This is a genomic window from Streptomyces sp. NPDC004610 (assembly GCF_040609715.1).
In the GTDB taxonomy this organism is placed as follows: Bacteria; Actinomycetota; Actinomycetes; order Streptomycetales; family Streptomycetaceae; genus Streptomyces.
In genome coordinates this window covers 1-54,039 of record NZ_JBEXLA010000021.1, presented here as the reverse complement: position 1 = coordinate 54,039, position 54,039 = coordinate 1, and the positions used below count along the sequence as shown (strand labels likewise).

The window sequence follows — 54,039 nt, the reverse complement described above, 5'->3', positions numbered from 1 at the left end:
GCGTACGGCGCCCGACGAACTACGCGGCGTGACCGAACTCTGGCACCCGATCCGCGCCCTGCTGCGCCGCCCGGCGGCACCCGCCTAGCGGGCCCCTACGCGGCGGGTCCCTGGCCGTTCACCACCGGCTTGCCGGTCAGTTCCACCCCGGCGTCGCGCAGCTCCTCCAGGGCGCGCTCGGTGGTCTCCGCGGCCACCCCGGCGGTCAGGTCCAGCAGCACCTGGGTGCGGAAGCCCTCCCGGACGGCGTCCAGGGCGGTGGCCCGGACGCAGTGGTCGGTGGCGATACCGACCACGTCCACCTCGTCGATGTGCCGGGCGCGCAGCCAGTCGGCGAGCGGGACCCCGTTCTCGTCGGCCCCCTCGAAGCCGCTGTACGCCGCCGCGTACGCCCCCTTGTCGAAGACGGCGTCCACCGCGCCGGAGGCGACCGCGGGGGCGAAGTTCGGATGGAACCCGACGCCCTCCGTGCCCGCGACGCAGTGCGCGGGCCAGGAGTCCACGAAGTCGGGACGGTCCGAGAAGTGGCCACCGGGCGCGATGTGGTGGTCACGGGTGGCGATGACATGCCGGTACCCGGCCGGGGCCTGGGCGACCAGCTCGGTGACGGCGGCGGCCACATCGGCCCCGCCGGCCACCGCGAGACTGCCCCCTTCGCAGAAGTCGTTCTGCACATCGATGACGAGCAAGGCGCGACGCATGATCGTGTCCCTTTTCCGAGGAGGGGCCCTACAACCAGAAACCTGAACCTACGAGCCTAGAGAATCGGAACCTGATAGGGGAGGGGGGCGTAGACGCGCCCCTCAGGGGCGCGGGGAACTGCGCGACCAGCCACAACGAAACCCGCACCCCGCATCGCACCCTCAACCCCCCACCACATACTCGGTCGGAATCACCGGCTCCCCCCGAGACAACTGCGTCGCAGACAACGGCAACCCCGCCCGCACCGCCACATGCCGCTCCCGCACGACGTCCAAAGGCTCACGAGCGATCACCTGACCACCCTTGATCAGCTCGACCGGCAACTGATCATCGGCCAGCTCCCGGGGAACCGGTCCCGTGCCGACCACCTCCGCCTCCGCCACCCCCGCCCCGTCCAGCCGCCGCGCCGCCCACTTGCGCCCCCCGATGGACGTCTTCCCGCCGGTGGACTTCTTGGCGACCGGCACCAGGGCAGCGTTCGGGTCGGCCGACCCCGCGCGGGCGACCAGCTTGTAGACCATGGAGCAGGTCGGGTGCCCGGACCCGGTGACGAGCTGGGTGCCCACCCCGTACGCGTCGACCGGGGCCGCGGCGAGGGAGGCGATGGCGTACTCGTCCAGGTCGGACGTGACGATGATCCGCGTGCCGGTCGCCCCCAGCTCGTCCAGCTGCTGCCGCACCCGGTGCGCGACCAGCAGCAGATCCCCCGAGTCGATCCGTACGGCCCCCAGATCGGTTCCGGCCACCTCCACGGCCGTCCGGACCGCCTCGGCGACGTCGTAGGTGTCCACCAGCAGCGTCGTACCGCGGCCCATGGAGTCGATCTGGGCGCGGAAGGCGTCCCGCTCCCGGTCGTGCAGCAGGGTGAAGGCGTGGGCGCTGGTGCCGACGGTGGGGATGCCGTAGCGGAAGCCCGCAGCGAGGTCGGAGGTGGAGGAGAAGCCGCCGACGTAGGCGGCGCGGGCGGAGGCGACCGCGGCCAGCTCATGGGTGCGCCGGGCGCCCATCTCGATCAGCGGGCGCCCGCCGGCGGCCGAGGACATCCGGGAGGCCGCAGCGGCGATGGCGGAGTCGTGGTTGAGGATGGAGAGGATCACGGTCTCCAGGAGCACGCACTCCGCGAAGGTGCCCTCCACCCGCATGATCGGCGAGCCGGGGAAGTACACCTCGCCCTCGGGGTAGCCCCAGACGTCCCCGGCGAAGCGGTAGTCCGCGAGCCGCTTCAGGGTCGGTTCGTCCACGATCGACCGTTCCCGCAGAAAGCCGAGCACATCCGCGTCGAACCGGAAGTTCTCGACCGCGTCCAGCACCCGGCCGGTGCCCGCCACGACGCCGTAGCGGCGGCCGTGGGGCAGTCGGCGGGTGAAGACCTCGAAGACACTGCGCCGGTGCGCGGTGCCCGCCTTGAGGGCCGCCTGGAGCATCGTCAGCTCGTACTGGTCGGTGAAGAGCGCCGTCGAGGGGACGTCCACCGGCAGCCCAAGGTCTGCTGTGTTCATGACGTCTGATGCTACACCCCATTTCGTCAGTGTGACGATTTGTGGTGCACGTGGCAGCATGGGGGTTGTGACGTCAGCCGCTCCCATCGAGATCGAACGCACCGAGTCGGCGGAGGAGGTCTCTGCCGTACCCGAGCCCGACGTCCCCTGGGTCACCATCGTGCACAACGACCCGGTCAACCTCATGAGCTATGTGACGTATGTCTTCCAGACGTACTTCGGCTACTCCAAGGAGAAGGCGAACAAGCTCATGCTCGACGTCCACCACAAGGGCCGCGCGGTCGTCTCCAGCGGAAGTCGCGAGGAGATGGAGCGCGACGTGCAGGCGATGCACGGCTACGGCTTGTGGGCCACCCTCCAGCAGGACCGGAAGTAGCGACCGCCCCCATGCCAGGAACCTTCGAACGCCTCCCCGGCGGCGGCGCGGCCGTCGCCCTCGACGAGGTCGAGATCTCGATCATCCGGTCGCTGACCGTCCAGCTCCTGGAGCTGATCGGCCCCGGACCCGCCGAGGACGCCGACGCCGACCCGCTGGCCGAGCTGTTCGCCGAGGGCCCGAGCGAGCCGCCCTCCGACCCGGTCCTCAAGCGCCTCTTCCCGGACGCCTACACCCACCCCGGGCACACCCCCGCCTCCGCCGAGCAGGCCGAGGAGCAGCGGGCGCACTCCTCCGAGTTCCGCCGCTTCACCGAGAACGACCTGCGGGCCGGCAAGCGCGACAACGCCCTCGCGGTGATCCGCTCGCTGGACGAACTGGCCGCGGACGCCACCGGTTCCGGCGCGGTGCTGAAGCTGACGCCGGATCAGGCCCGGCCGTGGCTCGGCGCGCTCAACGATCTGCGCCTCGCCATCGCCGCCCGCCTCGACATCACCGACGAGGACGAGAGCGCCCTGCTCTTCCGGCTCCCGGACGACGACGAGCGCAAGCCGATGGTGATGGCGTACCTGTGGCTGGGCGGCCTCCAGGAGACGCTGGTCCAGTCACTGATGCCCTGACAGGGGCCTCCCTGGCTCCCCTTGCCTCCCTGGCTCCCCTTGCCTCCCTGGCTCCCCTTGCCTCCCTGGCTCCCCGGCCTCCCGGGCTCCCCGGGCTCCCCGGCCTCCCGGGCTCCCCGGCCTCCCGGGCTCCCCGGCCTCCCGGGCTCCCCGGCCTCCCGGCCTCCCCGGCCTCCCGGCCTCCCCGGCCTCCCGGGCTCCCCGGCCTCCCGGGCTCCCCGGCCTCCCGGCCTCCCGGGCTCCCCGGCCTCCCGGCCTCCCGGGCTCCCCGGCCTCCCGGGCTCCCCGGCCCCCTCGGCTCCCGCCCCCTCGGCTCCCGCCTCCTCACCCCCTCACCTCCCTGCCGAAGGCGGACGCCCCGTTTCCTCCTTGGGTTCGATTGTCCGGGGACCGTCACGCTTACGTTCCTCAGTCAGCCCTCAAATCGCGGTATCGATCAAGTGAATGATGCCGTCGCTTATGGCGAGGCAGCTCCCCTTTGTCCCCTTCTTCTAGTGTGCTGCGTCACACCACGCCCGGACGATCAGCGGTACCGGCGTGATAAATCTTCACCTCGCCCGGCGGACGCCACCCCTGTCCGCCCGGGTGCGCCACAGCGCCGGCCGACCGCCGGCCGGGCGACTCCATTTCCATCCGGGGGGATCGAGACCCGATCCGAAGCCGCGCGCCGGCTCGGATCGGACATGGAGAGAAGGGGCGCACCACCCATGACCTCAGCGCAGGTCGATCAGCACACGAGCGGACGCGACAACGTCCCCGAGGAAGGCTACGAGCGCGGGCTCGGCAGCCGGCAGGTCCAGATGATCGCCATCGGCGGCGCCATCGGCGTCGGCCTCTTCCTGGGCGCCGGGGCGAACATCGCCAAGGCGGGACCGAGCCTCATCCTGATGTACGCCCTCGCCGGCGTGATCATCTTCTTCATCATGCGGGCCCTGGGCGAACTGCTCCTCTACCGCCCGGTCTCCGGCTCCTTCGCCGAGTACTCGCGGGAGTTCCTGGGCCCGTTCTTCGGCTACTTCACCGGCTGGACCTACTGGCTGATGTGGGTGGTCACCGGAATGGCGGAGCTGACCGCCGCCGCGATCTACGTCAACTACTGGTGGCCGGCCGTCCCGCAGTGGGTGACCGCGCTGGTCTTCCTGATCGTTCTGTTCGGGGCGAATCTGATCTCGGTGAAGCTGTTCGGCGAGATCGAGTTCTGGTTCTCCATGGTCAAGGTCACCGCGCTGATCGGCATGATCGTGATCGGTCTGGGCGTGCTGACCTTCGGCTTCAGCGCGGCCGGCGACACCGCCGCGGTCTCCAACCTCTGGGCCTTCGACGGCTTCTTCCCGACCGGCGTCGGCTCGTCCCTGATGACCCTCCAGGGCGTGATGTTCGCCTATCTCGCGGTCGAACTGGTCGGCGTCACGGCCGGTGAGTCGGAGAACCCCGAGAAGACCCTCCCCAAGGCCATCAACACCCTGCCCTGGCGGATCGCGCTGTTCTACGTCGGCGCGCTCACCGTCATCCTGTGCGTGGTCCGGTGGACCGAGTTCGCGCCCGGGGTGAGCCCCTTCGTCGCGGCGTTCGCCCAGATCGGCATCCCGGCCGCCGCGGGCATCGTGAACTTCGTGGTGCTCACCGCCGCCCTGTCGTCCTGCAACTCCGGTATGTACTCCACCGGCCGCATGCTGCGCACCCTGGCCGACAACGGCGAGGCCCCGCGCGTCTTCAGCAGGCTGTCCGGCACCAAGACGCCCGCCTTCGGGATCACCGTCTCGGTGCTGTTCATGGGCATCGGGGTGATCCTCAACTACATCGTCCCGGAGAAGGCGTTCGGCTATGTGGTCTCGGTGGCCACCGCCGCCGGGATCTGGACCTGGCTGATGATCCTGATCAGCCATGTGCTCTACCGCCGGGGTGTGGAGGCGGGCCGGCTGCCGCGCTCGTCCTTCCCGGCCCCGGGCGGCGCGGTCTGCTCCTGGATCGCCATCGCCTTCCTGCTCTTCGTCACCTGTCTGATCGCCTACGACGCCGACGCGCGGGTGTGTCTGTATGTGATGGCGGGCTGGACGGCGGCGCTCTGGATCGGCTGGCAGATCCTCAAGACCCGCACCCCGCAGATCACCGGCGACCGGGACCGGGCGACTACCAAGACCGCCGGACCCGCCTGACCCGCCCGACCCGAAGGACCCGTCGGCATCCCCGGCGCACGCCAGCAGCCCGAAAGTCCACCATGTGGGCCGCCCCGTACCACCCCTCGGTACGGGGCGGCCCTCATGCTTATCCTGGCGACCATGCTGACCATCACGCAGGCGCTGTACGACCGTATCGTCGCCCACGCGCGCGAGGACCACCCCGACGAGGCGTGCGGTGTCGTCGCGGGCCCGGTGGGCCAGGGCCGCCCCGAGCGGTTCATCCCGATGCTGAACGCCGCCCGCTCACCCACGTTCTACGAGTTCGACTCCGGGGATCTGCTGAAGCTCTACCGCGAGCTGGACGACCGCGACGAGGAGCCGGTGATCATCTACCACTCCCACACCGCGACCGAGGCGTACCCCTCCCGCACCGACATCTCCTACGCCAATGAGCCCGGCGCCCACTACGTCCTGGTCTCCACGGCGGACGCCGACGGCGCCGGGGAGTTCCAGTTCCGCTCCTTCCGGATCCTGGAGGGGGAGGTCACGGAGGAGGAGGTCACGGTCGTCGCGGCCTACTGAGCCCGTACGAACCACCGTACGAGCCCCGTACGAGCCCCCGTGTGAGCCCGTGCGAGCCCCGTACGAACCCTTGTGATCCCGGTATTCGGGCAGAATTCATCCAGTATGCGAGATACCTCTCCGAGAGCCCGGTCGGGAATCGATACGATGACCGCATGGTTCTGAACGACGTGAGCGAGAAGACGCCGAGCACCCTGCTGCTCGTGGCGCGGCTGCACGTCGATCTGTGCAGGCTGAACAGCGCCATCTGTTGACGTTCCCAGCCGCCGTACGGCCGTGAGCCGCGGCGCGCGACCCCGCACCCCCGGCACCACTCCCGGCACCACCGCCGCCCCCGCGCTGCCGCGCGCTCACCGACCCGAACCCCATCCGACAGGAGCCGCCATCATGGCCATCGAGGTCCGCATCCCCACCATCCTGCGCCAGTACACCGACGGCCAGAAGGCCGTGGCGGGCAGTGGTGACACCCTCGCCGAGCTGTTCGCCGACCTGGAGACCCGGCATGCGGGCATCGAGGCCCGCATCGTGGACGGCGGCCAGCTCCGCCGCTTCGTCAACGTCTACCTCAACGACGAGGACGTCCGCTTCCTGGACGGCATCGGCACCAAGCTCGCCGACGGCGACAACGTGACGATCCTGCCGGCCGTGGCCGGCGGCATGGCCTGATCGGCCGCTGATCCCCGATGCGCTACGACTCCCCGCTGGCCGCGGTGGGCAACACCCCCCTGGTGCGCCTGCCGCGGCTCTCGCCGTCCCCCGAGGTGCGGATCTGGGCCAAGCTGGAGGACCGCAACCCGACCGGCTCCATCAAGGACCGTCCCGCCCTGCACATGATCGAGCAGGCCGAGAAGGACGGCCGTCTCACCCCGGGCGCCACCATCCTGGAACCCACCTCCGGCAACACCGGCATCTCCCTGGCCATGGCCGCCAAGCTCAAGGGCTACCGCATGGTGTGCGTGATGCCCGAGAACACCTCGCAGGAGCGCCGGGACCTGCTCGGCATGTGGGGCGCCGAGATCATCTCGTCCCCGGCCGCGGGCGGCTCCAACACCGCCGTACGGGTCGCCAAGGAACTCTCCGCCGAGCACCCCGACTGGGTCATGCTCTACCAGTACGGCAACCCGGAGAACGCGGGCGCCCACTACGCCGGCACCGGCCCCGAGATCCTCGCCGACCTGCCGTCGATCACCCACTTCGTGGCCGGACTCGGCACCACCGGCACCCTGATGGGCGTCGGCCGCTTCCTGCGCGAGCACAAGCCGGACGTGAAGATCGTCGCCGCCGAGCCGCGCTACGACGACCTGGTCTACGGACTGCGCAACCTCGACGAGGGCTTCGTCCCGGAGCTGTACGACGCCTCCGTGCTCACCACCCGGTTCTCGGTCGGCTCCGCCGACGCGGTCACCCGCACCCGGGAGCTGCTCCAGCAGGAGGGCATCTTCGCGGGCGTCTCCACCGGCGCCGCGCTGCACGCCGCGATCGGGGTCGGCCAGAAGGCCCTGAAGGCCGGCGAGAGCGCGGACATCGTCTTCGTCGTGGCCGACGGCGGCTGGAAGTATCTGTCGACCGGCGTCTACACCGCGGTGACGACGGAGGAAGCGATCGAGACCCTCCAGGGCCAGCTCTGGGCGTAGCCCCACCCCCGGGGACCCGGGCCGGTCACCTCGCCAGATGCCGGACCTGGTCCCACAGCGCCGGGTCCACCGCGCCCACCCGGCGGCGGAAGCCGCCCACCGGGACCCGGCGCAGCTCGTCCGTCTCCAGGAAGCTCGGGCGGCCTTGCGCGTCACCGACCGAGCCCGGCGGCAGCGGGATCACCCCGGCGCGTCCGTCCCGGTACCGGGTGGTGATCTTGGCGACCAGCGCCCGCCGCCCCCGCACCGACAGCACCAGACAGGGCCGGTCCTTGGCGCCCGGCCCGTCCTCGTAGGGCACCTCGGCCCACCAGATCTCCCCGGCCCTCGGGCCCGGTCCCGCCGCGCGCCCCGGGCGCCCCGGATGTCCGGGCGGCCGGGTGGTCCGGCCGCCCGGCCTGCTGCCGCGGCCCCAGCCGTCCACCAGCGCCGCGACCAGCGCGAGCAGGACGACCGCCGCCAGCGCGAGCCACCATGACGTGTCCATACCGACGACGGTACCGGCCCCGCCCGCCCGCCGGCACGACCCCCACGACCGGGTCCCCGACGCGCCCGGCGGCCGGACCCGGTCCGTCCAGCCGAACCGGTGACACCACAGGTGAGTTCGCCCACAACAGACCTTGCCGGAGGAGCGACCGGACGTTTTGCGCCTTACGCTCGACAAACCGCACGACCCCCGTCTCTCCATATCCGCCAGCGGAGGTTTCTGTTTCATGAAGCTCACCGTCGTCGGCTGCTCGGGGTCGTTCCCGTCCGCGGAATCGGCCTGTTCGAGCTACCTCGTCGAGGCCGACGGCTACCGGCTGCTTCTCGACATGGGCAACGGTGCCCTGGGTGAGTTGCAGCGCCACTGCGGTCTCTACGACCTCGACGCGATCTTCCTGAGCCATCTGCACGCCGACCACTGCATCGACATGTGCGCCTATTTCGTGGCGCGGTACTACCGGCACGACGGCGGCCGGTGCGATCCGATCCCGGTCTTCGGACCGGAGGGCACGGAACACCGGCTGACCACCGCCTACGCGGACACCCCCACCGCCTCCTCCATGAGCGAGGTCTTCGACTTCCACACCGTCAAGCCCTCCACCTTCGAGATCGGCCCCTTCACGGTCCACACCGACCGGGTCGCCCATCCGGTGGAGGCGTACGGCATCCGGGTGGAGCACGGCGGGCGGTCCCTGACCTACTCCGGTGACACCGGGGTCACCCCGGCGCTGGACGAACTCGCCCGGGACGCGGACCTGTTCCTGTGCGAGGCCGCGTTCACCCATGGCAAGGAGTCCATCCCGGATCTGCACCTCAACGGGCGCGAGGCGGGCGAGACCGCGAACCGGGCCGGCGCCCGGCGCCTGGTCCTCACCCACATCCCCCCGTGGACCGACCCCCAGCACAATCTGGCCGACGCCCGCGCGGTGTACGACGGCCCGGCGGAACTGGCGGCGCCGAGGGTGACGTACGAGATCTGAGCGGACCCGCAGGCAGGAGAAAGGCCCCGGCATCGTGATGATGCCGGGGCCTTTGTCAGGGGCGTATGGGGGAGGCACCCCGGGAGGGTGGGGTTTACGCCCCTGCGGGGGTTACGCCTTGGTGAGGTCCTCGATCTCCTCCTCGGGCTCGCGGCCCGGGGTGGTGAGGTTGAACTTCACGATCGCGAACCGGAAGACCGTGTAGTAGATCACGGCGAAGACCAGACCGATCGGGATGATCAGCCATGGCCTGGTGGCCAGGTTCCAGTTCAGCGCGTAGTCGATGAAGCCCGCGGAGAAGTTGAAGCCCGCGTGGACGCCGAGGGCCCAGGTGATCGCCATGGACAGCGCGGTCAGCACCGCGTGGATGACGTACAGCAGCGGCGCGATGAACATGAACGAGAACTCGATCGGCTCGGTGACACCGGTGACGAACGAGGTCAGCGCCAGCGAGACCATCATGCCCATCACGGCCTTGCGGCGCTCGGGGCGGGCGGCGTGCGCGATGGCGATGGCGGCGGCGGGCAGACCGAACATCATGATCGGGAAGAAGCCGGACATGAACATACCGGCCTCGGGGTCACCCGCGAGGAAGCGGCTGTAGTCGCCGTGGACGACCTCGCCGGCGGCGTTGGTGAAGTCACCGAGCTGGAACCAGGCCACGGTGTTCACGAACTGGTGCATGCCGATCGGGATGAGCGCGCGGTTGATGGCACCGAAGAGCGCGGCGCCGAAGGAGCCCAGACCGGTCATCCACTCGCCGAAGTTGCTGATGCCCTCACCGATCGGCTCCCAGACCAGCCCGAAGAAGACACCGACGGCGACACCGACGAACGCCATGATGATCGGGACGAGCCGCCGTCCGTTGAAGAAGCCGAGCCAGTCCACCAGCTTCTTGCGGTGGTACCGCTGCCACAGGACCGCCGAGAGCAGACCCATGATGATGCCGCCGAGCACACCGGGATTGTTGTAGGTGGCGGCGGCGTCGGCACCGTCCTGGACGACGGCCTCGGTGACCGGGAAGGACTCCAGGACCTTGCTGTAGACCAGGAAGCCGACCAGGGCGGCGAGAGCGGTGGAGCCGTCGGACTTCTTGGCGAAGCCGATGGCCACGCCTATACAGAAGAGCATGGGCAGAGAGCCGGTGATGGCACTGCCGGCGTTGGCGAACACCGACGCGACCTTGTCCCAGCCCAGGCCGTCCTTGCCGAAGACGTCGTCCTGGCCGAGCCGGACCAGCAGGCCCGCCGCGGGCAGCACGGCGATCGGCAGCTGAAGGCTGCGGCCGACTTTCTGGAGGCCCTGGAACAGACCGGATCCCCGCTTCTTCGCGGGGGCCGCCGTGGTGGTGGCGGAGCTCATACTTCCTCCAACGGGTGGTGGTCTACACCACTCAGTGGTGTAGACCTGTTGTAGCAGATGAGCTGCGCATAAGGAACCCACCTTTCATAACGTCCTGGGATGCCGTTCCGGATCAATCCGCGGGCCATCGGGGGCATGCCGAAAGGCCCTCGGACGCGGGGTCCAAGGGCCCTGGGGCGGACGCTAGTTGAGGCGGCTGTGAAGGGGGTTACACCTTGGTCACGTCTTCCACCTCGTCCTCCGGTTCACGGCCCGGCGTCTTCAGATCGAACGCGGTGATCGCGAACCGGAAGATCACGTAGTAGACCGCGGCGAAGGCCAGGCCGATCGGGATGATCAGCCAGGGTCTGGTGGCCAGGTTCCAGTTGATGGCGTAGTCGATCAGTCCGGCCGAGAAACTGAAGCCGTCCTTCACCCCCAGCCCCCAGGTCACCGCCATCGACACCCCGGTCAGCACCGCGTGCACCGCGTACAGCACGGGCGCGACGAACAGGAACGAGTACTCGATCGGCTCGGTGATGCCGGTGACGAACGAGGTCAGCGCCACCGACAGCATCAGACCCCCGACCTCCTTGCGGCGGCCCGGCCGCGCGGTGTGGGTGATGGCCAGCGCCGCGGCCGGCAGGGCGAACATCATGATCGGGAAGAACCCGGTGGTGAACTGCCCCGCGCCCGGGTCGCCGGCCAGGAACATATTGATGTCACCGTGCACCACCGTGCCGTCCGGCTTGGTGTACGAGCCGAACTGGAACCAGATGGGCACGTTCAGGAACTGGTGCAGCCCGATCACCAGCAGCGCCCGGTTGGCGAGGCCGAAGAGGCCCGAGCCCCAGGCGCCGAGGCCGTCCAGCCAGTTGCTGAAGCTCTCCAGCCCGCTGCCGATCGGCGGCCAGATCCACAGGCACAGCGAGGCGAACGCGATGGCCACGAACGCCATGATGATCGGGACGAGCCGGCGCCCGTTGAAGAAGCCCAGCCAGTCGACCAGCCGGGTGCGGTGGAACCGGGCCCAGAAGTAGGCGGCCAGCAGGCCCATGATGATCCCGCCGAAGACCCCGGGGTTCTGGTAGGTGATGGGCCCGACCGTGCCGTCCTCCTCCTGGCAGCCCGCCGGCACCACCCACGCCCCCTCCGGACAGGCCGCCGGGAACTGGCGCAGCACCGAGTAGTAGACGAGGAACCCGGCGACCGCCGCCAGCGCGGTCGAGCCGTCCGCCTTCTTCGCCATCCCGATGGCCACCCCGACGCAGAACAGCAGCGGCAGCCCCAGCGCGGGATCCAGCAGCGCACCGCCCGCGCCCTTCATCACCCGGGAGACATTGGTCCAGCCGAGCCCGTCGGCGCCGAACACGTCCGGTTCCCCGAGCCGGTTGAGGATGCCCGCGGCGGGCAGGACGGCGATGGGCAGTTGAAGGCTTCGGCCCATTTTCTGGAGCCCCTGGAACAGACTGTTCCAGCGGGCCCGTCCGGGACTGACGGCGTTCCCGGCGCTCTCGGCGCTCATCGGGCTCCTCTCGGACTCCGCCCGGTGGGGCCGGGTTTGGCGGCGGTCGATGCGGTGGTGTAGACCAGTTGACAGAGGGTTCCGCTGTCGTGTCGCCATCATTCGGTACGGACGGCATGACCGCTCGCGAAGTTGGGCCAACTGTGGGTTACTGCGACAAAGCGGTTCGGATCAGGGAGAAGGAACATGGCCAGCAAGGCTGAGAAGATCGTCGCCGGGCTCGGTGGCTTGGAGAACATCGAGGAGATCGAGGGCTGCATCACCCGCCTGCGGGTCGAGGTCGCCGACGCGTCCCTGGTCGATGACGCCGCTCTCAAGGGCGCCGGTGCCCACGGTGTGGTCAAGATGGGCACGGCCATCCAGGTCGTCGTCGGCACCGACGCCGATCCGATCGCCGCGGACATCGAAGACATGATGTGACCCCCCGCCTCGGGTGAGGTGATCACGAGGTGAGGTGAGAGGGTCCCTCCGGCATCGCGCCGGAGGGGCCCCCTTCGTGTGCCCCCTTCCCGTGCCCCTTTCCTGTGCCCCTTTCCTGTGCCCCGGTCCGCCGCCCTGGCCGACGCCGTACCTGCCGGTAAGGGGCCTCCCCGCAGGGGGCTAGGCTCAGCGCATGTCACGAATCGACGGCCGCACCCCCCAGCAGCTCCGCCCGGTCACCATCGAACGCGGCTGGAGCAAGCACGCCGAGGGCTCCGTCCTCGTCTCCTTCGGGGACACCAAGGTCTTCTGCACCGCCTCCGTCACCGAGGGCGTCCCGCGCTGGCGCAAGGGCAGCGGCGAGGGCTGGGTCACCGCCGAGTACGCGATGCTGCCTCGCGCCACCAACACCCGCGGCGACCGCGAATCGGTCCGGGGCCGCATCGGCGGCCGTACGCACGAGATCTCCCGGCTGATCGGCCGCTCCCTGCGCGCGGTCATCGACTACAAGGCACTCGGCGAGAACACCGTCGTGCTCGACTGCGATGTCCTCCAGGCCGACGGCGGCACCCGCACCGCCGCCATCACCGGCGCCTATGTCGCCCTCGCCGACGCCATCACCTGGGCCCACGGCAAGAAGCTGATCCGCGCCAGCCGCCAGCCCCTCACCGGCACGGTCGCCGCGGTCTCGGTCGGCATCGTCGACGGGGTCCCGCTGCTGGACCTGCGCTACGAGGAGGACGTACGCGCCGAGACCGATATGAACGTGGTCTGCACCGGTGACGGACGCTTCGTGGAGGTGCAGGGCACCGCCGAGGCCGAGCCGTTCGCCCGCGAGGAGCTGAACGCCCTGCTGGACCTGGCCGTGGCCGGATGCGGGGAACTGGCCGCCGCGCAGCGCGCCGCACTTGATACGGTCCTCGAAAAGTAATCGGCAAGTAAAGGGCGCACCAAAGGAGCCGGTCGGCACGGGCAACCGTGGCCGCCCGTCCCGGCGTCACTACGGGTACGGGCGCATGGCTGATCCCTGTGCGCCCGGCCAGCAGTTCAGGGCACCGGCAGCCGGGGCGGACACCGTCCGGGGCGCCGGGCCCGACCGGGTCCCGGGCCACCGCCCGGGGCCGGGAGTGGAGGGCACAGGGGGCGGCAACGGGCCGCGTCCCGGCCCGCATCCGAGGGAGGGGACCGTTCCATGGCCGCGAGCCGCCGTCGCCGCACCGCAGCCGTCGCCGCCACATTGGCGGCCGTCGCGCTCACCGCCGGCCTGACCACCGGCTGCGACGCCGTCAGCACGGCGCTGGACTGCGTCCAGACCGCCGACGCGATCGCCGACAGTGTCACCGACCTCCAGCAGGCCGTCGACGCGGCGGCGAACGACCCGACCCAGCTCAGCGAGTCCCTCCAGTCCATCGAGGACAACCTGAACGAGATCGGGGACACCACCGACAACACCGATGTCTCCCAGGCGGTCGACGACCTCCAGCAGGCCGTCGAGAACGTCAACACCGCGGTGGAGAACGGGGACACCACCCCGGACATCAGCCCGGTCACCGACGCCGCCGGTGAGCTGACCAAGGTCTGCACCCCGTAGGGACCCGACCTGACCCGACCAGACCCGATCTGACCGGCGCTGCGGGCGGCCCGCGATACTTGAGGGCATGACCCGCCTGATCCTCGCCACCCGCAACGCCGGGAAGCTCATCGAACTCAAGGCCATCCTCGCCGACGCCGGACTCTCCCATGAGCTGGTCGGCGCGGACGCCTACCCGGAGATCCCGGATGTCAAGGAGACCGGCGTCACCTTCGCCGAGAACGCCCTGCTGAAGGCGCACGCCCTCGCCCGGGCCACCGGCCTGCCCGCCGTCGCCGACGACTCGGGCCTGTGCGTCGATGTGCTGGGCGGCGCCCCCGGCATCTTCTCCGCCCGCTGGGCCGGACGGCACGGCGACGACCGGGCCAATCTCGATCTGCTGCTCGCCCAGCTCTCCGACATCGGCGACGAGCACCGCGCCGCCCACTTCGCCTGCGCCGCCGCCCTCGCCCTGCCGGACGGCACCGAGCGGGTGGTCGAGGGCCGACTGCGCGGCACCCTGCGCCACACACCCGCCGGGACCAACGGCTTCGGCTACGACCCGGTCCTTCAGCCCGACGGCTACGACCGGACCTGTGCGGAGCTGAGCCCCGAGGAGAAGAACGCGATCAGCCACCGCGGCAAGGCGTTCCGCGCGCTGGTGCCCGTCGTCCGGGAGCTGATCTAGAAGAAGAGAGGTGTGGTGCGGCCGGAGGGACTCGAACCCTCACGGGAGTTACCCCACTGGGACCTAAACCCAGCGTGACTGCCAATTCCACCACGGCCGCCTGCTGCTGCCCGGCCATGCTACTGGCCGGGCAGGGGCGTCAGATGCCCAGATCCTTGATGATCTTCGCCACGTGGCCCGTCGCCCGGACGTTGTAGAACGCGCGCTCGACCTTGCCCTCCTCGTCCACCACGACCGTGGAGCGGATGACGCCCAGATAGGTCTTGCCGTAGTTCTTCTTCTCGCCGTACGCCCCGTACGGCTCGATCACGCTCTTGTCCGGGTCCCCGGCCAGCACCACCCTGAGGTGCTCCTTCTCGCGGAACTTCGCGAGCTTCTCCGGGGCGTCCGGCGAAATACCGATCACGTCGTACCCGGCGGCGGCCAGCACGTCCAGGTTGTCGGTGAAGTCGCAGGCCTGCTTGGTGCAGCCCGGTGTCAGGGCCGCCGGGTAGAAATAGACGATGACCTTGCGGCCCTTGTGGTCCGCCAGGGCCACATCGTTGCCGTCGGCGTCGGGCAGGGTGAAGGCGGGGGCCACGTCCCCGGGCTGGAGTCGCTCACTCATGGGATCGAGCGTAACCGGGGGCGCTGACAGTGCGGTCCGCCGGGAAGCTGACAGACTGTCCGGAACAGTGCATCAGCAGAACTTCGGAGGCCGTACGGTGGCGGACACGTCGGACACCAGAACCCCGGCGCAGATCGAGGCGGACATCCAGCGCCGCCGCGAGGTGCTGGCCGAGACCCTCGACGAGATCGGGGTCCGGGTCCACCCCAGGACGATCGTGGGCGACGCCAAGGCCAAGGCCGCGGCCCAGGTCGACCACACACTCGGCAAGGCGTATGTGCAGGTCAACAAGGCCGTGACCGAGGTGCGGCAGCGGTTCGTCACCGACGAGGGCGCCCCCCGCCTGGAACGGATCGTGCCGCTCGCCCTGGTCACCGTCGGTGTGGTGGGCCTGCTGGCCCTGTCCACCCGGCGCCGCAAGGGCTGACCCGGGGACGGAGGACGGTGGTGAAGGCAGGTAGGTTCGAGCCGTGAGCGCCAACACGAACGACTCCAGCACCCACCCGGACAAGCTGCCCATCCGCATGCTGCACGACCGGGTCCTGGTCCGCCAGGACACCGCCGAGGGCGAGCGGCGGTCCGGCGGCGGCATCCTGATCCCGGCCACCGCGGCCGTCGGCCGCCGGCTGGCCTGGGCCGAGGTCGTCGCGGTGGGGCAGAACGTACGGACCGTGGAGCCGGGCGACCGGGTGCTGTACGACCCCGAGGACCGCGCCGAGGTCGAGGTGCGCGGGGTGGCGTATGTGCTGATGCGCGAGCGGGATCTGCACGCCGTCGCCGCCGACCGCTTCGAGGGCTCCGAGGACTCGACGGGGCTGTATCTCTAGATCGCCGGGCCGCCAGCCGGACAGCGGCGACCTGTGAAGTAGCGGTTCTGAAGGGCTGGTGACCATCGTCACCAGCCCTTTTCCCTGTCGTTTGCTATGTTTGGAAGGCATCCCGACGAGACGCGCCGTACCGGGCCGAAACGCAAAGACGACGCACCCCCGTTCAGTGATCAAGACGTGACACGACGTCTCGGAGGTGCCTGACATGGCCTGGATTCTGCTGCTCATCGCCGGTCTGCTCGAAGTCGGCTGGTCGATCGGGATGAAGTACACCGAGGGCTTCACCAAGCTCTGGCCCAGTGTGTTCACCGGGATCGGCATCGCCGCCAGCATGATTCTGCTGGCGCAGGCCGCCAAGACCCTGCCCATCGGCACCGCCTACGGCGTCTGGGTCGGTATCGGGGCGGCCGGTGCGGCGATTCTCGGGATGGCCATCCTGGGTGAGCCGGTGACCGCCGCCCGGATCTTCTTCATCTCCCTGCTGCTGGTCGCCGTCGTCGGCCTGAAGGCGACCTCCGGTCACTGACCGGAGGCCGCCCCGCCCGGGGACCGGTCACTGCCGGCGTGTCGTCGGCAGTCCGCCGGTCCCCGTCGTCGTTCCCGCGTCGGTCCCGCCGCCGCTGTCGGCGCCGCCGCTCGGGGTCTCGCCCGTGGTCCCCCCGGTGCCGGTCTCCCCGCCGGTCGCCCCTCCGTCGGCCGTACCGCCGCTCCCGGTGGTCTCGCCGGTGGTGCCCCCGTCGGCCGTACTGCCGGTCGCGCCGCCGGTGGCCGCCGCTCCGCCGTCCGTCGTACCGGTGCTCGGCCCGCTCGGGGTCTCGGAGCCACCGGTGCCGTTGTCCGGCTCCCCGGTGGGCGGCTCCGCCACCTCGGACGGGTTCTCCGGGTCCGGGTCGCCGCTGCTCGGCGGCGTCGACGGATACACCCAGTCCTCGGCGCCGTCCTGCACCTGGAGATCGAAGTCGGTCACCTCGACCCCCTTGAGGGCGTCCTCGGTGTACTGCGCCCAGATCTCCGCGGGCGGCCCGCTGCCGCTCACCCGCTCCAGGCCCATGGCCCCGTACAGCGGCTCCTGCGCGGCGGTCTCCGGGTTCTGGCCCATCACCGCGACCACCGTCACCAGCTCCGGGGTGAAACCGGCGAACCAGGCCGCCTTGTCCTTCTCCGCGGTACCCGTCTTGCCCGCCGCCGGACGGCCCGCCGCCTGCGCCGCGACCCCGCTGCCGTTGTCGACCACGCTCTGGAGCACCGAGGTGGTGGTGTCGGCGGCCTCACGGCTGATCACCCGGCTGGTCTTGCGCTTCGGCACCGGGATGTCCTCCGCGCCCTCCTTGGTGATCTTCTTCACCAGGGTGTACGCCCCGTACCGGCCGTGGTCGGCGAGGGTGGCGTACGCCTGCGCCATGTCGAGCGGGCTCGCGGTGGCCACCCCGAGCGCGACCGCCGGGACCGCGTCCAGCGACGGGGTGCCCTCCGGCAGCCCGAGGCCCCGCGCGGTCTCCACCACCTTGTCGGGGCCGACGTCCACCGCCATCTGGGCGTAGACCGAGTTCACCGACTTGTCGGTGGCCTCGCGCACGGACAAGTCGCCGTAGTCGACCTGGTCCTGGTTCTCCGGGGCGTAGGGGCCGCCGCTCCAGCCCTCCACCGGGCGCTCGCTGCTGCCGTCGTACACCGTGTTGGGGGTGATGGTCCGGCCGCTCTGGGTGCTGGCGGAGTGGTCGACCGCCGAGGTGAACACGAACGGCTTGAAGGTGGACCCCACCTGGTAGTCCCGGCGGGTGGCGCCATTGGTGTACTGCTGGACGTAGTCGATGCCGCCGTACATCGCGACGACCTCGCCCGACTTCGGGTCGATGGAGGCGCCGCCCGCGCGGACAAAGGTGTCCACCTTGCGGTCCTTCTTGTCCAGCTCCGACATCAGCTGGTCGTCGACGGCCTTCACGAAGGCGTCCTGCTTGGGCTTCTGGAGGGTGGTGGTGATCCGGTAGCCGCCGGCCTCCAACTGCTCCGGGGTGAGGATCTCCCGCTCGGTCAGATACTGCTTGACCGCCTCCACCAGATAGCCGCGCTGCCCGGACATCCCGGTCGACAGCGTCGCCTCCCTCGGCACCGGGAACTTCAGCCCGGCCCGCTCCGACTCCTCCAGCCAGCCCTTCTTGACCATGCCGTCCAGCACATAGTCCCAGCGGGCCTCTGCCGCCCCGCGGTTCTGCGGGTTGGCGATCACGTCGTACTCGCTCGGCGCGTTCAGCAACGACGCGAGATAGGCGCCCTGCGCCGCGTCCAGGTCCTTGGCGTCGACGCCGTAGTACGCCTGGGCCGCGGCCTGCATCCCGTAGGCGTTGCGGCCGAAGAAGCTGGTGTTGAGATAGCCCTCCAGGATCTGGTCCTTGCTCTTCTCCCGGTCCAGCTTGATCGAGATGAAGAACTCCTTCACCTTGCGGGTGACGGTCTGCTCCTGCGCCAGGTAGTAGTTCTTCACATACTGCTGGGTGATCGTGGACCCGGACTGCTTGCCCTCGCCCGTCGCCGTCTTCCAGGCCGCCCGGACCATCGCCTTCGGGTCGATCGCCGACTGGGTGTAGAACTCGCGGTCCTCCGCCGCCAGCACCGCGTTGCGGGCGTCCTTGGAGATCGCCGACAGCGGAACGTTCTCCCGGTTCACCTCGCCGTCCCGGGCCAGCTGCGAGCCGTCCGCGTAGAGATACACATTGCTCTGCTTGGTCGCCAGCGCGTTCGCCGGCGGGATCTTCACCAGGGAGTAGCCCAGGAAGAACAGCCCGCCGAGCAGCAGCAGGCCGATCACACCGGTGGCCAGCGTGATCCGCCAGGTCGGGATCAGCCGCCGCCAGCCCGTCCGTTTCGGCCGGTTCTTCCTGCCGCCCTCCGGCGGCGCCCCCTCAGGCGGTGGCTGCGGTGCCGAGCCCTCGGTCGGCTGCTGCGGCTGCGGCTGGTCGCTCATCTCGTGCACGGACTCCTGTTTCGCGTCGTACGTGATTCCCCGTACGCCCTCAGTAACGCTTCACGCCCCCAGTGGAAGACTCTCGCACCGCCCGAACCGTTCCCGGTCGGCGGCACGCGACCGGCCCGAAAATGCGGTGGCGTGCGTCACGGCCCGCTCGCTAGGCTCCTGCGCTTGGCTGTCTTGGCCGGTCGCCGACGAAGGAGAGGCTGGTGAACGTGGGCTCGGGACGGTTGTACCTCGCCGTCGCCGCGAGCGGAGTACGACGGTACGCGACCTACCGGGTGGCCACCGCCGCCGGTGTCTTCACCAACACCGTCTTCGGCATCATCCTCGTCTACACCTATCTGGCCCTGTGGGACCAGCGCCCCCACCTCGGCGGCTACGACCAGGCCCAGGCCGTCACCTATGTGTGGCTGGGCCAGGCCCTGCTGTCGACCATGGCCATCGGGGGCGGCGGCTTCGAGGACGAGCTGATGGACCGCATCCGCACCGGCGACATCGCCATCGACCTCTACCGGCCCGCCGACCTCCAGCTCTGGTGGCTCGCCACCGATCTGGGCCGGGCCCTCTTCCAGCTCCTCGCGCGCGGGGTGCTGCCCTTCGTCTTCGGCGCCCTGGCCTTCGACGCCGCGCTGCCCTCGGACACCGGGACCTGGGCCGCCTTCGTGATCGCCGTGGCCCTCGGCATGCTGGTCAGCTTCGGCATCCGCTATCTGGTGGCGCTCAGCACGTTCTGGCTGCTGGACGGCGTCGGCATGAGCCAGCTCGCCTGGCTGCTCGGCTTCTTCTGCTCCGGCATGCTGCTGCCGCTCAATGTCTTCCCCGGCGCGCTCGGCGAGATCGTCCGCGCCCTGCCCTGGTCGGCCCTGCTCCAGGCCCCGGCCGACGTCCTCCTCGGCCGTGCCGACCTCGGCACCACGTTCGCCTTCCAGGCGGCCTGGGCGGCGGCGCTGCTCACGGCCGGCCGCCTGCTCCAGTCGGCGGCTACGCGACGGGTGGTGGTCCAAGGTGGGTGACACCTCCGGTGGGGGGCTGGGTGGGGAGGGGGTGGTGGCCGGTGGGGTGTCGGGTGGTGACGGGGTGGTGGCCGGTGGGGTGTCAGGTGGCGAGGGGTCGGATGCCGGGCATCCGGGTGCCGGGTCGGCGGGTGCCGGGTCGGCGGGTGCCGGGGCGATGGGTGCCGGGGCGATGGGTGGGGGTGGGGTGGTGACTGGTGAGGTGTCGGGGGCTGGAGGGCCAGGTGCTGGGTCGGCTGGTGGGGAGGGGGTGGTGGCTGGTGGGGGTGCCGTGGCCGGTGGGGTGTCGGGTGACGGGGGGCCGGATGTCGGGCTCCCACGTGCCGGGCGGTCGGATGCCGGGCCCCCATGTGCCGGGCAGCCGGATGCGGGGCTCCCGCGTGCCGGGCGGCCGGATGCCGGGCCTCCGCGTGCCGGGTCGGTGGGTGGGGGCGGGCTGGCGGGTGATGGGCGGGAGGTGGTGGTCGGTGGGCGGCTGCGGGAAGGGCTGCGCGTGTACGTCCTCATCGTCGCCATGTGGATCCGCTCCACCATGGCCTACCGCGTCTCCTTCGTGATGACGACCCTCGGCAGCTTCCTCGCCACCGGGCTGGACTTCATCGCGATCCTGCTGATGTTCTCCCGCGTCGACGCCCTCGGCGGCTACGCGCTGCCCGAGATCGCCCTGCTCTACGGTCTGTCCAGCATCTCCTTCGGCCTGGCCGACCTGGCCATCGGCTCCATGGACCGGCTCGGCCGCCGGGTCCGGGACGGCACCCTGGACTCCCTGCTGGTGCGCCCCGCGCCGGTGCTCGCACAGGTCGCCGCCGACCGCTTCGCCCTGCGCCGCCTCGGCCGGGTCGTCCAGGGCTCGCTGGTCCTCGGCTACGCGCTGCTCCATCTCGACCTCGACTGGACGGCCGGGCGGCTGCTGCTGATGCCGGTGATGATCCTCAGCGGGGGGCTGATCTTCTGCGCGGTGTTCGTCGCCGGGGCGGCGTTCCAGTTCGTCGCCCAGGACGCCTCCGAGGTGCAGAACGCGTTCACCTACGGCGGGACGACGCTGCTCCAGTACCCGCCGACCGTCTTCGGCACGGACCTGGTGCGCGGGGTGACCTTCGTCCTGCCGCTCGCCTTCGTCAACTGGGTGCCCGCGACCTACGTCCTGGGCCGCCCCTACCCGCTGGACCTGCCCGCGTGGACGGCGTTCGCCACGCCGCTGGTCGCCGCCGGATGCTGCGCGCTGGCGGGACTGGCCTGGCGGGCGGGACTGCGGACGTACCGGAGCACGGGAAGTTAGAGAAGCCAGAGAGGCCAGAGAAGCCAGAGAGGGGTGCTGGAGAACATGGCGGAGCAGGGGCAGGGGCGGGAGCGGGAGCGGGGGCCGCAGGGGGGCGGCTTCATCGAACTCGACCGTGTCGAGAAGGTCTTCGACGTCCGGAAGCGGACCGGCTTCCTCAAGCGGGAGCGCCGGGAGGTGCGGGCGGTCGACTCGATCTCCTTCACCGTGGCGCGCGGCGAGATGGTCGGCTACATCGGGCCGAACGGCGCCGGGAAGTCCACCACCATCAAGATGCTGACCGGCATCCTCACCCCGAGCGCGGGCCGGCTGCGGGTGGCCGGGATCGACCCGTCCCGCGAGCGCGGGCGCCTCGCCCGGCGGATCGGGGTCGTCTTCGGTCAGCGCACCACCCTGTGGTGGGACCTCCCGCTGATCGACTCCTACCGGCTGATGCACCGCATGTACCGCATCCCGGAGGCCCGTTACCGCGCCAATCTCGACCGCTGTGTCGAACTCCTCGAACTCGGCGAGCTGCTGGACGTCCCGGTCCGTCAGCTCTCCCTCGGCCAGCGGATGCGCGGCGACATCGCCGCCGCCCTCCTCCACGACCCCGAGGTCCTCTACCTCGACGAACCGACCATCGGCCTGGACGTCATCTCCAAGGCCAGGGTCCGGGAGTTCCTGCGCGACCTCAACGCCGAACAGGGCACCACGGTCCTGCTCACCACCCATGACCTCCAGGACATCGAACAGCTCTGCTCCCGTGTGATGGTGATCGACCACGGCCGCCTCATGTACGACGGCCCGCTCGCCGGGCTGCACGAGGCGGGCGAGAGCGAACGGACCCTGGTGGTCGACCTGGAGCGCGAGCTGCCGCCGATCGACGTCCCGCCCGCCCGGGTCGTCCGGGTGGACGGCCCCCGCCAGTGGCTCGCCTTCCCGGCCGCGCAGTCGGCGGCGCCGCTGGTGGCGCGGGTGGCGGCGGAGTACCCGCTGGTGGACCTGTCGGTACGGGAGCCGGACATCGAGGCCGTCATCGCGCGGATGTACGCGGACCGGGCGGGAGCCGCGTAGTGCCGGGCGTTCGAAACTCGTAGGCTGCTGATATGACCGACGATGCCCCGGAGCTGCGTGCCTCCGACGCCGATCGTGAGCGAGTCGCCGAGATCCTGCGGGACGCCCTCGCGGAGGGGCGGCTGGACATGACGGAGTTCGAGGAGCGGCTCGACCAGACGTACCAGGCCCGGACGTACGGCGAACTCGCGCCGATCACCCGCGATCTGCCCGGCGCCGGGGTGGCCGCGCCGTCGGTGTCCCTGGTCAAGGGGCCGGAGGAGGGGCCGGGTTGGGTGGACCGCGTCACCGGGGCGCCCGGCTCGTCGACCTGGGGCGTGGCGGTGCTGGCGGCGTTCCAGCGCAAGGGGCGCTGGACGGTGCCGAAGCAGTTCAACTGCGTGGCGTTCTGGGGCGGCGGCGAGATCGATCTGCGCGAGGCGGACTTCGCGGAGCGCGAGGTCGTCATCAACTGCGTGGCCGTCATGGGCGGGGTGACGGTGATCGTGCCGCCGGGGGTGGAGGTGGTGGTGCGCGGGATCGGGGTCATGGGCGGTTTCGACCACCGCGAGGACGGAGTGCCGGGGGACCCCGGCGCCCCGCGGGTCGTCGTCACCGGCTTCGCCTTCTGGGGCGGCGTCCAGATCGAACGCAAGGTGACGCGGGCGGAGCGGCAGCGCCTGAAGGAGGAGCGGCGCCAGGCCCGCCTGGAGCGGCGGCAGGCCCTGCGGGAACGGCACCAGGAGTACCGCGACGAGATCTACGACGCCCACCGCCGCATGCTGGACGACCACCGGGAGCGCCGGCGGGAGGAGTGACGACGGCGTTCCGCCGCGAGCAGGTGGGCCGGGCGGGGCGTTGCCGCTTGTCGCGCCGGCGGGTGCCGCTGCGGGAGTGGGGTGGGAGTGGGCCGGGCAGGGTGGGCCACAAGGGCCTAAGGGCGTTTCAGGGGCGCGAGGAACCGCGCGATCGGCCGGTGACCGGCCGCAGCCTGCGTACCGGATCAACCCCTACGGCGAGCGTCAGAGCCGGGCCGGAGCGGAACCCCGGAGGGCCGGGAGAGGAAACGCCGCGCCCATCCGCGCATACCCCCGGTCACTCGGATGCAGATGGTCCCCCGAGTCGTACTCCCCGGCCAGGCGCCGCAGGTCATACGCGTCGCGCACCGCCCGGTCGAAATCGGCGACCGCGTCGAACACCCCCCCCGCCCGGATCTCCGCGTTGATCCGCTGCCGTACCCCCTCCCGCGCCTCCGTGTACCCCCGGTGGCCATGGAACGGCATCAGGGTCGCCCCCACCACCTTCATGCCCCGCGCGTGCGCCCGGTCGGTCAGGGTGCGCAGACCGTCGAGGATCCGCTCGGGATCGGCGGTCCCCGGATGCCGCAGGATGTCGTTGACGCCGAGGGCGATCACCACCACCCGGACCCCGGTGCGGTCCAGGACGTCACGGTCGAAGCGGTTCAGCCCGCTGGGATTGTCCGCGGGGCGCCCCAGCCCGTCGGCGAGGATCCGGTTCCCGCTGATGCCCTGGTTGACCACGCTGTAGCGCGGGACATCGGCCGAGCCGGAGGCCACCGCCTCGCGGACGCGGTCGGACAGGACATCGGTCCAGCGCCGGTTCTCGCCCACGGACGAGGTCACCCCGTCGGTCAGCGAGTCCCCGAGCACCACCACCGTCCCGTCGGACTCATGGCTGAGGACGTCCAGCGCGGTCAGATACCGCCAGGCGTCCCCCCGCGCCGCGTACCCGGCGCCGCTCGCCCGCGCGGCCTGGTCGCCCTGGGCGGCGTAGGAGATCTGGCGGGCCCGCGGATGGTAGGTGACCGGCCCGGCGCCGGTGGGGGAGTACGTCGTGACCAGGATGTCGCTGTCGTGCGGGATCCGCAGCTCCACCGGGTCGCTGACGAGCTGCTCCCCGGCCGGGACGACGATCCGGGTGCCCCCGGCGAAGGTCAGCCGCCGCATGCTGCCGGGCACCGCCGCGGCCGTGCCCTCCCCGGCGGCCAGGGCGATCGTGGCGTGGGTGACGGTCAGCGGCTGCCGGCCGTACAGGTTGGAGAGGGTGATCCGCGCGCGGGTGCCGCCCGCACCGGTGTGCACCACATGGCGTAGCGACAGGCCCGCGAGACCGTCCGTCTCGGTGCCGGGCTCGGCGCCCGCCGGGGACGCGGACCAGGAGCCCACCCAGACCCCCGTGGAGGCGGGCTCGGCCGACTGCCCGGCGGCCCGCTCGGTCACCGGGCCCGCCGTCCGCGCCGGGCCGGTGGAGACCCCGACGTATATGCCGGCCGACACGGCGACGACCAGCGCGAGCAGCGCGGTCAGCAGCAGGTGGTCGTGGCGCCTGGTCATGGCGGTGCTGGATCTCCTCTCCGGCGGCGGACAGGCCCTCGATCCGTCGCGCCGTCCCGACCGGACAGACGCCGGGAACTCTTGTTCCGTTCCGGGAGTCGGTCAGGAAGGGACAATGGCGCTGTGGGGGATCGCGAACGGGTGGAGCGGATGGATCGTACGGAAGTCGATGAGAAGCCGGTCAAGTCGGGTATAGACGCGGCTGAGGTGACTGGGGCAACTGCCGCGCAGGAGAAGAATGCCCGTTCGGGCGCCCCCGGCAACCGTGCCGGGGCGCGCGCGATGACCACCTTCTCCGCCGCCGATCAGGAGAAACAGCGCGGCGTACGGCGGATGAAACTCACCGCGACCGGGCTGCTGCTCCTGGTGGCCGTGATCTACGTCCTGGCGAAATGGGCGTCGAGCGCGGGCGCCGGCCCCTGGGCGGGCTATGTGGCCGCCGCCGCCGAGGCGGGCATGGTCGGCGCGCTCGCCGACTGGTTCGCGGTCACCGCCCTCTTCCGGCACCCCCTCGGCATCCCGATCCCGCACACGGCGATCATCCCCCGGAAGAAGGACCAGCTGGGCGTCGCGCTCGGTGACTTCGTCGGCGAGAACTTCCTCTCCGAGACCGTCGTACGGCAGCGGCTGCGCGCCGTCGGCATCGGCAGCCGGCTCGGTGCCTGGCTCGCCGAGCCGGCCAACGCCGACCGGGTCACGGCGGAGCTGGCGACCGCGCTGCGCGGGGCGCTGACCGTGCTGCGGGACTCCGATGTCCAGGCGGTGGTGGGGGAGGCCATCACCCGGCGGGCGAACGCCCAGGAGATCGCCCCCGGCATCGGCAAACTCCTGGAGAAGGTCGTCGCCGACGGCGGGCACACCCGGATCGTGGACATGGTGGTCACCCGGGCGCACGACTGGCTGGTGCTGCACGGCGACTCCGTGATGGACGCGGTGCAGGGCGGGGCGCCCGGCTGGACCCCCCGGTTCGTGGACCGCAGGATCGGCGACCGGGTCTACAAGGAGCTGCTGCGGTTCTGCGCCGAGATGCGGGACATGCCCTCGCACCCGGCCCGCGGCGCCCTGGACCGCTTCCTCACCGACTTCGCCTCCGACCTCCAGTCCGACACCGAGACCCGGACCAAGGTGGAGCGGCTCAAGGGCGAGGTGCTGGGCCGCGGCGAGGTCCAGGATCTGATCGCGTCCGCCTGGACGGCCGTACGCACCATGATCGTCTCGGCGGCCGACGACGAGCGCAGTGAGCTGCGGCTGCGGGTGCGGTCCTCGCTGCTGTCGCTGGGTGCCCGGATGGCCACCGAACCCAGCCTCCAGGAGAAGGTCGACAGCTGGGTGGAGGACGCGGCGGTCCATGTCGTGACCACGTACCGCGACGAGATCACCTCGCTGATCACCGACACCGTGGCGAGCTGGGATCCGGAGCACACCACCCGCAAGATCGAGGCGCACATCGGCCGTGACCTCCAGTTCATCCGGATCAACGGCACGGTCGTCGGCTCGCTCGCCGGGCTGCTGATCTACACGGTCTCGCGCATGCTGGGGGCATGACCTCCGGGCCGCGGGCCACCCCGCTCCGGTCCCGGGCACCCGGCAAGGGTCGCCTCGACGCAGAGGGAGCGGGCCATGACAGCAGCGGAGTCGGAATCGTCGCCGGAGTCGTCACCGAAGTCGTCGTCGGGGTCGCCGTTGGAGCCGTCGCCGGAGCCGTCGTCGGAGCCGTCCTGGCGGTCGCGGTCGTCGGCGCAGGTGCCGGGGCCGGGGACTGGGGCGCCTGATCAGGGGCTCCTGGGGCTATCGGCGCCTTCGGGGCCACCGGGGCCATCGGGGACTTCGGAGCCCCCGAAACCACCGGGGTCCCAGCAACCCCCGAAACCCCCGAAACGGTCGAAACCACCGGGACCTCCGGGTCCTCCGGGTCCTCCGGGTCCTCCGGGTCCACCCGTACCCGGCGTCCAGGGGCCCGGCACCGCGCCCCTCGGCAAGGGCTCCGCACCCGGCGCCAAGGGGACCGCACCCGGCGCCAAGGGGACCGCACCCGGCGCCCAAGGCGCCGCCCCCGTCCTCCGGGAGACCGGTACCGTCACCACCGCCGTCCCCGCCCGGCTGGACCGGCTGCCCTGGTCGCGCTGGCACTGGATGATCGTCATCGGCCTGGGGACCGTCTGGATCCTGGACGGTCTGGAGGTGACGATCGTCGGCAATGTGGCCGGACGGCTCGCCGAGGACGGCAGTGGGCTGGCCATCTCCTCCGCCCAGGTCACCGGGGTCGCCGCCGCGCTCTATGTGGCCGGTGCCTGCACGGGCGCGCTGTTCTTCGGCTGGCTCACCGACCGCCATGGCCGCAAAAAACTGTTCATGATCACCCTGGTGGTCTATCTGAGCGCCACCGCGATGACCGCGCTGTCCTTCGAGTCCTGGTGGTTCTTCCTCTTCCGCTTTCTGACCGGTTTCGGCATCGGCGGCGAGTACGCGGCGATCAACTCCGCCATCGACGAACTGATCCCCTCCCTGTACCGGGGCCGGGTCGATCTGATCATCAACGGCAGCTACTGGCTCGGTGCGATCGGCGGGGCCCTGCTGTCGATCGTCATGCTGGACACCGACATCTTCCCGAAGGACCTGGGCTGGCGGCTCAGCTTCGCCCTCGGGGTCGTTCTCGGTCTGGTGATCCTGCTGGTGCGCAGGCATGTGCCGGAGAGTCCGCGATGGCAGTTCATCCACGGCCAGGGCGACCGGGCGGAGGAACTCGTCTCCTCGGTCGAACACGAGATCGAGCTGGAGAAGGGGGAGCCGCTGCCGCCGCCCGCCGGTGAGCTCACCATCCACCAGCGCAAGAGCATCGGCTTCGGGCTGGTCGCCCGGACCGTCTTCCAGCGCTATCCGCGCCGCGCGGTCCTCGGCCTCTCCCTCTTCATCGGCCAGGCGTTCCTCTACAACGCCATCACCTTCGGCTTCGGCTCCATCCTGATCACCTTCTTCGATGTGCCGACCGGCCACACCGGCTACTACTTCGCCGTCATCGCCGCGGGCAACTTCCTCGGCCCGCTGCTGCTCGGCAAGCTCTTCGACACGGTCGGCCGCCGGATCATGATCTCCTCGACCTATCTGCTCTCCGGCATCCTGCTGTTCGGCACGGCCTGGCTGTTCGACCGCGGCTCGCTCACCGCGAACACCATGACCGCCTGCTGGTGCGTGGTGCTGTTCTTCGCCTCGGCGGGCGCCTCCAGCGCCTATCTCACCGTCTCCGAGATCTTCCCGATGGAGACCCGGGCCATGGCCATCGCCTTCTTCTACGCCCTCGGCACCGCCGCCGGCGGGATCAGCGGGCCGCTGCTCTTCGCCGACCTCACCGCCTCGGGCGTGGTCGGCGACACCGCGCTCGCCTTCCGGATCGGCGCGGCGCTGATGTGCGCGGCGGGCCTGGTGGCGGCGTTCCTGGCGGTGAAGGCGGAACGCCGGTCGCTGGAGGACATCGCGACCCCGTTGTCAGTGGTGTCGGGCACGATGAAGTGAGTGCGGAGACATGAGCGCGCGTGGCGACACGAGTGCGGCGACATGAGCGCGTGCGACGACATTGAAGCGCGTGCAGCGAAATGACTGCGACGACATGAGCGCGTGCCGCGAAATGAGTGCGACGCGAAGGGGGAGGGGCCGATGACCGTGCGCAGGGTGGTGCCGGATGTGCAGGTCAGCTCGGCGGCGGAGCTGCGCGCCCAGCGCGAGTTCTACGGGCTGCTGGGGCTGCGCGAGGTGATGAACATGGGCTGGGTGATGACGCTGGCCTCGCCCACCGACCCCGCCGCCCAGATCAGCTTCTTCACCGAGGAGCGCACCGCGCCCGTCGTCCCCGATCTGAGCGTGGAGGTCGAGGATGTCGACGCGGTGTACGCACAGGTGAGAGCGGCGGGCGCGGAGATCGTCCGGGAGATCCGGGACGAGGAGTGGGGTGTGCGGCGCTTCTTCGTCCGGGCGCCGCACGGATGGGTGGTGAACGTACTGGCCCACCGCTGAGGGTGGGCCGGCCGGGTCAGCGCAGATGGGTGCGGAAGAAGGCCCCCAGGGTCGGGAAGCTCAGCGCCGGTGAGGTGCTGGTCCGGGTCGGGCGGCAGCCCCGGGTGGTCTCCACGGTCTGCTCGGGGTACGGGGCGGAGAGCGCGCCGGAGAACGGGAAGAAGTGGTCCTGGCCCTTCAGGGTGTAGAGGGCGGCGGTGCCGCAGTCCTCCTTCAGCGCGGAGTAGAGCAGCCGGCTCTGCGCGAGGGGGACGAGCGGGTCGGCGTCACCATGGCCGAGGAGGAACGCCGGGGGGCGGCGGGGGGACGACGACAGATAGGTGATCGGGTTGGCCCGCTCCAGCACCTCGGGGGAGCAGGACGCCAGCCCGGCCGGGCAGCCGAGGTAGTTCGCGGCGGCCGGGTCCAGCGCCGGATGGCCGGTCAGTGAGGCGAGGTCGTTCGGCCCGGAGAGATCGACCACGGCATCGACGCAGCTGGACGGCCCGGTCGTCCCGATGGACCCTTCGAGCGCGGGCACCCGGCAGCTGGTGCCGACCAGCGCGGCGATCTGCCCGCCGGCCGATCCGCCCCACAGACCGATCTTCCCGTTGAGCCCGTAGGAGGCGGCGTTGGCGCGCAGATGACGGATGGCGGCCTTCACCTCGTGGATCTGCTGGGGGAAGCGGGCGCCGGGCACCAGGGTGTAGTTGACGGAGGCGACGGCGAAGCCCTGGCCGAGCAGGGAGTCCCAGGCGGGGACGCGCTGGAGTTCGGTCTTGTCACCGGCGAACCAGCCGCCGCCGTGCACATAGATCACCAGCGGCAGCTTCTTGCGGGCGCCCTCGGGGACATACAGATCGAGGACCTGGCCGGGGGCGGAGGCGTAGGGGACATCGAGCCGGCTGGTGTAGGCGGGGGTGGTCGTGGAGGGCGTGGTGGGGCGCTCGGCGCTGCTCGCCTGTGCCGTCCCGGCGAGGAGGCCGAAGCAGGCGGCGGCCGAGGCCACCGCGGCGGTCAGGCGGCGTCTGGCGCGGTGTCCCGACCGGGACAGAAGGGCGAGCGGCATGGGGTGACTCCTCGGGCATCGGCGGTGCGGGGAGCGGCAGTGCGCGAGAGTCGAAAGTAAAGTGGAGATTACTTCTCCACAAGGGGTGTGACGTCGTTTCCCGGCGATCTGCCCGAAACCCGGCTGTCACTTGGGCCCCTCGCGCCCCGCTACGCACCCGTGGTGGACCCCGGTCGCACGATCATCAGCACCGTCACGGTCGCCCACAGCAGATTGAAGATCCCGGTGAACATGGCGAGCCGTACGGTCGTCTCCCGCGTCCCCCGCCCCTCGGTCAGCGCGCTCTGCCGGGGCAGCACCAGCAGCATCAGCACGGCCGCGGCCAGCACCGTCAGCACGATCGAGGTGATCAGCCAGGCGTCCCCGAGCACCCCCATGGCGCTTCCGGTGGCCAGCCCGAAGACCGGGACGACCACGCCGATGGCCGCGTACACCTGGCAGATCCGGTGCAGCAGCGCCACGGTGGCGGTGGCGCCGGGGTCGTCCGGCGCCTCCAGGGCCTTGCGGGCGGCGGGCGGGAACATGCTGGCCGCGACCGTGACGGGCCCGATGGCGACGATCGCGGCGATGACATGGACGGAGAGCAGGAACTTGGTCACGGGCGTCGAGACTAGGCACCCGTGGGGCGGCGGAGAAGTGGCGGAAATGCCAGCCATCAACGGATTCTCGCCAGCGAGCTGAGGAGGGATGATGGCGGCCTGATGCACCGGCCTGATGCCCTGATGGGCCGCTGAGCGCGCTGCTGGGCCGCTTGGCGGAAACCCGTCGCACCCCTACCATCCAGCCATGCACACCGTGGCCGTACTCGCCCTGGACGGGGTCATTCCGTTCGATCTCTCGGCGCCCGTCGACGCGTTCGGCTGGGCGCGGCTGCCCGATGGGCGGGAGGCGTACCGGGTGCGGGTCTGCTCGGTGGGCGGGGAGGTGACCGCGGGCCCCTTCACCCTGCGCGCGCCCCACGGTCTCGAACTGCTCGCGGAGGCCGACACCATCGTGCTGCCCGGCGTGGAGAACCCGCCCGAGGTGCTGCCGCCGGGGGTCGCCGAGGCACTGCGCGCGGCGGCGGCGAACGGCACCCGGATCGCCTCGGTGTGCGTCGGGGCGTTCCTGTTCGCGGCGACCGGACTGCTGGACGGGCTGCGCGCCACCACCCACTGGTTCGCCGCGCCGGATCTGGCCGCCCGCTATCCGAAAGTGACCGTCGATCCCCATGTGCTGTACGTCGACAACGGCCAGTTCCTGACGTCGGCGGGCGCGGCGGCGGCGCTCGACATGTGTCTGCACATGATCCGCAAGGACCATGGCTCGGCGGTGGCCGCGCACACCGCCCGGATGTCGGTGATGCCGCTGGAACGGGAGGGCGGCCAGGCCCAGTTCATCGTCACCGACCCGCCCCCGGCACCGGCCGGGGCGACCATGGAACCGCTGCTCGGCTGGCTGGAGGACCAACTGGACCGGGATCTCACCCTGGAGGAGATCGCCGCCCACGCCGGGATGAGCACCCGCACCCTCAACCGCCGCTTCCGCGAGCAGACCGGTACGACGCCGGTGCAGTGGCTGCACCGGGCGCGGGTGCGGCGGGCCCAGCATCTGCTGGAGACGACCGCGTACCCGGTGGAACGGATCGCCGCGCAGACCGGGTTCGGGTCCCCGACGGCGTTCCGAGAGCGATTCCGAAAGGTGGTGGGAACGAGCCCGCAGGGGTACCGGAGGGCGTTCCGGGGGTGAGGTCGGGGTGACGTGGGGGGTGGCGGGTCACATGGGGAGTGGCGGGGCCACATGGGGGGCGCGGGGTCACCTGGGGGGTGGCGGGGCCGCCACCCGGGCGGGTGTGGGGTCACGTTGGCTGAGGCCGGGGCCTCCTGGGATGTGGCGGGGTCGGCTGGGTTGAGGCCGGGGCCTTCCGGGCGGTGGCGGGGGCACCTGTGCTGAGACGGGGCCGTCTGGGGGGCACGTTGGCTGAGGTCGGGGCTTCCCGGGCGGTGGCGGGGTCGGCTGGGTTGAGGCCGGGGCCTCCCGGGCGGTGGCCGGGTCACCTGGTTGAGGCGGGGTCACCTGGGAGGTGGCGGGGCCGCTACCCGGGCGGGTGTGGGGTCACCTTGGCTGAGGCCGGGGCCTTCCGGGCGGTGGCGGGGGCACCTGTGCTGAGACGGGGCCGCCACCCGGGCGGGTGCGGGATCACGTTGGCTGAGGCCGGGGCCTTCTGGGCGGCGGCGGGGCCGTCTAGGCGGGTGTGGGGTCACGTTGGCTGAGGCCGGGGCCTCCCAGGTGGCGGCGGGGTCACCTTGGTTGAGGCCGGGGTCTCCCGGGCGGTGGCCGGGTCACCTGGTTGAGGCGGGGTCACCTGGGAGGTGGCGGGCGTTGGGTCACCTGGGCTGAGGCGGAGCCACCCGCGCCGTAGCGGGGCCGTCCGGTCGGTGGCCCGGGGCTCACGCCTTGCGGTCGGCCACCGCCCACGACGCGAGGGCGACGGCCCCGGCGACCCCGAACACCGCCGGCCAGGCGCCGACCTTCTTGGCCAGCGGATGCGACGCCCCGAACGCGGCGACATACCCGGCGGTCAGCGCACCCGCCGCCGTCCCCCCGGCGCGGGCCCGCCACTGCGTGGCGGCGGCGGCTCCGGCGACGGCCAGCACGGCCCCGCCCAGCTCGCGCCGCTTGGTCCAGCGGGCGACGCCGTACCCGCCGACGAGTCCGCTCGCGGCGACCAGCGCGGTGGGGACCTTGGCCATCGTTGCCTCCTGAGTACCGGGATCGATGCATCGATCACTTCGAGGTTAACCCCGGGCACGGGACGGGCCGACGGGCGGGATCGCCTACGGGCGCCAGCTCACGAAGTCCGACCAGACCGCCACCGTCGTCTCCTGGTCCCACGGCCCGCCGTCGTCCAGCCCGGCGAACTCCCGCTCGACGTAGTCCACCAGGTGATCGCTGTGGCACCGGATGGCCGTGCCCCACATCGACAGCACGGGATGCCCGTACGACCCGCCCCCCGCCGGCAGGAAACGGTGGCCGTAGACCGGGACCATCGCCGGGGCCTGGGCCAGCTTGCGCTGGGCCATGTCGACGGCCGCCCGCGTCCCACGGGGCCGGGCGCCGAGGGCCCGCTGGTGCCAGCCGCCCAGCTCCACCTCCCGCAGGACCTCCCGTACCGGCCACTCCAGCCGGTACCGCAGATCCTCCGGGTCGCCGTGGCGCCAGTCCGGCCAGGGCTGCTCCCAGGCCGCGCCGCGTTTGGGCGGGGAGGCGACGGGCAGCCCCTCGGCCAGGAAGGCCCGGTGGTCGGCGGCGAAGACGAAGCCGTAGGTGTGCTCGATGCGGGTGAGTTCGGCCTCGCTCAGTCCGGCCGTGATCTCGCACCCGGGGAGCGCCGCGAGCCGCCGGGCGGCTTCCTTCCCCAACCGGGTGCCGTCGGTGGCGCCGGTGCCGTCCGCGCGCCCTACGTTCCCCGTGCTCCCCGCGCTCTCCGTGTTCACCGTGCCCTCCGCGCTCCCGGTGCCCTCCGTGTCCTCCGTGTCCTCCGTGTCCTTCGTGCCCTCCGTGCCCTCGGTGTCAGCCGTGTCAGCCATTCGGGCAAGGTACACAGGGAGCGGCCGTTCGACCGCCGGAATCGGCCAGCGCGCGGAAAACCCCCGGTCCCGACGGGGGTCGACCTGACGCTAGAGCAGCGCCTCCGGACGGATCGGCAGGTCCGTCACCCGCCGCCCGGTCGCGTTGAACACCGCGTTGCCGATCGCCGCCGGGACGCCGACGATGGTGATCTCGCCGAGCCCCTTGACGCCGATGGGGTCGGCCTGCGGATCGTCGGTGTCGATGAACGCGGCGTCCAGTTCCGGGACATCGGCGTTGACCGGCACCAGATAGTCGGCCAGGCTCGCGTTGACGATCCGGCCGTCCCGGTGATCGGTGACGGTGCCCTCCAGCAGGGCCATGCCGATGCCGCCGACCATGCCGCCGATGGCCTGGCTGTGGGCGAGCTTGGGACTGATCACCCGGCCGACATCGAACGCGGCGAACATCCGGCGCAGCCGGACCAGCCCCAGCAGCGGGTCCACGGACACCTCCGCGAAGACCGCCCCGTAGCCATAGGTCGAGATCCGGGTGTCGATGTCCCCGGGGCCCCAGGTGGAGGTGGCCTCCAGACCGGGCAGCCCGGCGCGGCGCAGCAGTGCGCGGTAGGTGTCGCGGGCCGCCGGACCGGAGGTCGTCTCCAGCCTCCCGTCCCGCGCCCGCACCCGCTCCGGCTCGACCCCGTGCAGCGGGGATCCGGGGTCGGCGACGGCCATGGCGATGAATCGGTCCTTGAGCGCGGTGCAGGTCACGAACGCGGCGGAGCCGACGCTCGCCATGGTGGTGGCACCGGCGTGCGGGGGCGCGGTGGGGTAGGTCGAGTCGCCGAGGCGGAAGGTGACCGAGCGGGCGGGCAGCCCGAGGGCGTCGGCGGCGACCTGCATCACGGAGGTGGTGGTGCCGACGCCCATGTCGCTGGTGGCGGTGAAGACGGTGGCCGTGCCGTCGGCGTCGACGCGGGCCCGGGAGCCCACGTCCCGCCGGTTGTTGTGGTAGCAGGCGGTGGCCATGCCCATGCCGATCAGCAGATCGCCGTCGGTGCGGGAGCGCGGCTCGGCGCTGCGCCGGGACCAGCCGAAGCGGCGGGCGCCGAGGGTGTAGCACTCGCGGAGCTTGCGGGTGGAGAAGGGCAGGCCCAGCACCTCGTCCCGGGTGGGTTCGTTGCGCAGCCGCAGTTCGACCGGGTCGACGCCGACCTCGTGGGCGAGGGCGTCCATGGCGGTCTCCAGGGCGAAGGCGCTGGTGACGACGCCGGGCCCGCGCATGGAGGACGGCGACTGCGTGTCGATGGCGGTGAGCCGGTAGACCGCGCTGGTGTTCGGAATCCCGTACAGGAACTTCGGCAGATCGGTGAGCCCCTCTACATACGCCTCGTACCGCGAGGTCTCGGTGCGGGCCTCGTAGATCAGGCTGCTGATCCGGCCGCTGGCGTTGCTGCCGAGGGCGAGGCGCTGGCGGCTGGCGGGCCGGTAGCCGGTGCCGTAGTAGCACTGGCGCCTGGTCAGTACGACCTTGACGGGCCGTCCGGTCTCGCGGGCGGCGAGGGCGGCCAGTACGACATGGTCGTAGGTCCGGATGACCTGGCCGAAGCCGCCGCCGACGAACTCGCACAGCACCCGGACATCGGCGACCGGCACCCCGAAAGCGCTCGCCACCGTGCGCATCGAGCCCTGCACCCACTGGGACTTGCTCCACAGGGTGAGCCGGCCGCCGTCCCACTGGGCGACGGTGGTCGGCAGCTCGATGGGGTTGTGGTTCTCCCGGCTGACGGTGAGATCGAGATCGATCCGTACGGGCGCGGCCCGGAAGGTGCCGTCCGGGTCGCCCCGCCGGTAGTCGGGGTTGTTGGGGGCGGTGGTGGTGGTGAGGCGGGGGTCGTCGTAGTCGGTGACGGCGTCCTGCCGGTCGTACGACACCGTCACGAGCGAGGCGCCGTGTGTGGCGGCCTCCAGGGTGTCGGCGATGACGATCGCGACCGGCTGGCCGTAGAAGACGAGCTGGTCGACGCGGTGGGCGAGGGTGAGCCCGCTGAAGTCGCTGAGCACCTGGCGGACCCCGGGGTGGGCGAGCGCGCGCTCGGCGTCCACGCCGGTGACGGTGCCGCGGGCGACGGTGCTGTTGACGATGACGCCGTGCAGCAGCCCTTCGAAGCGCTGCTCGCCGGAGTAGAGGGCGGCGCCGGTGACCTTGCGGCGGGCGTCGACCCGGGAGAGCGCCTGCCCGGTGACGGAGGGGACGAAGGGGGTGACGGGGGTGGTGGTGGGCGCGGGACTGGGGACGGGGGTGGTCATCGCCTACTGCCCTCCTACGGTGGTGAGTTGGCGGCGGACGGTGCGTTCGGCGAGCTGCACCTTGAAGCCGTTGTGCGCGAGGGGTACGGCCCCCTCGGCGGTGAGGGCGGCGGCATCGGCCCAGGTCCGGCGCCCGGGACGCTGCCCGATCAGCGCCCGCTCGACGCGCGGCAGCCGCCAGGGAACGGTGGCGACCCCGCCGACGGCGACCCGGGCGCCCCGGATGACCCCGCCCCGGATGTCCAGCGCGACGGCGGCGGAGGCGAGCGCGAACTCGTACGACTGCCGGTCGCGCACCTTGAGATACCCGGACCGCCGGGTGTGCGCCCCGGCGGGCACGGTGATGCCGGTGATCAACTCACCCGGCGACAGGGCCTGTTCCCGCTGCGGGGTGTCCCCGGGCCGCAGAAAGAACTCCTGCACGGGAATTTCCCGGGCCCCGTCCAGCCCCCGCACATGGATGACGGCATCGAGCGCGACGAGGGCGACGGCGAGATCGGAGGGGTGGGTGGCCACACAGCTCTCGCTCGTCCCGAGGATGGCCTGCATCCGGTTGTCGCCGTCCCGCGCGTCGCACCCGCTTCCCGGGGTGCGGCGGTTGCAGGCCGAGTGGACATCCCGGAAGTACGGGCAGCGGGGCCGCTGCATCAGATTCCCGCCGATGGACGCCATGTTGCGCAGTTGCGCGGAGGCGCCCAGCTCCAGCGCCTGGCTGAGGACGGGGTAGGTGGACCGTACGGCGGGATGGGCGGCGAGATCGCTCATCCGCACCAGCGCCCCGACCCGCAGTCCGAGCGCTCCGCTCTCGATCCGGCGGTAGGGCAGGGCGTTGATGTCGACGACGTGCTCGGGCCGCTCGACGGTCTCCCGCATGAGGTCGACGAGGGTGGTCCCGCCGGCGATGTACCGCCCACCCTGGGCACCGGCGCTGAGCGCGGCACGCTCGCTGCTGACCTTGCTGAACGCGAAGGGATGCATGGTCGCGTCACTCACCCTTCCTTGGAGGTCTGCTCGATGGCGGCCACGATGTTGGTGTACGCCCCGCAGCGGCAGATGTTCCCGCTCATCCACTCCCGGATCTCGGCGCGGGACCGGGTGTGCCCCTCGGCGATACACGCGATGCCGGAGAGGATCTGCCCCGGCGTGCAGTACCCGCACTGCAACCCGTCATGATCGATGAACGCCTGCTGCAACGGATGCAGCTCATCCCCATCGGCGACGCCCTCGATAGTGGTGACCTCGGCGCCCTCGTGCATCACGGCGAGCGTCAGACAGGCGTTGACGCGCCGCTCCCCGACCAGCACGGTGCAGGCTCCGCAGGCGCCCTGGTCACAGCCCTTTTTCGTCCCACCGAGGTTGAGATGCTCACGGAGCAGGTCGAGGAGGGAGGTACGGGTGTCGACGCCGGCGGTCCGCGACCGGCCGTTGACGGTGAGGGTGACGGGGGTGGGCCGGCCGGCGGGGAGGGGTGCGGTGGCGGGGGCCGCGGTGGCCGGTCCGGCGCCGGCGAGGGGGAGTCCGGCGACGGCGGTGACGGTCGCGGTGGCGGCGACGAAGGAGCGGCGGTTGAGGGGGTGGGTGGGTTGTTCAAGGGTGAGTGGTGGCTCTGGAGATGGCTCAGGCGATGGCTTTGGAGATGGCTCTGGAGACATGGGTGTGCCCTTCCTGCCCGCGAGGGCCATTTAGTGGAGGGGATCTCTCCAGATAGGTTATCGACAGCAAAGGTAGGGGTGGCGTACGTATGACGGGCGTAATGAAGAGGCGACGGAACACAGGAACCCCGCCCGGCGCGCCGCGACCGGACGGGGTTCTGGGGAGTGCCTAGCGGAGGTCGGCTTCGCGGGCGAGGGTGAGCAGTCCGGCGAAGGCCGAGAGGGAGAGTATGAGGACCGGGCCGTCGGGGCGCTTGCTGTCGCGGAGGGGGACGACGCCGGTGGCCGTGGCGCGGTCGGGGGCCCACTCGATGCACTGACCGCCGCCACCGCTGTAGGAAGACTTGATCCAGTTGAGAGGCTCGCTCATCACAGGGTGCCCTTTCGCAAAACCCGCCCGGGGTGGTGCTGCCGGGCGGGGTTCAGGGGGTGGATGCGATCAGCCGAGGTCGGCGTTGCGGGCGAGTGCCACGAGATCGGTGAACGCCGCGAGGGAGAACATCAGGACCGGGCCGTCGGGGCGCTTGCTGTCCCGGACGGGGACGACGCCGGTAGTGGTCGCGTGCGAGGGGGCCCATTCGACGCAGGAACCGCCGTTGCCGCTGTACGAGGATCTGACCCAATGGAGAGAGTGAGAGTCGGTCGTCACGGGGTGCCCTTTCGTGCCTGAGTGATCATGTCTACAGAGGCCGCTTGGGAGAGTGAGTGTGCCTGCATCTGATGGTAGGCCCTCAACAGGGGTACCACCGAGGTGGTTTCGCGGACCGTGAACCCGTGCGTCTGTGACTCTACGTAGGAGATCACCGAGCGATCAGACAGAGTCAGTAGATTGACCAGTCTGTTGAACGGCCTTGCCTCACCAATCGAGTAGGGCGCGATCTGGAGCACTGTGTTCGACTCCTCGGCGAACTCGACCAAGTGCGCCAACTGCCTGTCCATGACCTCAAGTCCGCCGATAGGCCGACGAATACAGCTCTCGTCCAGCACCGCGAACAGCAGCGGAGGCAAGGGCCGAGCCAGGGCGGCCTGCCGCTCTATCAGGAATGTGACCCGCTCTTCGGCCTGATCCGCGGTGATCGAGCCTCGCTTGACGTTGCTCGCCTCCAGGGCCGCCGCGTACTCCTGGGTCTGGAGCAGTCCGGGAATCAGTCCCGACTCGAACAGCCGGATCTCCGTGGCCCGCGCCTCGTGCTTCACATACTCCGGGAAGCCTTCCAGATGCGCCCCGTTGCGGATCTCGTCCGCGGCACGCTCGAAGGTGTCCGTCTTCCCTTCCAGACCGAAGGCGATATCCATACTCCGCGAAAAGCGCCGGGTCGGAGGCTTGCGACCAGTTTCAACCGCCGAAATATGCTGACTGGAATATTCCGTGAGGGCGGCAAGCTCGTCCTGCGTCCAGCCACGCGACTCCCGTGAGCTGCGTAAACGGGCGCCGTATGCAGCTTCGGGGCTGCTCTCTGGGTTCAACTCCTTGCGGTTCAAGGCGCGATGACCAACCCTTCCTTCACCTCTGCCAGCTTGAATGGTCACCCACTCTAGACCACGCTGACTCCCATCGGTAGCGGAATGGCTACGGAGAGGAGTGGTGTACGTGACCGAGGTAGCCACCCGAGTAGGGGGTGTGGTGTGGTCTCGCTGATCAAACAACCCCGGCGCCGACCCCGGATCTGCGGCGCCATGGCGATGATGCCGGTCGATCTCATCGCCATCATGTTCGCGTCGATCCAGGACTCCAGCGACCCAACCAACGTACGGCCCCTGCTGCGCTGCCACCTCGCGCAGCACCCCGCCGGCCACCACCACGACCTGGTCTGGGAGTTGGACGACCCGAGCGAGGGCGAGGTGTGGGCGCAGTGGGCGGACGGCCACCGCCCCGACGCCTTCCGGATCGTGCCCGACTGCAACGCGATGTCCGGCCCGACCCCGAGAGACGAGGCGTGCACGCTGTACGTCGGTCATCCGGGCTGCCATACGTGGCAGTACAGCGACCCCGAGGCCATCCAGCAGGGCGGCGACCCGCGCTGCGCGTGCCCCTGCCACCGGCCGGACGGCGAGGGCGCGCGGTGAACGCCGGGACGCCGCCCGCGGCGGGGACCTCGCGGATGACGATCGAGACGTATCGGGTGCGGGCGAATGGTGAACGGGTGGGGCGGACCCGGCGGCGTACTTATCGGGCGGGGCCTGGCCCGCTGACGCTGCTGGATGCGCATCGGTGGCCGCCGTGTGGGTGTGCGCGGTGCCGGAACGACGAGGGGCCGCCTGGGAGCTGGTGACGTGGGCGGCTGCTCAGGCCGGCCCGCTCAAGCGCTGCCGAAGGGAGGACGGCGTACGCCAGGATTCCCCCGGAAGGCTTCTGTGGCACATGCGATGGCAGTTGGCGCACAGGCAGGCGAGGTCGTCGAGGCGGGTTTCCCTGATCCCGGCGACGTGGAGGGGCGTGACATGGTGCACTTCGATGTACCCCTCGCCCAGATCTGCGCCGTAGGTGCGGGCGAAATCGAAGTCGCAGACCTCGCACCGAAGGGGCTGTCCACTGGCCAGCACCTGCTTGATTTTTCGTGCGCGCAGCTTCGGGTCCCTTTCCCGGGCCAGTGCCCGGCGGACCAGGAGACGGCCCTCGATGGCTGTGGCGCCGGAGGCATCGACTTCGTCGGGCTGCGGGGCGAGCAGGTGAAGCTCCCCGGAGCTGATGCCCTCTTCGATGGCCTGGGCGGCCTGGAGCATTTCTGCTTCGCGCTCGGTGAAAGCCTTGATCATCAGGAGTGTGGGCTCGCCGCACCGAGTGGCCCCGCCGGAGTGCCCGCTGTGGTTTGTCGCAAAGTCCGTCGTCTTGCGGCTGACGCTGCCGGTGGACCGGAACTTGGGCTGCGAGCGTGCCTCCGGGCTGTGGATCGGCAGCGAGCGAAGGAGTTCGGACAGCTCTTGGACCTCCGGATCCCCCTCGCGAAGCTCGCGCCAGCCGTTCTTCACGACCAAGGCTCCGGCCAGCACCAACTCGTCTTCAGTCCAGATAGGAATCCGCATATGCAATATCGTACGTATGTTCGGCGTGTCGGAGGCGTGTGCAGTGAACTGGGGTGCGTGCTGCACACTTGGCAGGTCGTTGTCAGTGGGGTCTGTCACCCTCAGTGATGGTGGATTGCTGAATGAGTCTGCCACGGTTCGGCTGCAAGGAGGGGGCAATGACCCGCATCAAGGAAACTGAGGGCGCCAGCGAGGCGGAGGAGCCTGAGTTCACATCGATCGAGATCTGCGCTGGCGCCGGGGGACAGGCGATCGGCCTGCATCAGGCCGGCTTCCGTCACGTGGCACTCGTTGAGGTCGACCCGCACGCTGCTGAGACGCTTCGGCAGAACATCGAGGTGCGCAAGCTCTGGGGCTCCGAGGTCAGGTACTGCGACCCGATTCAACCGATGGATGTCAGGGACTTCGATCCCGACCGGGAAGCCAGGAAGGGCGCCGGGCTGCTGAGGCAGCGGGACTGGCTTGACCTCCTGGCGGGCGGCGTGCCATGTCCCCCCTTCTCACATGCAGGCAAGCAGCTGGGCAAGGCCGACGAGCGGGATCTCTTTCCCAACATGCTGGCACTGGTCGAGAAGCTCACACCGCGAGCGGTGATGATCGAGAACGTCCGCGGGATCATGGACCCGAAGTTCTCGGACTACCGCGACTGGATCGAGGCGAGGCTCCAGAGCGGTTGGTATGTGGCGGAAGACGGTCAGAAGGTCTTCGACGAGGGCCTTGGCTACAAAGTCGCCCGGTGGGGGGTCCTTGAGGCGAGTGACTTCGGAGTTCCGCAGCTACGGCCCCGTGCCATTCTTGTGGCGTTCCGTAAGGACATTCTTGAGGACCTCAAGTATGAGTGGCCCACGGCGACGCATGAGGACCCGGTAAGCGTTGCCGAGGCCCTGGAGCCGTCCATGCGTGAGCGGTTCCAGCGGTACTCGGAAGGCAAGCTCGCCAAGCGGGCGCAGGCAGCCTTCGAGCGCTGGCGGACGACGGCACGCGACCGTGACGCTGAACTCAAGAGCAAGGGCGGAGGCATTGCACCCACGCTCGTTGGCGGATCGAAGAAGCATGGCGGTGCGGATCTAGGTCCCAGCCGGGCGAAGACCGCATGGAAGCAGCTGGGGATTTCAGGGATGGGTGTCGCCAACGACATCGATACCTGCGTAGAGAAGAAGACCGAGGATCGTGACCTGTTCGGCCCTGACGGGCCGATGCTCACTGTGCGGCAGGCAGCTACGATTCAGGGATTTCCTGATGACTGGCAATTCTCGGGCGGGAAGACGGCCCAGTACCGCCAGGTCGGCAATGCTTTCCCGCCACCTGTTGCCAGGGCAGTCGGTGAATCGATCATCGACGTACTCCGGGCAGCGCGGGAGCGGGATCAGAACGGGAAGTGATCAGCGTCCCGGCTCCTCCTTCTGAAGGGCCCCGCGCTGCTTCTCCACCTCGGCCGCAATGCGTGCTGCACAGTCCTCGGACGGCTCGTGTTCCCAGAACCGGAGCACCGTCCAACCAGCCTCGATGAGGCGCTGGTCGGTGTCCCGATCGCGGGCGACATTCCGGGTGACCTTCTCGGACCAGTAGCCCGAGTTTGTCCTGGGCGGGACATAGTGCTCCGGGCATCCATGCCAGTAGCAGCCATCGATGAAGACGGCGACCTTCGCCGGACGGAACACCATGTCGGCCGTGCGGCGAAGGCCAGGCAGGGGCTTGGCCGCGACCCGGTAGCGGAGGCCCTGAGCATGAACGAGCCGCCGGATAAGCCACTCCGGTTTGGTATCGCGGTTTCTGATGGCCTGCATATTCCGCCGACGGGCGGCGGAGGACGCCCAGGAACCGGTCGGCGGCTGCCACCCGGCATCCGCCGCACCCGCCACTTCCTTGTCCTCGCTCATAGGATGTCGCCACTGGTGTGCAGATCCTCGACCAGTTTATCGAGGCCGTTCAGAGTCATGGCCCGCGCTCGCACTACACCGTCACGGCGGAGAGATGCCAGATCAGGCCACTGGTCCTTGGGAGAGGCTCCTGGCGGGAGTTCATTGACCAGTGCCCATGCCCCCACCCACGTCGGGCACAGATGGTAGGTGCGGTCCTCCACGCTTTCCTGTGCCACGCTCCCAGCACGGGGGAACTCGGCAGTGGCAAGCGCGTACGGGACATCAGGGCGGTAACGGGTCAGGGGCACCATCTGAGCGGCCTCGGTTCCCCGGTCCGAGCGCCAGGACCACTTGGAGGAGAGCGCAGCGATCAGGCGGTCGCCTTCATCAATGATGAGGATGTCGCTCTTCCTGCGCCCGACGTCCCTGCGCATATGGAGCCCCCGGATATGGGTGAGGGGGACTTCATGCCGGACCTTCCATCCATCAGGAAGGCTGCGCTGAAGAAAGTAGATCAAGAAATCCCGGAACCGGGCTCCCCTGGTGTTGGGGCTCAGAATGGCTGGTCTTTCCAGGACGATACCCCGGCTTGCCGTAGCTTGCTGCCACAACGCGAGCACCGCGAGTTCCGCCGAAACTCTTCGCCGCAGTTTATGTCCTGCCGCCGTATCGGGAACCTTGTCATCAAAGCGGAAGGTTCTTATAGATGGCGTCCAGTGCATTGGGCCTGCGGCGGCGGCAGCGGCAGTAATTTCCGTTCCATTGGCGTCATACGGAGTAAATCCGGCGTCCGTAAGCCAGGTCGGATTCCAGCCCAAGCCATGCCTGTGAGCCGCTTGGTCGAGGGTTTCTCCAGCATGCAGATTGATATCCGCTGCACTGGCGAGTGCGGAGTCACTCCAGCAGAACCCGAGAACCACGGCGCTGATCGCTTCAGCGTCCGTGAGGTGGCCCTCGATCAGATCCTGCTGCTCGGTCGTCAGGGGCATAAAGTGTTATCCAAGCTGGTGAATCGGCTGGCGGCGGAGTGGCTAGGCTGCTGCCTGAGTGCGGGGCAACTGTGGGCCTGTTTCCGGCGGGTCGGTCTCCTCCGCCACGGCCCACCGCTGGCCGTCAAGTTCCACCTGAGGCACGGCAGCGTGACGCGCCCCAGCGCGTACTACGCGGACGCTGACGAATTCCCCCTCCTCCGGCACCGGCACGTTCAGCGCCCGCGCCACTCTGCGGTGGCTTTCGTAGTCGCCGATGATGAGTATTCCCTGGGGCCTGAGATTCGACCGGGACCCGCCGTTGCCCCGCACCCGCTTCATGTAGTCCTTCTGCTGGGCAACCGTGCGCACGGCATTCCTTCCGATGCGCTGCTGCTGCACCCGCCGGAACAGCTCGTTGAGGCGCTGCTGCCCGGACGGCTGGGTGAATACGGCAGTGCGGTCGGCCGGGTCCATGTGCAGCAGAATATTTCTCGGCAGCGGCGCATCCTGCCAGAGCCAGGAAATCTTGTTCCGGTGCTCAGCTTTGATGGTGAGCTTGAGATCGCGGTTGTTTCCCTGGTTCAGTATGCCGCGGCGAATGCGTACCAGCCCTGCGCTCCAGCGACTCTGGTAGTCGTCAGCCCATGCGAGCAGACAGAGATGACCGATGGCTTCCGGAGGGATCATCCAGCCGCCGAAGCGCTGAGAGTACTTGCAGTCCACCTCGATGCCGGCGATCCGGTAGTCCATGGTGAGACCGTCGTCGAAGGTGAACTCCCGCTGGAGATTGATCTCTACGAGAGTTCCCGCATGGGTCTTCTCCGTCTTGAACAGTTCCTCCCAGTCATAGCGACCCGTGACCTCGCCATTGAGCAACTGGTCGATCGTGTTGCGAAGGACAGCAGCGAACCGTCTTCCTGACGGGTCCATGGAGCGGATCTTGTCACGGACCGTGAAGAGCTCGGAATCATCCTCGGCCGGACCCTGCTGGGCGATGCGGACGGCGGCCTGGATGTCGTCTTCGAAGGGGAGCAACTGCGCTTCCTGTCTGCGGAGTTATCCGGTGGTGATTCGAGGCCCTAGCGGGCGGCTCTGGGGGCAGGGCGTACCCAGCCTTGAAAGATCCGCCGTCAGTGAGCGGTGGCCCCATGACACTCCCCATAACTCCTCCCAGGCCCACACCAACACCCCACCCCCACCTCCGGAGGCCACCCCACCGCCCGCCCCCGCGCCGCGAGCGTCGTCGCGTACTGGGGGAGGAGGGACGGGTCGGACGGGGACGTGGACTCGGAGGCGGCGAACGCCTCGTAGGAGGGGACCGTGCCCGTGACGATGCCCAGGTTCGGTGTGCCGGAGGCGGACAGTTCGCGCAGGTCGGACTCTATGGTCGCGAGGTGCTCCTCGTGGGACGGGTACTCCGCCGCCAGCGCCGGGTACGCGGTCAGGAGTTCCGTCAGTTCGGAGGCCGGCCAGTGCAGGACCGCCACAGGGTACGGGCGGGACAGGGCCTCCCGGTACGCGCCCAGTTCCGCGCGGAGGCGGCTGATCTCGGCCTCCAACTCCGCCGGGTTGTCCGAACCCAGGGACCACACCCGCTTCGGGTCGTGCAGTTCGTCCAGGGAGATCGGCATCGAGTGCAGGGTGTCCGCCAGGGTGTCCCAGTCGTCGTGCGTCAGACCCAGCATCCGCCGCACCCGGTGCCGGCCGAAGAGCAGCGGGTGCGCCGCCGCCGGAGGCGTCTCCGCGGCGCCGATCAGCAGCCGCGCGCCCTGGGTGAAGGTGTCCTGCGCCGCCTCCAACTCGTCGTGCGACTCCAGGGACTCGGCCACGATCACCCAGGCCGCCGGGTCCCTCGGCGCCGCCGCCCGCAGGCCCTCGATGATCGCCCTGGCCTCCGCCTCATGCCCGTACTCCCACAGGTTCGACGCCTTCAGCGCGCGGATCAGGTGCGGGCTGTCCAGCGTGAGATCGGAGGTGAGCAGGCGGTCGTAGAGCGTGGTCGCGGCGGGGCGGTCGCCGGACAGTTCGCGGTGGGCGGCGGCCCGCAGCAGCAGGGCCTCCGCGTCCTCCGGGTACAGGCCGGCGGTTCGCTCCAGGCGGGCCGCCTCGGCGGGGTGGTCGACGTTTTCGGCAGGCGTGTCGGGGCGCATGGGGGACACCGTACTGCCGAGGGGTGACAGCGGGGTGGCCAAGGGCCGGGATCCGACCCATTGGGCATTCCGGGCCGCCCCACTCTCTCCCGAGGGCCCAGGGGCCCCAATGAGTCTCGCGCTCTCATGGCCCCGGGCCCCAATGAGTCTCGCGCTCTCATGGCCCCCGGGCCCCACGGGCCTCACGCTCTCATGGCCCCCGGGCCCCACGGGCCTCACGCCCTCGTGGCCCCCGGGCCCCACGCCCTCACGGCCCCCGGCCCCCCACGAGCCGCCCCCACCCCACCTCACCCCACCCCACATCACCCCCCTCACTTCGCCAGCGCCACCCCCACCGCCCCCAACCCCGCCAGCCCCGCCGACACCAGCAGCGCGAGGTCCGTGCCGCCGCCCGGCGTCGTCGCCAGCGCGATCGTCAGGGCCACGCCCGCGCAGGAACCGACATAGCGGAACGTCTGCTGCGCCCCCGAGCCCATCGCCGCGCGCGTCGCCGGGACCGACTCCACCGCCAGCAGCGGGAGCGCCGCGTTGAGCAGACCGCTGCCGATGCCGCCCAGGATCAGACCGGGCAGCAGCCGGGGCCAGGAGCCCGCGTCGATCGCGCCCAGCATGGTCAGGACGCCGACCAGGTGCAGGGCGAAGCCCAGGGTGAGTTGATGGCGGGGCGGCACCCGGCCGTTCAGCCGCCTCGCCTGGAGGGCGACCGCGAACGACAGGCCGGACCAGACCAGGAACAGCCACGCTGTGGCCAGCGGAGCCAGACCCAGCGAGCGTTGCAGCACCGTCGGCAGGAAACTGAACAGCCCGATCACCGCCAGCCCCATGAACAGCCCACCCGCCGACGACGCCAGGAAGCTCGGCCTGCGGAGGAGTGAGAGGTCGATCATCGGGGCCTTCACCCGGCGCTCCACCCCGCCGAAGAGCCCGACGAGTATCACCGCCGCCAGCAGCAGCCACCCCACCGGCGCCCGCAGCCAGCCGTCCCGGCCCAGGGTCAGCGCCGCGACCAGCGCCACCAGCGCCAGTCCGAAGGTGACCGCCCCCAGCAGATCCGGCCGCGCCCCCCTCGGCGAACGGGACTCCGTGAGCGTACGGAACCCCACTGCCGTCACCACCAGCGCCGCCGCGCCCAGCAGCACGTACACCCAGCGCCAGCCGGGCAGCGCGCCGCTCAGCAGGGGGCCCACCGCGATACCGCCGCTCACGAACGCGCCCCAGACGCCGGTCGCCCGTACCCGGCCCCGCGCGTCCGGAAACGCGTGCACGATCAGGCCCAGCGCACTGGCCAGCAGTGCCGCGCTCGCCGCGCCCTGGGCCACCCGAGCCAGGGTGAACTGCCAGGTCGTGGTGGTGAGCGCGCCGAGCGCCGTGGTCAGACCTAGGGCGAGGGTGCCGAGCAGGAAGATCCGGCGGCGGCCGTAGTCGTCGGCGAGGGTGCCGGAGACCAGGAGCAGCGCCGCCAGTCCGAGCGGGGTGCCGTTGAGGAGCCATGCCTGTGCGGTGGGCGCGGTGTGCAGCGCGGCGGCGGTGTCGGCGAGGGTCACCATCGGTGCGATGTAGGTCATCAGCGCCAGGGCGGTGGCGGCGCTGGTGACGGCGAGTGTGGCTCGGGGGTTGGGGGCGGGTGCCTCGGGTGCCTCGGGTGCCTCGGGTGCCTCGGGTGCCTCGGGTGCCTCGGGTGCCTCGGGTGCCTCGGGTGCCTCGGGTGCCTCGGGTGCCGCTGCCGACACCGCTGCCGACACCGGTGCGGGTGCCGTGGCCTTGGTCCCGGCCTTGATCCCGGCCTTCGTCCCGGCCTTGGTCCCGGCCTTCGGCCCCGACCCCGCTTCGACCTCTAGGGTTCGTTCACTGAACCTATCCATGACGGCACCGTAGCATCGCTAGGTTCATTCATTGAACCAACAACGGGAAAATTGATTACAGTGGATGCCATGGCTCTCGGCAAGGACTACGCCACCCAGCAGTGCTCGATCGCCCGCGCCCTGGAGGTGGTCGGCGAGCGCTGGACCCTCCTGGTGATCCGCGACGCCCTCTACGGCGTCCGGCGCTACAACGACTTCCTCGTCCATCTCGGCATCCCGCGCGCGGTGCTCGCCGCCCGGCTCCAGACCCTCACCACCGAGGGCATCCTGGAGAAGCGCCGGTACCAGGAGTCACCGCCGCGCGACGAGTACGTCCTCACCGAGCGCGGTATCGCCCTGTGGCCGGTCGTCCGCTCGCTCGGCCGCTGGGCCACCGACCACTACGACCAGCAGACCCTGCGCCGCTTCCGGCACGCGGTCTGCGGCACCGAGATCGGTTCCTACGGCGAATGCGCCACCTGTGGAACGATCGTGCCGGTGCCGGACGTTGAGATGGTGCCCGGCCCGGGTCTCGACCCGGATCCGGCGGACCCGGTGGGTCGTGCGCTCCTCAAGCCCAAGCGGCTCCTGGCGCCGATCGAGACCGACTGACCAGCAGGAGAGGGAGGGGGGAGGGGGAGTTGTGGGGGCGGTGATGATCGGTACGGCGGCCGTCGGCGGCCTTCGCGGCGGCTTCCGTGGTGATGGTTACACGCGGTCCGGCCCGCGTACGCGGCTCCCCCACGGCTCCGCCACCCTCGCGCTGCTCGCTCTCCTCCTGCCCCTCCTGCCCCTCCTCCAGTTCGCCCCGCTCGACGCGGGCGGGCTCTACGCCACCGTCGCGCTCGCCGCGACCGCCGCCGCCGGGTCCGCGCTCATGCTGTGCGCCCTCCTCGGCTCCCGCTCCGCGCCCGCCGTACCGCCGACCCGGGTGCGTACGGCGATCCGGGACCGCAGACGCCGTACGGCGTTTCTGCCCCAGCGCGATCCCGACGCCCGGGGCAGAACGCGCCCCAGAGCACCCGGGCACGCCCTCCCGGCGACCGTCGCGTAGGGCACCCCTCTCTCACCCCCTTCCCTTCCGGTGACCCCGCGCGGGTCGTCATGCCGTCCATCCGCCCTGCCCACGAGGCAGAGGCACTTCCGGCACGACGAGACCCCCGGAGGGCTCACCCATGTCCGTCTTCGCCACCCTGGTCGAACGCCTCACCGACCTGCTGCACCCCCTCTTCGCCGCCTCCGCCGCGGCGGCGGCCATCGTCCTGTTCACCATGGCCGTACGGCTGCTGGTGCTGCCGCTGTCCCGGGCCTCCGCGCGCGGCCAGAAGGCGCGGCAGCGGCTCCAGCCGAAGATCGCCGAGCTGCGCAAGAAGCACCGCCGCAACCCCGAGCGGCTCCAGCGGGCCGTCATGGAACTGCACGCCAAGGAAAAGGTCTCCCCGCTGGCCGGCTGTCTGCCGGGGCTGTTCCAGCTGCCCGCCTTCTTCCTCCTCTACTACCTCTTCTCCAGCCCCACCATCGGCGGCCGGACCAATGAACTCCTCGGCCACCGGCTCGGCGCCGCCCCGCTCGGCGACCGCTGGCTGGACGCGCTCTCCGAGGGCGGCCCGTTCGGCGCGGCCGGGCTGGTGTACGTCGGGCTGTTCGTCCTCGTCGCCGGGGTCGCCACCTTCAGCTACACCCTGACCAAGCGGATGATGGCCGCCCAGCAGCCGGGCGGCGCCCTCGCCCTCGGCGCGGGGGACCAGCCGCTGCCGGGGCTGGCCGCGATGACCAAGGTGATGCCGTTCCTGTCCTTCTTCACCCTGGTCACCGTCGCCGTGGTGCCGCTCGCCGCCGCGCTGTATGTCGTCACCAGTACGACCTGGACCGCGGTCGAGCGCGCGGTGCTGTACCGCTGACGCGGGCTCACCCCGGGTCCGGGCGCCGCCCGGTCCACTGGGTGAACCGGGTATTGCGGGAGGGGACCTTGAGCTTGGAGGATCGACCAGTCCTCCGATGACCGCACACATCGGCGGATGCCGCGATCGAGGGAGACAGAACCATGAAGCTGCTGCGAGTCGGTACGGCCGGGGCGGAGCGGCCCGCGCTGCTCGACACCGGGGGAGTGCTGCGGGATCTGTCGGCGCTGGTGCCGGACATCGATGGGACACTGCTCGCGGACGAGGCCGCGCTCGACCGGGTCCGGGCCGCCGCCGACGCCGGTGACCTGCCGGTACTGGACCCGGAGGGGCTGCGGATCGGGCCGCCGCTGGGCCGGATCGGCAAGATCGTGTGCATCGGGCTGAACTACCACGACCATGCCCGGGAGACCGGCGCCCAGCCGCCGACCGAGCCGGTGCTGTTCTTCAAGGCGCCGGACACGGTGGTCGGTCCCTATGACACCGTGCTGGTGCCGCGCCGGTCGGTGAAGACCGACTGGGAGGTCGAACTGGCCGTGGTCATCGGACGTACGGCCCGCTATCTGGAGTCCGCGGAGGAGGCGCTCACCCATGTCGCCGGGTACGCGGTGGCGCACGATGTGTCCGAGCGGGAGTTCCAGATCGAGCGCGGCGGCACCTGGGACAAGGGCAAGAACTGCGAGACGTTCAACCCGCTCGGGCCGTGGCTGGTGACCGCGGACGAGGTGCCGGATCCGCAGGCGCTCGATCTGCGGCTCTGGGTCAACGGGGAGTTGCAGCAGGACGGGACGACGGCGGAGCAGATCTTTCCGGTCGCGGAGGTCGTGCGGTATCTCAGTCACTTCATGACGCTGTATCCCGGGGATGTGATCAATACGGGGACGCCCGCGGGGGTGGCGTTGGGGCGGCCCGACCCCAAGCCGTATCTGCGGGGTGGGGATGTGGTGGAGCTGGAGGTCGGGGGGTTGGGGAGGCAGCGGCAGGTTTTCGCCGACGCGTAGGGCTCCGCCGGGGGAGGGGGGTGGGTGGGTGCGGGTGCGTTGTGGCTGGTCGCGCAGTTCCTCCCCCAGAGGGGGTACCCCCAGCGCCCCTAAAAGCCTTTACGCCACCAGCGTTGCCAGCTCCCGCCATGCCTGCCTCGGTAGCGCGGTGTCCGTCGTCCGGGGGAAGACCTGGACGGCCACATGGTCCGCGCCTGCCTTGTGGAAGGTTTCGAGGCGGGTGTGGATGCGGGTCTCGTCGCCCCAGGCGAAGAGCGCGTCGATGAGGCGGTCGCTGCCGCCGTCCGTCAGGTCGTCCTCCGTGAAACCGTGGCGGAGGAAGTTGTTGGTGTAGTTGGGGAGTGTCAGGTAGGGCTCCAGCTGGGCTCTGGCCAGGGCCCGTGCCTCGGCCGGGTCCGCGCTGAGGATGACGCCCACCTCGGGGGCCAGCAGGGGTTCGGGGCCCAGGATGTCCCGGGCGTACGCCGTGTGGTCCGGGGTGACCAGGTACGGGATCGCGCCCGCCGCCCGCTCCCCGGCCAGCCGGAGCGTCTTCGGGCCCAGGGCCGCGAGCAGTCGGCGTCCGGTGGGGAAGCCGTCCGAGTCCAGGCCGTCCAGATAGGTGACCAGGGCGGAGTAGGGGCGGCGGTACTGCTCCACCAGCCCGGCGTGGCCGACACCGAGGCCCAGCAGGAAGCGGCCGGGGTGGGTGGCCTCCAGCGAGGCGAAGGCGGCGGCGGTCTCGGCGGGGCCGTCCAGCCAGATGTTCTGGACGCTGGTGCCGACGGCGAGGGTGCGGGTCGCGCCGATCAGCGGGGCCGCGAGGTCGAGGGAGGTGTTGCCGCCCAGCCAGAGGGCGCCGAAGCCGAGTTCCTCCAGTTCGGCGGCCGACTCGTCCAGTTCGGTCCGCTGGGTGGCGCCCTCCGCGCGGAAGGCGCCGCTCCATATGCCGTACCGTCCGAGCCGCTGCTTGAGGTCGTCCGCCGTCTTGTCGCTCATCTGTTCCGATCCCTCCGGTTGGCCGCCTCGGTGCTGTGAGGGTCAACCGGAGAGATGGTCCGGATCATTCCGGGGGCGGGGCGGTGTCCGCCGTACAGGTCCGCACAGATTCCGAGCAGGTTCCGTACGGGTCCCGTACAAATCCGCATAGGACCGATCAGAGGGTGTCGCCGCAGGTCGGGTCAGAGAGTGTCGCCCAGAAAGCGTTCCAGGGCCTCCACCACGAAACGGTGGTCCTCCAGTTGCGGCAGGCCCGACACCGTCACCGCGCCGATCACCCCGACCTCCGCCACCGTGATCGGGAAGGAGCCGCCATGGGCCGCGTACCGGTCCGGGTCCAGGCGGGACGACTCCTCGAACGTGGTGCCCCTGGCCCGGCATCGCGCCCCCACCAGGTACGACGCCGAACCGTACCGCTCCACCACCCGCCGTTTGCGGGCGATCCAGGCGTCGTTGTCCGGGGCCGAGCCCGGCAGCGCGGCGTGGAAGAGCTGCTGACCGGCCCGGTGGATGTCGACGGCGACCGGCGCCTGCCGCTCCCGGGCCATCTCCACCAGCAGCGAACCCAGCGCCCAGGCGTCGTCATGGGTGAACGTACGGAAGACCAGGCGCCGTTCCTGCGCCTCCAGTTCCGGCAGGCCGGGGGTCAGCTCGGGCGTGATGCGCGGGGTGGGGCTCACAGGGCCACCGCCGATCCGTCGCGGGCCGAACGGCGGGCCGCCTCCAGGACATCGAGGGCGGCGGCGGCCTCCAGCGCGGTCACCGGCGGCGGACCGCCGTCGCGCAGGGCGGCGGCCACACCGGCGTAGTACGCGGGGTAGTCGCCCGGGACGGTGGGCTCGGGACGGCCGCCGCCGGTCAGCGGGGACTCGCCGGAGCCGACCCGGCCCCACAGCTCCTCCGGCTCCGTCCCCCAGGGCCCGTCGGCGCCGGGGCGGCGGCCCTCCCGCAGCTCCGCCTCCTGTGGATCGAGGCCGTACTTCACATAGCCCGCCTTCGACCCCAGCACCCGGAAGCGCGGGCCGAGCTGGGCGGTCGTGGCCGAGACATAGAGGTGGGAGCGGACGCCGCTGGTGTGGGTCAGGGCGAGGAAGGTGTCGTCGTCGGTACGGGCGCCGGGCCGCCGGACGTCCGACTCGGCGTACACCGTCGCGACCGGGCCGAAGAGGACGAGGGCCTGGTCGACGACATGGCTGCCGAGGTCGTAGAGCAGACCGCCGATCTCCGCCGGGTCGCCGGACTCCCGCCAGCCGCCCTTCAGCTGGGGCCGCCAGCGCTCGAAGCGGGACTCGAAGCGCTGGATCTCGCCCAGCTCGCCGTTCGCGAGGAGCCCTCGCAGGGTGAGGAAGTCGTTGTCCCAGCGCCGGTTCTGGAAGACGGAGAGCAGGAGTCCGCGGTCGTCGGCGAGGGCGGCCAGCTCGCGCGCCTCGGCCGCCGTCGCGGCGATCGGCTTGTCCACGACCACCGGGAGGCCCGCCTTGAGGGCGGCGGTGGCCAGCGGCACATGGGTGCGGTTCGGCGAGGCCAGCACGATCAGGTCCAGCTCGTCCGCGCGGCCGAAGAGTTCGTCCACGGTACCGAGGGTCCGGACGTCCGGGAACGCGGTGCGGGCCTGCTCCTGCCGCTCCGGGCTGGAGGTGACCACCGTGTCCAGGACCAGGCCCCCGGTCGCCGCGATCAGCGGGGCGTGGAAGACGGACCCCGCGAGTCCATAGCCGACGAGGCCGACCCGCAGCGGGGTTCCGGGGGCTCCGGGGGTGCCGAGGGCACCGGGCGTACCAGGCGGCGGCGTACCAGTCATGCCAGTCATGCCAGTCATGGCGCCCACTTTGGCAACGCTGTTGCCAAAGTGCAAGCAGGGGGGAGAATGGGGGCCGTGAACGACGGCGGAACTGGCGGAACGGTGACCGGAATGAGCGTGACCGCGAGCGGGGCGGGTGGCGGACGAGGACCCGGCGGGGGCGCCAACCTCCTCGCCCTGCGCAGCCACAACACCGCCCTCGTCCTCGATCTGCTGCGCGAGGCCGGCCTCGACGGGATGACCCGCATCAAGCTCGCCGAGCGCACCGGCCTCACCCCGCAGGCCGTCAGTAAGATCACCGCCCGGCTGCGCGCCGACGGCCTCGCCACGGAGGCCGGGCACCGCCGCTCCACCGGCGGCAAACCCCGCACGGTCCTGCGACTGGTCCCCGACGCCGGGCACGCGGTCGGTGTCCATCTCGACCGGGACGCGCTGCGGGCCGTCCTCGTCGACCTCACCGGGGCCGTGGTCCAGGAGACCTCCCGCCCGGTCGATCTGGGGGCGGGCGCGGAGGCGGTGGTCGCGGCGGTCGGCGAGGCGGTGGGCGAGGTGACCCCGGCGGGGGCGGGGCCCGGTCCGGGGCTGGTCGGCGCCGGGGTCGCCCTGCCCGGCCCGCTCGACCACACCCGGGGCGTACTGCACCGGGTCACCGGCTTCCCCGAGTGGGACCGCTATCCGCTGCGCGCCGCCCTCACCGACCGCCTCGGCGTCCCGGTCGTCGTGGACAAGGACACCAACGCGGCGGCCCTGCGCCTCGCCGCCCGTTCCACCGCCCGCTCCTTCGCCTACCTCCACCTCGGTACGGGCCTGGGTGCCGGGCTGGTCATCGACGGAACCGTGCACCGGGGGGCGCGCACCGGCGCCGGGGAGTTCGGCCACCAGGTCCTCCAACTCGACGGACCGCCCTGCACCTGCGGCGACCGCGGCTGTATCGAGGCGCTGTGCCTGGCGGCGGTGGCCCGCGGCGATCTGCCGGAGGCGGCCCGGGTGCTCGGCGCAGGCGCGGCCAACCTCGTCGCCCTGCTGGACATCGACCTGGTCCTGCTCGGCGGCCGGACGGTCATGGCCGCCGACGACCTCTTCGTCCGCGGGGTCGCCGCCGTCCTGGACGCCCGCGCCCGCCGCGAGAGCCGCGGCGACACGGCGGTACCGGTCCGGATCGCCTCCGGCGGGGAGCGGGGGGTCGCGGAGGGGGCCGCCGAACTGCTGCTGGGGCCGCTGTTCGGGCGGGACGTGTAGCTCGGGGGTGGGGGCCCTCGGGGCCGGTGGTGTCGAGCCGGTACAAGGACGTGCCGAAGTAGGTGTCGGTCGTCTG

General features: G+C 70.8%; 59 protein-coding genes, 1 tRNA gene and 1 riboswitch (1 of these 61 only partly in view). Of the genes, 32 read left to right on the top strand and 28 right to left on the bottom strand.

Going from position 1 to position 54,039, the window contains the following annotated elements; genetic code table 11:
* Positions 1–88: the 3' portion of a hypothetical protein gene (locus ABZX40_RS23210; RefSeq protein WP_355738573.1), read on the top strand. Its footprint begins 242 nt before the window's first position; only the last 88 of its 330 coding nucleotides appear in the window; the start codon falls outside the window, past its left edge; the stop codon is at positions 86–88.
* Between the two features lie 7 nt (positions 89–95).
* Here ABZX40_RS23210 and ABZX40_RS23205 read toward each other — a convergent pair whose 3' ends face one another.
* Both ABZX40_RS23205 and ABZX40_RS23200 read right to left on the bottom strand, forming a co-directional pair.
* Complete coding sequence (locus tag ABZX40_RS23205; protein ID WP_355738576.1) at positions 96–701, bottom strand: isochorismatase family protein; 606 nt, start codon at positions 699–701, stop codon at positions 96–98.
* 162 nt (positions 702–863) lie between these two features.
* Positions 864–2,201, bottom strand: coding sequence for a nicotinate phosphoribosyltransferase (locus ABZX40_RS23200; protein ID WP_355738579.1), 1,338 nt, complete (start codon positions 2,199–2,201; stop codon positions 864–866).
* Between the two features lie 58 nt (positions 2,202–2,259).
* Here ABZX40_RS23200 and clpS point away from each other — a divergent pair, with 58 nt between their 5' ends.
* The 7 genes from clpS to ABZX40_RS23165 all read left to right on the top strand — a co-directional run bounded on the left by clpS (position 2,260) and on the right by ABZX40_RS23165 (position 7,533).
* Positions 2,260–2,577, top strand: a complete 318-nt coding sequence (clpS, locus tag ABZX40_RS23195) for an ATP-dependent Clp protease adapter ClpS (protein ID WP_355738581.1) — start codon at positions 2,260–2,262, stop codon at positions 2,575–2,577.
* Between the two features lie 11 nt (positions 2,578–2,588).
* Entirely contained in the window at positions 2,589–3,197 is a 609-nt protein-coding gene (locus tag ABZX40_RS23190; RefSeq protein WP_355738583.1) for a DUF2017 domain-containing protein, read from the top strand.
* Between the two features lie 707 nt (positions 3,198–3,904).
* Positions 3,905–5,353, top strand: coding sequence for an amino acid permease (locus ABZX40_RS23185; protein WP_355738585.1), 1,449 nt, complete (start codon positions 3,905–3,907; stop codon positions 5,351–5,353).
* 123 nt (positions 5,354–5,476) lie between these two features.
* Complete coding sequence (locus ABZX40_RS23180; protein ID WP_355738588.1) at positions 5,477–5,899, top strand: M67 family metallopeptidase; 423 nt, start codon at positions 5,477–5,479, stop codon at positions 5,897–5,899.
* Between the two features lie 155 nt (positions 5,900–6,054).
* On the top strand, positions 6,055–6,153 hold the full coding sequence (locus tag ABZX40_RS23175) for a putative leader peptide (RefSeq protein WP_355738591.1): 99 nt from the start codon (positions 6,055–6,057) through the stop codon (positions 6,151–6,153).
* A gap of 133 nt (positions 6,154–6,286) precedes the next feature.
* Entirely contained in the window at positions 6,287–6,565 is a 279-nt protein-coding gene (locus tag ABZX40_RS23170) for a MoaD/ThiS family protein (protein WP_355738594.1), read from the top strand.
* Positions 6,566–6,582: 17 nt separating this feature from the next.
* Entirely contained in the window at positions 6,583–7,533 is a 951-nt protein-coding gene (locus ABZX40_RS23165; RefSeq protein WP_355738597.1) for a cysteine synthase, read from the top strand.
* Positions 7,534–7,558: 25 nt separating this feature from the next.
* Here the strand turns inward: ABZX40_RS23165 and ABZX40_RS23160 are convergent, their stop codons facing one another.
* Positions 7,559–8,020, bottom strand: a complete 462-nt coding sequence (locus ABZX40_RS23160; protein WP_355738599.1) for a type II toxin-antitoxin system PemK/MazF family toxin — start codon at positions 8,018–8,020, stop codon at positions 7,559–7,561.
* A 226-nt stretch (positions 8,021–8,246) separates the two neighbouring features.
* On the opposite strand from ABZX40_RS23160, the gene ABZX40_RS23155 reads away from it, so the two are divergent.
* On the top strand, positions 8,247–8,999 hold the full coding sequence (locus ABZX40_RS23155; RefSeq protein WP_355738602.1) for an MBL fold metallo-hydrolase: 753 nt from the start codon (positions 8,247–8,249) through the stop codon (positions 8,997–8,999).
* Between the two features lie 111 nt (positions 9,000–9,110).
* Here ABZX40_RS23155 and ABZX40_RS23150 read toward each other — a convergent pair whose 3' ends face one another.
* Both ABZX40_RS23150 and ABZX40_RS23145 read right to left on the bottom strand, forming a co-directional pair.
* On the bottom strand, positions 9,111–10,361 hold the full coding sequence (locus ABZX40_RS23150; RefSeq protein ID WP_355738604.1) for a PTS transporter subunit EIIC: 1,251 nt from the start codon (positions 10,359–10,361) through the stop codon (positions 9,111–9,113).
* Between the two features lie 208 nt (positions 10,362–10,569).
* The gene (locus tag ABZX40_RS23145) at positions 10,570–11,865 is read right to left on the bottom strand and encodes a PTS transporter subunit EIIC (protein ID WP_355738606.1); all 1,296 of its coding nucleotides are present in this window, start codon (positions 11,863–11,865) and stop codon (positions 10,570–10,572) included.
* 186 nt (positions 11,866–12,051) lie between these two features.
* Between ABZX40_RS23145 and ABZX40_RS23140 the strand changes: the two genes are divergently transcribed.
* The 4 genes from ABZX40_RS23140 (at position 12,052) to rdgB (ending at position 14,543) form a co-directional block, all read left to right on the top strand.
* Positions 12,052–12,285, top strand: a complete 234-nt coding sequence (locus ABZX40_RS23140) for a PTS glucose/sucrose transporter subunit IIB (RefSeq protein ID WP_355738609.1) — start codon at positions 12,052–12,054, stop codon at positions 12,283–12,285.
* A gap of 193 nt (positions 12,286–12,478) precedes the next feature.
* Positions 12,479–13,216: a ribonuclease PH gene (rph, locus tag ABZX40_RS23135; RefSeq protein ID WP_355738612.1), complete on the top strand. Its 738-nt coding sequence runs from the start codon at positions 12,479–12,481 to the stop codon at positions 13,214–13,216.
* A gap of 261 nt (positions 13,217–13,477) precedes the next feature.
* Positions 13,478–13,876: a hypothetical protein gene (locus tag ABZX40_RS23130; protein ID WP_355738615.1), complete on the top strand. Its 399-nt coding sequence runs from the start codon at positions 13,478–13,480 to the stop codon at positions 13,874–13,876.
* Positions 13,877–13,943: 67 nt separating this feature from the next.
* Positions 13,944–14,543, top strand: a complete 600-nt coding sequence (gene rdgB, locus ABZX40_RS23125; RefSeq protein ID WP_355738617.1) for an RdgB/HAM1 family non-canonical purine NTP pyrophosphatase — start codon at positions 13,944–13,946, stop codon at positions 14,541–14,543.
* 13 nt (positions 14,544–14,556) lie between these two features.
* Here rdgB and ABZX40_RS23120 read toward each other — a convergent pair.
* Positions 14,557–14,643: transfer RNA gene (locus ABZX40_RS23120), tRNA-Leu, on the bottom strand.
* 39 nt (positions 14,644–14,682) lie between these two features.
* A complete protein-coding gene (gene bcp, locus ABZX40_RS23115) occupies positions 14,683–15,150 on the bottom strand; it encodes a thioredoxin-dependent thiol peroxidase (RefSeq protein WP_355738620.1) in 468 nt (155 codons plus the stop codon).
* Between the two features lie 97 nt (positions 15,151–15,247).
* On the opposite strand from bcp, the gene ABZX40_RS23110 reads away from it, so the two are divergent.
* The 3 genes from ABZX40_RS23110 (at position 15,248) to ABZX40_RS23100 (ending at position 16,503) form a co-directional block, all read left to right on the top strand.
* Positions 15,248–15,577 carry a DUF3618 domain-containing protein gene (locus tag ABZX40_RS23110; RefSeq protein ID WP_355738855.1) on the top strand — a complete coding sequence of 110 codons (330 nt, stop codon included), beginning with the start codon at positions 15,248–15,250 and terminating at the stop codon, positions 15,575–15,577.
* A gap of 43 nt (positions 15,578–15,620) precedes the next feature.
* Complete coding sequence (locus ABZX40_RS23105; RefSeq protein WP_355738622.1) at positions 15,621–15,977, top strand: co-chaperone GroES; 357 nt, start codon at positions 15,621–15,623, stop codon at positions 15,975–15,977.
* Positions 15,978–16,065: 88 nt separating this feature from the next.
* Positions 16,066–16,135: riboswitch (guanidine-III (ykkC-III) riboswitch) on the top strand.
* Between the two features lie 47 nt (positions 16,136–16,182).
* Positions 16,183–16,503 (top strand): multidrug efflux SMR transporter, encoded by a 321-nt coding sequence (locus ABZX40_RS23100; RefSeq protein ID WP_355738625.1) that lies wholly within the window; start codon positions 16,183–16,185, stop codon positions 16,501–16,503.
* Between the two features lie 27 nt (positions 16,504–16,530).
* Here ABZX40_RS23100 and ABZX40_RS23095 read toward each other — a convergent pair whose 3' ends face one another.
* Positions 16,531–18,939, bottom strand: coding sequence for a transglycosylase domain-containing protein (locus tag ABZX40_RS23095; RefSeq protein WP_355738628.1), 2,409 nt, complete (start codon positions 18,937–18,939; stop codon positions 16,531–16,533).
* Between the two features lie 218 nt (positions 18,940–19,157).
* Between ABZX40_RS23095 and ABZX40_RS23090 the strand changes: the two genes are divergently transcribed.
* The 4 genes from ABZX40_RS23090 to ABZX40_RS23075 all read left to right on the top strand — a co-directional run bounded on the left by ABZX40_RS23090 (position 19,158) and on the right by ABZX40_RS23075 (position 23,090).
* Positions 19,158–19,958, top strand: coding sequence for an ABC-2 family transporter protein (locus tag ABZX40_RS23090; protein ID WP_355738858.1), 801 nt, complete (start codon positions 19,158–19,160; stop codon positions 19,956–19,958).
* A 457-nt stretch (positions 19,959–20,415) separates the two neighbouring features.
* Positions 20,416–21,237, top strand: coding sequence for an ABC transporter permease (locus ABZX40_RS23085; RefSeq protein WP_355738631.1), 822 nt, complete (start codon positions 20,416–20,418; stop codon positions 21,235–21,237).
* 45 nt (positions 21,238–21,282) lie between these two features.
* On the top strand, positions 21,283–22,293 hold the full coding sequence (locus ABZX40_RS23080) for an ATP-binding cassette domain-containing protein (RefSeq protein WP_355738861.1): 1,011 nt from the start codon (positions 21,283–21,285) through the stop codon (positions 22,291–22,293).
* A gap of 32 nt (positions 22,294–22,325) precedes the next feature.
* On the top strand, positions 22,326–23,090 hold the full coding sequence (locus ABZX40_RS23075; RefSeq protein WP_355738633.1) for a DUF1707 domain-containing protein: 765 nt from the start codon (positions 22,326–22,328) through the stop codon (positions 23,088–23,090).
* A gap of 204 nt (positions 23,091–23,294) precedes the next feature.
* Here ABZX40_RS23075 and ABZX40_RS23070 read toward each other — a convergent pair whose 3' ends face one another.
* Positions 23,295–24,626, bottom strand: coding sequence for an SGNH/GDSL hydrolase family protein (locus tag ABZX40_RS23070; RefSeq protein ID WP_355738636.1), 1,332 nt, complete (start codon positions 24,624–24,626; stop codon positions 23,295–23,297).
* Between the two features lie 282 nt (positions 24,627–24,908).
* On the opposite strand from ABZX40_RS23070, the gene ABZX40_RS23065 reads away from it, so the two are divergent.
* The 4 genes from ABZX40_RS23065 (at position 24,909) to ABZX40_RS23050 (ending at position 28,634) form a co-directional block, all read left to right on the top strand.
* A complete protein-coding gene (locus ABZX40_RS23065) occupies positions 24,909–26,171 on the top strand; it encodes a DUF445 domain-containing protein (protein ID WP_355738639.1) in 1,263 nt (420 codons plus the stop codon).
* Positions 26,168–26,398, top strand: a complete 231-nt coding sequence (locus tag ABZX40_RS23060) for a hypothetical protein (protein ID WP_355738641.1) — start codon at positions 26,168–26,170, stop codon at positions 26,396–26,398. Before ABZX40_RS23065 ends, ABZX40_RS23060 begins: the two co-directional genes overlap by 4 nt.
* A gap of 361 nt (positions 26,399–26,759) precedes the next feature.
* Positions 26,760–28,136, top strand: coding sequence for an MFS transporter (locus ABZX40_RS23055; RefSeq protein WP_355738644.1), 1,377 nt, complete (start codon positions 26,760–26,762; stop codon positions 28,134–28,136).
* A gap of 141 nt (positions 28,137–28,277) precedes the next feature.
* A complete protein-coding gene (locus ABZX40_RS23050) occupies positions 28,278–28,634 on the top strand; it encodes a VOC family protein (protein ID WP_355738647.1) in 357 nt (118 codons plus the stop codon).
* Positions 28,635–28,650: 16 nt separating this feature from the next.
* On the opposite strand, the gene ABZX40_RS23045 is transcribed toward ABZX40_RS23050, so the two are convergent.
* Together ABZX40_RS23045 and ABZX40_RS23040 are read right to left on the bottom strand one after the other, a co-directional pair.
* Complete coding sequence (locus ABZX40_RS23045; protein WP_355738650.1) at positions 28,651–29,682, bottom strand: alpha/beta hydrolase; 1,032 nt, start codon at positions 29,680–29,682, stop codon at positions 28,651–28,653.
* A gap of 149 nt (positions 29,683–29,831) precedes the next feature.
* Positions 29,832–30,281 carry a hypothetical protein gene (locus tag ABZX40_RS23040; RefSeq protein ID WP_355738653.1) on the bottom strand — a complete coding sequence of 150 codons (450 nt, stop codon included), beginning with the start codon at positions 30,279–30,281 and terminating at the stop codon, positions 29,832–29,834.
* A 187-nt stretch (positions 30,282–30,468) separates the two neighbouring features.
* On the opposite strand from ABZX40_RS23040, the gene ABZX40_RS23035 reads away from it, so the two are divergent.
* Entirely contained in the window at positions 30,469–31,410 is a 942-nt protein-coding gene (locus ABZX40_RS23035) for a helix-turn-helix domain-containing protein (RefSeq protein ID WP_355738656.1), read from the top strand.
* Positions 31,411–32,111: 701 nt separating this feature from the next.
* Here ABZX40_RS23035 and ABZX40_RS23030 read toward each other — a convergent pair.
* The 8 genes from ABZX40_RS23030 to ABZX40_RS22995 form a co-directional block, all read right to left on the bottom strand.
* Positions 32,112–32,414, bottom strand: a complete 303-nt coding sequence (locus ABZX40_RS23030) for a hypothetical protein (protein WP_355738659.1) — start codon at positions 32,412–32,414, stop codon at positions 32,112–32,114.
* Between the two features lie 84 nt (positions 32,415–32,498).
* The gene (locus ABZX40_RS23025; RefSeq protein WP_355738662.1) at positions 32,499–33,251 is read right to left on the bottom strand and encodes a hypothetical protein; all 753 of its coding nucleotides are present in this window, start codon (positions 33,249–33,251) and stop codon (positions 32,499–32,501) included.
* A gap of 90 nt (positions 33,252–33,341) precedes the next feature.
* Positions 33,342–35,543 (bottom strand): xanthine dehydrogenase family protein molybdopterin-binding subunit, encoded by a 2,202-nt coding sequence (locus ABZX40_RS23020; protein WP_355738665.1) that lies wholly within the window; start codon positions 35,541–35,543, stop codon positions 33,342–33,344.
* Positions 35,544–35,546: 3 nt separating this feature from the next.
* Complete coding sequence (locus ABZX40_RS23015) at positions 35,547–36,521, bottom strand: xanthine dehydrogenase family protein subunit M (protein ID WP_355738864.1); 975 nt, start codon at positions 36,519–36,521, stop codon at positions 35,547–35,549.
* Between the two features lie 11 nt (positions 36,522–36,532).
* Positions 36,533–37,195, bottom strand: coding sequence for a (2Fe-2S)-binding protein (locus ABZX40_RS23010; RefSeq protein WP_355738668.1), 663 nt, complete (start codon positions 37,193–37,195; stop codon positions 36,533–36,535).
* A gap of 169 nt (positions 37,196–37,364) precedes the next feature.
* A complete protein-coding gene (locus ABZX40_RS23005) occupies positions 37,365–37,568 on the bottom strand; it encodes a DUF397 domain-containing protein (RefSeq protein ID WP_355738671.1) in 204 nt (67 codons plus the stop codon).
* A gap of 66 nt (positions 37,569–37,634) precedes the next feature.
* Positions 37,635–37,844, bottom strand: coding sequence for a DUF397 domain-containing protein (locus ABZX40_RS23000; protein ID WP_355738674.1), 210 nt, complete (start codon positions 37,842–37,844; stop codon positions 37,635–37,637).
* Positions 37,841–38,677, bottom strand: coding sequence for a helix-turn-helix transcriptional regulator (locus ABZX40_RS22995; protein ID WP_355738677.1), 837 nt, complete (start codon positions 38,675–38,677; stop codon positions 37,841–37,843). The genes ABZX40_RS23000 and ABZX40_RS22995 overlap by 4 nt, the downstream gene beginning before the upstream one ends.
* Before the next feature lie 144 nt (positions 38,678–38,821).
* On the opposite strand from ABZX40_RS22995, the gene ABZX40_RS22990 reads away from it, so the two are divergent.
* Positions 38,822–39,262, top strand: coding sequence for a hypothetical protein (locus tag ABZX40_RS22990; protein ID WP_355738680.1), 441 nt, complete (start codon positions 38,822–38,824; stop codon positions 39,260–39,262).
* A gap of 219 nt (positions 39,263–39,481) precedes the next feature.
* On the opposite strand, the gene ABZX40_RS22985 is transcribed toward ABZX40_RS22990, so the two are convergent.
* Positions 39,482–40,219: an HNH endonuclease gene (locus ABZX40_RS22985; RefSeq protein WP_355738683.1), complete on the bottom strand. Its 738-nt coding sequence runs from the start codon at positions 40,217–40,219 to the stop codon at positions 39,482–39,484.
* A gap of 158 nt (positions 40,220–40,377) precedes the next feature.
* Here ABZX40_RS22985 and dcm point away from each other — a divergent pair, with 158 nt between their 5' ends.
* Positions 40,378–41,601 carry a DNA (cytosine-5-)-methyltransferase gene (gene dcm, locus ABZX40_RS22980; RefSeq protein WP_355738685.1) on the top strand — a complete coding sequence of 408 codons (1,224 nt, stop codon included), beginning with the start codon at positions 40,378–40,380 and terminating at the stop codon, positions 41,599–41,601.
* On the opposite strand, the gene ABZX40_RS22975 is transcribed toward dcm, so the two are convergent.
* From ABZX40_RS22975 to ABZX40_RS22955, 5 genes are all read right to left on the bottom strand, one after another.
* A complete protein-coding gene (locus tag ABZX40_RS22975) occupies positions 41,602–42,099 on the bottom strand; it encodes a very short patch repair endonuclease (protein WP_355738688.1) in 498 nt (165 codons plus the stop codon).
* Positions 42,096–43,070: a hypothetical protein gene (locus ABZX40_RS22970; RefSeq protein WP_355738691.1), complete on the bottom strand. Its 975-nt coding sequence runs from the start codon at positions 43,068–43,070 to the stop codon at positions 42,096–42,098. Before ABZX40_RS22970 ends, ABZX40_RS22975 begins: the two co-directional genes overlap by 4 nt.
* A gap of 42 nt (positions 43,071–43,112) precedes the next feature.
* Complete coding sequence (locus tag ABZX40_RS22965; protein WP_355738694.1) at positions 43,113–44,087, bottom strand: NaeI family type II restriction endonuclease; 975 nt, start codon at positions 44,085–44,087, stop codon at positions 43,113–43,115.
* 95 nt (positions 44,088–44,182) lie between these two features.
* The gene (locus ABZX40_RS22960; protein ID WP_355738697.1) at positions 44,183–45,202 is read right to left on the bottom strand and encodes a hypothetical protein; all 1,020 of its coding nucleotides are present in this window, start codon (positions 45,200–45,202) and stop codon (positions 44,183–44,185) included.
* 311 nt (positions 45,203–45,513) lie between these two features.
* Complete coding sequence (locus tag ABZX40_RS22955; protein WP_355738700.1) at positions 45,514–47,064, bottom strand: MFS transporter; 1,551 nt, start codon at positions 47,062–47,064, stop codon at positions 45,514–45,516.
* Between the two features lie 69 nt (positions 47,065–47,133).
* Between ABZX40_RS22955 and ABZX40_RS22950 the strand changes: the two genes are divergently transcribed.
* From ABZX40_RS22950 to ABZX40_RS22935, 4 genes are all read left to right on the top strand, one after another.
* Positions 47,134–47,655: a helix-turn-helix domain-containing protein gene (locus tag ABZX40_RS22950; protein WP_355738703.1), complete on the top strand. Its 522-nt coding sequence runs from the start codon at positions 47,134–47,136 to the stop codon at positions 47,653–47,655.
* 43 nt (positions 47,656–47,698) lie between these two features.
* Positions 47,699–48,097, top strand: coding sequence for a DUF6412 domain-containing protein (locus ABZX40_RS22945; RefSeq protein ID WP_355738867.1), 399 nt, complete (start codon positions 47,699–47,701; stop codon positions 48,095–48,097).
* A 121-nt stretch (positions 48,098–48,218) separates the two neighbouring features.
* A complete protein-coding gene (locus ABZX40_RS22940; protein WP_355738705.1) occupies positions 48,219–48,944 on the top strand; it encodes a YidC/Oxa1 family membrane protein insertase in 726 nt (241 codons plus the stop codon).
* Positions 48,945–49,087: 143 nt separating this feature from the next.
* Positions 49,088–49,945, top strand: coding sequence for a fumarylacetoacetate hydrolase family protein (locus ABZX40_RS22935; protein WP_355738708.1), 858 nt, complete (start codon positions 49,088–49,090; stop codon positions 49,943–49,945).
* Between the two features lie 99 nt (positions 49,946–50,044).
* On the opposite strand, the gene ABZX40_RS22930 is transcribed toward ABZX40_RS22935, so the two are convergent.
* The 3 genes from ABZX40_RS22930 to ABZX40_RS22920 form a co-directional block, all read right to left on the bottom strand.
* Entirely contained in the window at positions 50,045–50,923 is an 879-nt protein-coding gene (locus tag ABZX40_RS22930) for an LLM class F420-dependent oxidoreductase (RefSeq protein ID WP_355738711.1), read from the bottom strand.
* Between the two features lie 182 nt (positions 50,924–51,105).
* Entirely contained in the window at positions 51,106–51,603 is a 498-nt protein-coding gene (locus ABZX40_RS22925; RefSeq protein WP_355738713.1) for a heme-degrading domain-containing protein, read from the bottom strand.
* Positions 51,600–52,724 carry a Gfo/Idh/MocA family oxidoreductase gene (locus tag ABZX40_RS22920; RefSeq protein ID WP_355738870.1) on the bottom strand — a complete coding sequence of 375 codons (1,125 nt, stop codon included), beginning with the start codon at positions 52,722–52,724 and terminating at the stop codon, positions 51,600–51,602. The genes ABZX40_RS22925 and ABZX40_RS22920 overlap by 4 nt, the downstream gene beginning before the upstream one ends.
* A gap of 111 nt (positions 52,725–52,835) precedes the next feature.
* Between ABZX40_RS22920 and ABZX40_RS22915 the strand changes: the two genes are divergently transcribed.
* Positions 52,836–53,963, top strand: a complete 1,128-nt coding sequence (locus ABZX40_RS22915; RefSeq protein ID WP_355738716.1) for an ROK family transcriptional regulator — start codon at positions 52,836–52,838, stop codon at positions 53,961–53,963.
* Positions 53,964–54,039: the final 76 nt, after the last annotated feature.

What these genes read in the sequence shown, in the direction of transcription:
- ABZX40_RS23205 (WP_355738576.1), bottom strand. Translation starts at nt 701, where the DNA reads ATGCGTCGCGCCTTGCTCGTCATCGATGTGCAGAACGACTTCTGCGAA.
- ABZX40_RS23200 (WP_355738579.1), bottom strand. Translation starts at nt 2,201, where the DNA reads ATGAACACAGCAGACCTTGGGCTGCCGGTGGACGTCCCCTCGACGGCG.
- clpS (WP_355738581.1), top strand. Translation starts at nt 2,260, where the DNA reads ATGGGGGTTGTGACGTCAGCCGCTCCCATCGAGATCGAACGCACCGAG.
- ABZX40_RS23190 (WP_355738583.1), top strand. Translation starts at nt 2,589, where the DNA reads ATGCCAGGAACCTTCGAACGCCTCCCCGGCGGCGGCGCGGCCGTCGCC.
- ABZX40_RS23185 (WP_355738585.1), top strand. Translation starts at nt 3,905, where the DNA reads ATGACCTCAGCGCAGGTCGATCAGCACACGAGCGGACGCGACAACGTC.
- ABZX40_RS23180 (WP_355738588.1), top strand. Translation starts at nt 5,477, where the DNA reads ATGCTGACCATCACGCAGGCGCTGTACGACCGTATCGTCGCCCACGCG.
- ABZX40_RS23175 (WP_355738591.1), top strand. Translation starts at nt 6,055, where the DNA reads ATGGTTCTGAACGACGTGAGCGAGAAGACGCCGAGCACCCTGCTGCTC.
- ABZX40_RS23170 (WP_355738594.1), top strand. Translation starts at nt 6,287, where the DNA reads ATGGCCATCGAGGTCCGCATCCCCACCATCCTGCGCCAGTACACCGAC.
- ABZX40_RS23165 (WP_355738597.1), top strand. Translation starts at nt 6,583, where the DNA reads ATGCGCTACGACTCCCCGCTGGCCGCGGTGGGCAACACCCCCCTGGTG.
- ABZX40_RS23160 (WP_355738599.1), bottom strand. Translation starts at nt 8,020, where the DNA reads ATGGACACGTCATGGTGGCTCGCGCTGGCGGCGGTCGTCCTGCTCGCG.
- ABZX40_RS23155 (WP_355738602.1), top strand. Translation starts at nt 8,247, where the DNA reads ATGAAGCTCACCGTCGTCGGCTGCTCGGGGTCGTTCCCGTCCGCGGAA.
- ABZX40_RS23150 (WP_355738604.1), bottom strand. Translation starts at nt 10,361, where the DNA reads ATGAGCTCCGCCACCACCACGGCGGCCCCCGCGAAGAAGCGGGGATCC.
- ABZX40_RS23145 (WP_355738606.1), bottom strand. Translation starts at nt 11,865, where the DNA reads ATGAGCGCCGAGAGCGCCGGGAACGCCGTCAGTCCCGGACGGGCCCGC.
- ABZX40_RS23140 (WP_355738609.1), top strand. Translation starts at nt 12,052, where the DNA reads ATGGCCAGCAAGGCTGAGAAGATCGTCGCCGGGCTCGGTGGCTTGGAG.
- rph (WP_355738612.1), top strand. Translation starts at nt 12,479, where the DNA reads ATGTCACGAATCGACGGCCGCACCCCCCAGCAGCTCCGCCCGGTCACC.
- ABZX40_RS23130 (WP_355738615.1), top strand. Translation starts at nt 13,478, where the DNA reads ATGGCCGCGAGCCGCCGTCGCCGCACCGCAGCCGTCGCCGCCACATTG.
- rdgB (WP_355738617.1), top strand. Translation starts at nt 13,944, where the DNA reads ATGACCCGCCTGATCCTCGCCACCCGCAACGCCGGGAAGCTCATCGAA.
- bcp (WP_355738620.1), bottom strand. Translation starts at nt 15,150, where the DNA reads ATGAGTGAGCGACTCCAGCCCGGGGACGTGGCCCCCGCCTTCACCCTG.
- ABZX40_RS23100 (WP_355738625.1), top strand. Translation starts at nt 16,183, where the DNA reads ATGGCCTGGATTCTGCTGCTCATCGCCGGTCTGCTCGAAGTCGGCTGG.
- ABZX40_RS23095 (WP_355738628.1), bottom strand. Translation starts at nt 18,939, where the DNA reads ATGAGCGACCAGCCGCAGCCGCAGCAGCCGACCGAGGGCTCGGCACCG.
- ABZX40_RS23080 (WP_355738861.1), top strand. Translation starts at nt 21,283, where the DNA reads ATGGCGGAGCAGGGGCAGGGGCGGGAGCGGGAGCGGGGGCCGCAGGGG.
- ABZX40_RS23075 (WP_355738633.1), top strand. Translation starts at nt 22,326, where the DNA reads ATGACCGACGATGCCCCGGAGCTGCGTGCCTCCGACGCCGATCGTGAG.
- ABZX40_RS23070 (WP_355738636.1), bottom strand. Translation starts at nt 24,626, where the DNA reads ATGACCAGGCGCCACGACCACCTGCTGCTGACCGCGCTGCTCGCGCTG.
- ABZX40_RS23065 (WP_355738639.1), top strand. Translation starts at nt 24,909, where the DNA reads ATGACCACCTTCTCCGCCGCCGATCAGGAGAAACAGCGCGGCGTACGG.
- ABZX40_RS23060 (WP_355738641.1), top strand. Translation starts at nt 26,168, where the DNA reads ATGACCTCCGGGCCGCGGGCCACCCCGCTCCGGTCCCGGGCACCCGGC.
- ABZX40_RS23055 (WP_355738644.1), top strand. Translation starts at nt 26,760, where the DNA reads ATGATCGTCATCGGCCTGGGGACCGTCTGGATCCTGGACGGTCTGGAG.
- ABZX40_RS23050 (WP_355738647.1), top strand. Translation starts at nt 28,278, where the DNA reads ATGACCGTGCGCAGGGTGGTGCCGGATGTGCAGGTCAGCTCGGCGGCG.
- ABZX40_RS23045 (WP_355738650.1), bottom strand. Translation starts at nt 29,682, where the DNA reads ATGCCGCTCGCCCTTCTGTCCCGGTCGGGACACCGCGCCAGACGCCGC.
- ABZX40_RS23035 (WP_355738656.1), top strand. Translation starts at nt 30,469, where the DNA reads ATGCACACCGTGGCCGTACTCGCCCTGGACGGGGTCATTCCGTTCGAT.
- ABZX40_RS23030 (WP_355738659.1), bottom strand. Translation starts at nt 32,414, where the DNA reads ATGGCCAAGGTCCCCACCGCGCTGGTCGCCGCGAGCGGACTCGTCGGC.
- ABZX40_RS23025 (WP_355738662.1), bottom strand. Translation starts at nt 33,251, where the DNA reads ATGGCTGACACGGCTGACACCGAGGGCACGGAGGGCACGAAGGACACG.
- ABZX40_RS23020 (WP_355738665.1), bottom strand. Translation starts at nt 35,543, where the DNA reads ATGACCACCCCCGTCCCCAGTCCCGCGCCCACCACCACCCCCGTCACC.
- ABZX40_RS23015 (WP_355738864.1), bottom strand. Translation starts at nt 36,521, where the DNA reads ATGCATCCCTTCGCGTTCAGCAAGGTCAGCAGCGAGCGTGCCGCGCTC.
- ABZX40_RS23010 (WP_355738668.1), bottom strand. Translation starts at nt 37,195, where the DNA reads ATGTCTCCAGAGCCATCTCCAAAGCCATCGCCTGAGCCATCTCCAGAG.
- ABZX40_RS22985 (WP_355738683.1), bottom strand. Translation starts at nt 40,219, where the DNA reads ATGCGGATTCCTATCTGGACTGAAGACGAGTTGGTGCTGGCCGGAGCC.
- dcm (WP_355738685.1), top strand. Translation starts at nt 40,378, where the DNA reads ATGACCCGCATCAAGGAAACTGAGGGCGCCAGCGAGGCGGAGGAGCCT.
- ABZX40_RS22975 (WP_355738688.1), bottom strand. Translation starts at nt 42,099, where the DNA reads ATGAGCGAGGACAAGGAAGTGGCGGGTGCGGCGGATGCCGGGTGGCAG.
- ABZX40_RS22970 (WP_355738691.1), bottom strand. Translation starts at nt 43,070, where the DNA reads ATGCCCCTGACGACCGAGCAGCAGGATCTGATCGAGGGCCACCTCACG.
- ABZX40_RS22960 (WP_355738697.1), bottom strand. Translation starts at nt 45,202, where the DNA reads ATGCGCCCCGACACGCCTGCCGAAAACGTCGACCACCCCGCCGAGGCG.
- ABZX40_RS22955 (WP_355738700.1), bottom strand. Translation starts at nt 47,064, where the DNA reads ATGGATAGGTTCAGTGAACGAACCCTAGAGGTCGAAGCGGGGTCGGGG.
- ABZX40_RS22950 (WP_355738703.1), top strand. Translation starts at nt 47,134, where the DNA reads ATGGCTCTCGGCAAGGACTACGCCACCCAGCAGTGCTCGATCGCCCGC.
- ABZX40_RS22945 (WP_355738867.1), top strand. Translation starts at nt 47,699, where the DNA reads ATGATCGGTACGGCGGCCGTCGGCGGCCTTCGCGGCGGCTTCCGTGGT.
- ABZX40_RS22940 (WP_355738705.1), top strand. Translation starts at nt 48,219, where the DNA reads ATGTCCGTCTTCGCCACCCTGGTCGAACGCCTCACCGACCTGCTGCAC.
- ABZX40_RS22935 (WP_355738708.1), top strand. Translation starts at nt 49,088, where the DNA reads ATGAAGCTGCTGCGAGTCGGTACGGCCGGGGCGGAGCGGCCCGCGCTG.
- ABZX40_RS22930 (WP_355738711.1), bottom strand. Translation starts at nt 50,923, where the DNA reads ATGAGCGACAAGACGGCGGACGACCTCAAGCAGCGGCTCGGACGGTAC.
- ABZX40_RS22920 (WP_355738870.1), bottom strand. Translation starts at nt 52,724, where the DNA reads ATGACTGGTACGCCGCCGCCTGGTACGCCCGGTGCCCTCGGCACCCCC.
- ABZX40_RS22915 (WP_355738716.1), top strand. Translation starts at nt 52,836, where the DNA reads ATGAGCGTGACCGCGAGCGGGGCGGGTGGCGGACGAGGACCCGGCGGG.